The sequence below is a fragment of the Elusimicrobiota bacterium genome (genome assembly GCA_016722575.1).
In the GTDB taxonomy this organism is placed as follows: Bacteria; Elusimicrobiota; Elusimicrobia; order FEN-1173; family FEN-1173; genus JADKIY01.
Genome location: JADKIY010000007.1, coordinates 1 through 57,671 on the forward strand (window position 1 = coordinate 1; position 57,671 = coordinate 57,671).

Genomic DNA, 57,671 nt, shown 5'->3' on the forward strand with positions numbered 1-57,671 from the left:
AAAAAAATCATCATCGGTCGTGGCCTATCCGCCATCCGCCACAAGGATGGCCACCAGGCGTTTCTATGGGAGCAGTTGTGTGCCCGTTTCACCGAGGACGATATGATGGGGAATGGTGCAATCTTCGCGGCGGTCACTAAAGATGATATGCAAAACATAGTGATTTTGTGCCCACCGCAGCCGTTCATTACTTGCGCCCAAAAGCATTTGGTTCCGCTTCACGATGAGATCGGCACCCTAACCCACCAAATCCAAAACCTCCGCCGAACGCGCGATCTACCTCTTCCGCGTCTACTTTCAGGTAGGTTCCATATCAGGACAAATACGCTCGTGGATGATGAGCTGTTCATAAAATTGATTCATCGAAGGTTTGCTCGTCTCTGTTGACACGGGTGGCGGTGATAGTGGGGTTGACTATCCGCCGTCGACCTTCCGAACTGAGTGCCATTCCTCGAGTCGGCAAGCTTTTACCTCGATTTATCCATGTTTGTCGTAGCCTTTCCGAGTTTTGGAGTTTTATAAAAGGCAAATATAGTTCGTATGCGGAACGGAGAGAGTTTCTCCGTAATGAGTTTGATCCATTGCTTTCGATGTTAGAGCAAAAAAATGGGCCACCGTCTGATTCATCTATAACGAACTCCATCCAATTGAACGGATCAAGTTATGTTTGGGAAATATGGCAAAAGGCATTGGAGCGGAGGTCCGCTGATGCGGAGGGGGCAATTACAGCAGCACGCACGTTGGTGGAATCTGTATGTAAATATATTCTCGACGCCGCGGGTGTCCCCAACGAAAGCAACACGGAATTGCCCAAACTCTATGCGTTAACGGCAAAACAACTCAATCTATCTCCAAGCCAGCACACCGAACAGTTGTTTAAGCAAATCCTCGGCGGTTGCCAGAGCGTCGTTGAAGGCTTGGGGGCTTTGCGAAACCGGCACAGCGATGCACATGGAAAGGGCGCTGGCAGGGCAAAAGTCGCTCCGCGTCACGCGGAGTTGGCGGTCAACCTCTCCGGGGCAATGGCCGCGTTTCTTCTTCAAACCTGGGAGGCGCGGAAAAAATAGTGACAAGACAAGCCCCAACTTCTCATCGAACGCGTGTCCTGCTTCTCCCGATGTTGTTGCGGGGGAAAGGGCTTCAATGACTTCGGCAAAAGATGATTTCCCGATCATTTCTATTGATCCCGCGTGGGTTTTAGAACAGGAAGCCTTGGGAACCAAGGAGAAGTTTTGGTATCGGGAGAGTGACGGGGCACAGATTGGTTGTTCAAGTATCCTCAGAGGGATACGGGGCAGCATTGGGCGGAGAAGGTCGCGGCGGAAATTGCTGAGATGATCGGCATTTGGCATGCCAAAGTGGAGTTAGCAATCTTTCAAAACGAAAAAGGATCAGCCACGGCAAGCTTCGCTCGAGATGGGCGGAGTCTTATTCATGGGAACCAACTTTTGGCGGGGCATCTTCAAAATTACGAAGTAGAGAAACGGTTCCAACAATCTAGCCACACGTTGGATAACATTTTTCTGGTTTTGGAAAACATCTTCGTTCCTCCCGAATTCGCCCGAAGGATGAAGGAGCGCTTTGCCGATTACATCGTTCTGGATGCTTTGATCGGAAATAATGATCGTCATCATGAGAATTGGGGAATTTTGAGAAAAATAACATCGGCGACCCGATGGGAGGGTTATTTGGCGCCATCTTTTGATCACGCATCTTCTTTGGGAAGGGAACTGAGGGATGAAGGGAAAAGACTGCGGTGCCGCAAAAATTTACTAAAGGAAAAAAAGATTGCCGACTATTCGGAGATGGCCAGCGGCATTTTTGGCAGGACACAAACGTCGGTTTGAGTCCCTGGAGGTATTGCGGCGCAGTTGTAAGAGAACCGGATCTTTTTGAAGGTGCCTTGAACAAGGCAAGCGCCCTTGATATCGCCGTTATCGAACGTATCGTCGAAAGAATTCCAGAAGATTGGATGTCGCTTTTGGCTCGTACGTTTGCCAAGGAACTCACATGCTATAATCTAGGTGAAGTCAGGAGCTTGATCCCATGAAAGCTAAAACACTGTTCCTCGCATGGCAGGACAGCTCGCGCACTCGCCGGTGGTTCCCGATCGGGAAGTTGGATGTCTTTCCCCACCCGTCCCAATATAAATTTTCCTACACGAAAGGCGCGCAGATTGCTCAAAGCGAAGTGGGATTTAAAGCGTTGGATGATTTCCCGAAATTTGACCAGGTATATAAATCGGGGGAGCTCTTCCCACTTTTCCAAAATCGAATCATTGCGCCGACACGTCCAGATTTCAAGGAATACTTAACCCACCTTGACTTAGCGGGCACTTCACCGGATCCTTTGGAAATTCTTGCCGTGGGCGGGGGGTATCGGGCAACGGACAGTTTTGAAGTTTTCCCACGGCTCGAAAAAGCTCCCGACGACTCGTTTCGGTGTCGCTTTTTCTACATGGTGGCCGTCACATCAATGATTCGGCCCGAAATCGCCTCGAAAGCCTTGTCCCCAACGAAGAGCTTTATGTCACACTGGAATTAACAAATCCTGCGACTGGCTTGGCGGTCCAATTGCATACAACAGATTACCACATGGTCGGCTGGGCCCCGCGGTATTTAGTTAAAGACCTGCTTATGGCAATGCAGGATGCTCCCAACTATAAGGCAAAGGTCGTGAGAGTTAATCCCGTTCCAGCGCCTTCGAAACAGCGGGTACTGGTAGAGTTGACTGGGTTTTTGCATGAACACGAGCCCATGAGTTCGGATGACTTCCAGCCATTGGTGAATGCTTAATAGTCTGTTGCTCACGCTGTACAAAAAACCGTGAGGGAACACGCCTCACGGTTTTTTTAATTCCTTAACGTATGCCCCAACCCTTTTCGGAAGACCAGATTGTTGAACAGCCTGCCGTAGGACTTTTCAGCTCGTTGGGTTGGAGGACAATTTCGGCCACTGATGAATCGTATGGCCCCGAAGGCATTCTCAAACGAGAAACCAAGGGTGAGGTGGTTTTGTTGGCCCGCTTACGCCCGGCGCTCATTTCTCTCAACCCCAGTTTGCCCTCGGAAGCTATTGCCTCCGCGATCGATCAGATCACCCGCGATAGGTCCGCCATGAACCTTGTGTCTGCCAATCATGAGGTTTATCAGCTTCTCAAAGACGGTGTTCCTGTTTCAATTCACGACGTTGAGCAAGGTGGTCAGAAGGAAGAGAGGGTTCGCATCGTGGATTGGGCTCAACCTGAAAACAACGATTTCCTTTTGGTTAGCCAATTCAGCGTCACCGGCCCGCTCTATACCTGCCGACCGGATTTGATCGGTTTCGTTAACGGTCTTCCGTTCGTTGTCATAGAGCTAAAAAACCCCGGTGTTCCCGCCCGGGCGGCCTTTGATGAAAACCTCACCCACTACAAGCAGCAGGTTCCGGCTCTCTTCTGGTACAACGCTCTGATGATCGCTTCCAACGGCACCGATAGCCGCGTGGGTTCGTTGACGGCGGATTGGGATCGTTTTTTCGAGTGGAAACGGGTTGAGCGGGAGGGGGAAACACGCCGGGTATCTTTGGAGGTCATGCTTCGGGGACTTGCGATAAAGCCCGGCTTCTGGATTTGGTGGAGAACTTCACTCTTTTTCAGAGCATAAGACGGGGCTGGTCAAGGTTCTTGGGCAAAATCACCAATATCTTGGTGTCAACAACGCCATCGCCGCCATGCTGGAAGCCCGCAAGCAGGGGCACGGGCGTGGGGGCGTCTTTTGGCAAACCCAGGGAAGTGGCAAAAGCTTTTCCATGGTATTTTTCTCCCAAAAGGTCATGCGCAAGTTTCCGGGGAATTGGTCCTTTGTGGTGGTCACCGATCGGGTTGAGCTGGATGATCAGATCGCCAAAACCTTTAAATCAGCCGGGGCTGTTAGCGAGGACGAAGGCAAGAAGTGCCATGCCTCAAGCGGGGGACATTTACGAGAGCTTTTACGCGGGAACCATCGCTACGTTTTTACCCTCATTCACAAGTTCCAAACGCCGGAGGTGCTTTGCGACCGGCCGGACGTGATCGTCCTGACGGACGAGGCCCACCGTAGCCAATACGACACCCTGGCGCTGAACATGAGGGCGGCCCTGCCCAAGGCTCTTTTTCTGGCCTTCACTGGCACCCCGCTCATCGCCGGGGAGGAGCGCACCAAAGACGTCTTCGGCGATTATGTGTCGATTTACGATTTCCAACAGTCGGCCGAGGACGAGGCGACGGTCCCGCTCTTCTACGACAACCGCACGCCGGAACTTCAACTCGTTAATCCGGACCTAAACGAAGATGTTTACAAACTGGTCGAACAGGCGGAGCTCGATCCGGATCAGGAAGGTAAGCTTGAGCACGAGCTAAGCCGCCAGTACCAAATCCTCACGCGGGACGATCGCCTGGAAACGGTGGCGAAAGATATCGTGCGCCACTTCCTTGGGCGTGGGTTCATTGGCAAAGCGATGGTGGTGTCGATCGATAAAGCCACCGCCCTGCGCATGCACGACAAGGTTCGCAAACATTGGGACGCGGAAAAAGCGCGGGTTGAAAAAGAGTTGAGCCGGCTCGGGTATCTCCCGAAGGACGAGAGAGCGGCGATGGACGCACAAAAACAAGAGGCTGCCCTTAAACGTCGCTTAGAAATACTTTCCACCACCGACATGGCGCTGATCGTTTCCCCCGGCCAGAACGAAATTGCCCAAATGCGCTCTTTGGGCCTCAACATCGAGTCCCACCGCAAACGCATGAACGAGTCGGAACCACCGTTGGATGAGCGTTTCAAAGATACGACGGACCCCCTTCGCCTGGTGTTCGTTTGCGCCATGTGGTTGACCGGTTTTGATGCTCCGAGTTGTTCAACCGTTTACCTCGATAAACCTATGCGCAACCACACGCTAATGCAAACTATTGCCCGAGCCAACCGGGTCTTCCCCGGCAAACACAGCGGAGTCATCGTGGACTACGCTAACGTTTTTGCTTCTCTCGAAAGAGCCTTGGCCATATACGGTGCCGGGAAGGATGGCAAAAGCCCAGTAAAAGAGATGAAGGCCTTGGTTAACACCTTGCGCCAGGCCGTTCGGGAAGCGGCCGAGTTTTGTGCCGCCAAGCGCGTCTCGCTGAACGATATTGGAAAGTTAACCGCCGGCGGTTTGGACCGTCTGCAAGCCGTCGAAGACGCTGTGAATGCATTGATCTCACCGGAATCATTGCGTCGAGATTTCTTTGCCCATGAAAGGCTTGTCGGCACGCTTTACCATGCGGTTAAACCGGACCCGGCTGCTCTGGAGTTCTCTGCACAGGTGGCTTGCCTTACTGCTTTGGCGGGGGCGATGCGTGCCAAGCTGAACCCCAACCCACCGGATATTTCCAGCGTCATGGAAAAGATCAGCATGCTTTTGGACGATTCCATCACCGGGATGACAATCCGGGAGCAAGGGTCCCCACCGCTGGACCTTTCTAAGATAAATTTCAAGGCGCTTGCCCAACGATTTAATCGGTCAAAACACAAGAACACGGACCTGGAAGTTCTGAAGGCGCTAATCCGTGCCCAAATGGAGAAGCTGATACGCTTGAATCGAACTCGGGCAAATTTTACCGAAAAGTTTGAAGAACTGATTGAGAGCTACAATTCCGGAAGTCGAAACATTGAACAGCTTTTTGAGGAGTTATTTAAATTAAGCAATAGTCTGACTGAGGAAGAAGAACGTCACGTTAGGGAAAATCTTAGTGAGGAAGAACTTGCAATTTTTGACATTCTTACCCGCCCTGCTCCCACGCTTAGCACCGCCGAGCGGGCCGAATTAAAGAAAGTCACGCGGGCCCTGTTGGAGTCCCTCAAGCGGCTTCTCGTCCTGGATTGGCGTCAAAAACCCAGCGCTCGATCAAAAATAAAAGTAGCTATTGAGAGCGCTTTGGATTCTGGTTTGCCACGCGCATACCCTCCTGATCTTTATCGTAAGAAGTGCGCCATCGTTTTCGAACATATCTGTGAAAGCTACCCGCAGCAGGGAACAAGCATCTATACCGTTGCTGCTTAACCCCTTCGACTTGACTGTGTGTAATGCAAGATGCCACACTACATCCAGATGGGCCGAACAAGCCGGAACCCCCGGGTAAAAGCGGTACAAATCCGCATGACGGAAGAGGAAGTCAAGACCTTACGGGATCTTGCCAAAAATGACCGGCGCAGCATTTCCAATTTTGTGCGCTGGCTGATTGAAAAAGAGGCAAGGAAAACGTAGTGGATTTTTTTATATTTATACGTGGTGCTATATGCACTACGTAATGAGAAGGAGTCCTCAAAATCTGTGTTTAAAACGGCATACGGCTTGACGAACATTGTCGAAACGCAAAACCGGCGGACCCGACCGCCACGTTCCACGTGTCGGCCCGGTTCCGCCAAGAAATTCAAAACCGCGCGCGCCTGGACCGGGAGGGCGAGGGCAAGACCTTCAGGGCTTGGCCTTCTCCAGCTAACGGAGCAGGCCGCCCAGCGGGGGCGGGTGAAACGGAGCGCAGGGGCGGCGGCGTTCTAGGCCGACGCGGCGGAGCGACCCGGTTTGGGGGGGGGTGTCGAATCAGGCGGAGCGGCGACCGTCCTATCCCTCGGGTGACCAAGCGAGCCGGGCGGCGGCGGGGGTTCTCCTGCCGACGCGCGGCGAGCGCCCCGGGGTGGAACGATTAACCGAAGTGCCCGGCGCAGGGGTTTTCCAGGGAGGTCGAATCAACCGGAGCGGAGACTTCTTTCTTTTCCAGCCCCAGGCTTACGGGTTTCCAGGCTCGGGTTTTAATGGGACAGCGCGGCGATGACAGAGCGACGCGCCATCACCGCACGCCGTTGTCCCAGCGTTGCGCCGCGCGGGGAGAGTTCCGCCCGCGATAGCGGTCGACGGTCAAAGGGAATGGTCGAATGACGGAAAAGAAACGGAGCGGGGAGAAAAGGAGGGCCCTTCGGCCGACGATGTGTTGGCTGAATCGGCAGACAAGGCCCCACAATCCGGGTCCTGCCCGCAAGGTAGGGCGCGGCTTCCTGCGCCGCGCCAGGGCCAAGCCTTGGGGTGGCCCCCAAGGCCAGCGGGGCCGCAATCGTGGTCGCAATCACACCGAGGGTTCAATCCCTCCCCTTGGGTTCCGGCAGGTAATAGTCCCCGGTCAGGCGGTAGTTTTCCCAGTATTCGTGCGCAATATTGGGGAACGTCAGTGGAACAATGGTTGGACCCGTGTCGGTTTTTCCGCCATTTGCTGAAATCACAAACTGTGGCAAAAGAGCCCAACGGATCCCCTCCGCTGGGCTTTTTTGTTTTGACCGAATTCTGTCCCAAACCGTCCGAGCCGGGTCGTCCCACTCCCAAATTTCCAACCAAAGCGGTGGAATTCGTCTGATCGAACGCGCTCCGCGCGACGGGGCGGGAGTCGCTCCGAATGTCGCTAACGTCGTCGGAAGAAACACCGCCATTTGCGCCCGGGGTCCGTCCGCTTTTGCCGCCCGAGAAGGAACCGAAGGCGTAGTCCACGCGGACGCTCCTTTTGGAATAGTGAATCCGCCGAATCCCCCGCCGCACCGCATACACTTTTTCTATCCCAACACCGCGCGCAACCCCAGGGAGGTGGCCCACTCCCGTCACCCTCGCCCCCACGGGGCAAGGGTCCAATGGTTCCCCACTCCGACTCGCCCCGCCGGGGCAAGCCATGAAAATCAAACTGGGGAAAAATATCGGCCCGAAATTTCCTACAATGCAACAAAATAGGAGGTGTTCATATGTATAGTATTGCCCCGGAACCTTCTGTCATTTCCTCCGTCACCAAGTGCGCTATCTACACCCGCGTTTCGACGGATTTACAGGCGGAAGTTGTGTTTAACTCCTGCGAAGCCCAGGAGGACCGCATCCGTTCTTTCATCGCCAGCCAAGCCGGTTTCGAAGTGGTTAAAGTTTATTCCGATCCCGGCTACAGCGGAGCAAACACGGAGCGTCCTGGGCTTCGGCAAATGGTCGACGACATTCGGGTTGGGCTCATCAAAATGGTGATCTCCTATAAAATCGACCGCCTGACCCGCTCGCCCAAAGATTTCTACGACCTCATTGAACTTTTTGAAGCCCACGGGGCATCCTTTATTTCCGTCACGGAACGCTTTGACACGTCGACGCCGTCGGGCCGACTTTTGCGCAATATCATGCTGACCTTTGCTCAGTTCGAACGCGAGCTGATTTCCGAGCGCGTTCGTGACAAGTTGATCCAGCGGGTTAAGCGCGGTCTCCATGGGGTTGGTTCGCCGCCCTTTGGTTATGTGAAGAATGAGAAGGGTGTCCTGGTTTTTGATTCTCCGCGCGACGCGCACGTGGGGCTGATTTTTGAAACTTATCTCAAGACTCGCTCGATCCGCGCCATTCTCAAAACCCTTCGGGGAAAAGGAATCCTTTCCCGAAAAGGGAAACCTTTTTGCGATTCGGCCATTTGGAACCTGTTAAGGAACCAGGTTTACACGGGCAAGATTGTCCACCGGGGACCACTTATCCCGGTCAACATGAGCCCATCGTTAGCCCGGAGCTGTTTAACGATGTCCAACGCTTGATGGCCGAATCCCCTCGTCAGACGGCCAATCCCGATAACCACTTGCCCTTCGCCGGGATTGTCCGCTGCCAGGAGTGTGGAAGCGCCATGAGCGTCGCGTTCACCAACAAACAGAACAAAGGGGGGAAGAAGAAATATTTTTACTACCGGTGCGGCAGCGTGGGGCACAAAGGCAAAGACGCTTGCCGCACCAAACAGATCGGTGCGGATCGTTTGCACGACATGGTCTATAAAAACCTGATCCGCCTTTCGGTTGATGGGGAAAACCTGAAAAATCTCGTGTTTTCGCTGAAAAATCAAACCCGTGGAGAGTCTGGAGAGGGATTTGAACCGTTACAAGATTTACAACGTTTGACGCCCCAAAACCTTCAAAAAGACCTTACGGCATATATAAAAACATGTGCGCGCAAAACCGGGATTGAAAAAGTGTATGCGGTGCGGCGGGGGATTCGGCGGATTCACTATTCCAAAAGGAGCGTCCGCGTGGACTACGCCTTCGGTTCCTTCCCAGGTGGCAAAAGCGGACGGGACACGTCCCCAATGGGCGCAAATGGCGGTGTTTCTTCCGACGACGTTAGCGAATTTCGGAGCGACTCCCACCCCGTCGCGCGGAGCGCGTTCGATCAGACCAATTCCACCCCTTTGGTTGGGAATTTGGGAGTGGGACGACCCGGCTCGGACGGTTTGGGACAGAATTCGATCAAAACAAAAAAGCCCAGCGGAGGGAATCCGTTGGGCTCTTTTGCCACAGTTTGTGATTTCACAAATGGCGGAAGGGGAGGGATTTGAACCCTCGAGGATCTTGCGACCCTACACGATTTCCAGTCGTGCCGATTCAGCCGCTCTCGCACCCTTCCAAAAGGAAAAAAAGATCAATGAAGTGGTGCGATAGCGGCGAGCCGCTCAACGCGCCCGGCGCTACGTGGAGCGGAGGCCCCCGCTGTAAGTCGGCGGTCCGAAAGACCGCCGAAGGCCACCGCGCACCCTTCCATCGGGAATGCGGGCCCTCTGGGCCCGCCGATGGTCCCAAGGCTCTGCTCTTGGGGCCAAAGGAAAAAAGATCAATGAAGTGGTGCGATAGCGGCAAACCGCTTGACGCGCACCCTACGGAAGGGAAGATTTTACCTTTTTAAACGGATAATTCGATGGATCGCGTGATTCTTCATCTCGACATGAACGCCTTTTTCGCCTCGGTGGAACAGCGGGAGAACCCCGCTTTGCGGGGGAAGCCTGTGGTCGTCGTGGGGGGCCTCGGCCGTCGGGGAATTATCCTCACGGCGTCCTACGAAGCCCGGCCCTACGGGATCAAAACGGGGATGCTCCTTCATCAAGCCCAGGCCCTGTGCCCGACGCTGGTTCCGGTGGCGGGGGATTTCCGAAAATACGTTGAGGCTTCCAAAATGCTTTTTCCTCTCCTGGAACGCTTTACGGAAAAAGTGGAAATGACCTCCTGCGACGAGGCGTTTATGGACGTCACGGAAGCCCGGCGCGCGCCGGATTGGGACCAGGCCCTCGAGACGGCGGCGGCGGTCCAACGTTTGGTCTTGGACGAGCTGTCCCTCCCCTGTTCGATCGGGATCGCGCCCAACAAGTTATTGGCCAAATTGGCCTCGGACATGAAAAAACCCCGGGGGCTGACGCGGATTCGTCCGACGGAGGTGGAGAGTCTTTTGGCCGCTCTTCCGGTCGAATCCCTTTGCGGCATCGGGCCCCGGATGAAGAAAAACTTGGAGGCGATGGGCGTTCGAACCTGCGGGCAGTTGGCGGCCATGGATTTCGAAACCCTCTACACGCGTTTCGGCGCCTGGGGCCATTGGCTGAAACGCATGGGGCAAGGACGGGACGACGCGCCCGTGGCCCGGGTGGACGCGGTGGACACGGTCAAATCCGTCGGTCACGCCACGACCTTCCCCTCCAACACCCGGGACCCGGACGTGTTGAAGGGCTACTTGATGTTTTTGTCGGAGAAAGTCGGCGCCCGGGCCCGGCGCTACGGGTTGGCCGGGCGGGAAGTGGCGCTCACGGTGCGGGACGCGGATTTTAAAACCCGCACCCACCACCGGGCTCTGGGGGAGGCGATTATGACCGACGAGGCCATTTTCGCCGCCGCCGCGGGGCTGTTGGCGGAAAAGGAACGCCTTGAAAAACCCATCCGACTGGTCGGGGTGTGCCTCGCGCGCCTGGAACCCCACACGGGCCAAGCTTCCCTCTTTACGGAGTCGGATCGCCCCCGGAAGCTGGCGGAAACCCTGGACCGATTGAACGCCCGCTACGGCAAAGGCACCGTGGGCCGGGCCCGGTCCGCTCTGGCCAAAAAGCACGGCGTCTTGGCCCCGCCGGTTCCCCCAGCCCTTCGCGCGGCGGATTGACGGCCATTGAAAAATAAAAAAGGAGGGGTATACACAAGGGGGGGGTCTCTTGCGCCGACGAACGTCCAAAGGTTTCACGTTAATTGAACTGATGCTCGTGGTGGCCATCATCGGCCTCCTCACGGCCATCGCCCTGCCCAAATTCGCCGGCCTTATCCAAAAGGCCCGCGACGCGGCCGCGAGGGGAGGGCTCGGAACTCTTCGTGCCTCGCTTCGGATTTACATATTGGACAACGATGGGAGGTATCCTTGGACCTATGGGGAATTGGCGCCAAAATATTTAGATAAATGGCCTTCCATCAATCTTACCCACCATGACGGATGGTCGCGTGGGCTCGGCGATGGGCCCTTTCCTTGTTGTGCAATGGTCGCGCTTTTTCAGCCGTCGACAATGGAGGATGCTTTGGTTCAAGCCCACGTGACGGAACTCCACCCCTTCTGGCCAGCGCCATGGGGCAACTACCAATTTGTCGCATTACAGGACCCGACAAGGACTTTCAATGTGGATGCGGCTTTTACGGTCCTTTGCACCCATACGGACGCCCGGGGAGTTCTTTGGTCGGAATATTGAGCGGAAATGGCCCGCCGGAACTCCAGGGGAAATACGTGGACTTGGATAAAATCCATTTTCGTTCCCCCGGCTACATCCACACGCCTTCCCTCACTCGGCCCGGGGGCGCCACCATCGGCTTCGAAAGCTTTGGGCCCGCCCGGTTCTCGACCCCATCGTGCCGGATCCGAAGTGCCGGGTGGGGGTCATGAAAAAAAATGGATTCACCCTGATCGAATTGATGCTGGTGGTGGCCATCATCGCCTTGCTGGCGGCCATCGCCCTCCCCCAATTCGCCAATCTGATCGAAAAATCCCGGGAAGCCAGCAACCGAGGCAACATGGGGACGGTCCGAAGCGCGCTGGAAATTTATTACGTGGACAACGACGGCATTTATCCGCGCTACGCCATGGGCCCCACCTGCTGGGGAAACGGCACACTGGAACTCCAGGGGAAATACGTGGACTTGGATAAAATCCATTTTCGTTCCCCCGGCTACATCCACTCGCCTTCCCTCACTCTTCCCGGGACCGCCATCATCGGCTTCGGAAACTTCGGGCCCACCCCGGTTCTCGATCCCATCACGCCGGACCTTTGGTTGCCCCAGTACGACTATTACGCCACGGGCCCCATCGGCTGCGGGCCGGTCCCCCTGGCCCGGGTGGGTTTTTATTGCACCCACACGGATTTGTCGGGACGGACCTGGAGCACGTGGTAAAAAAGACCGATCGGGGGAATGGATTTTCCGATGGTCCGGCCCGAGGCGGGTCGGACCGGCGTCAGAAGAGGTAGCGCCCCGCGTCGGGAACGAAGGCGTTGGGCAGATGGGCGATTTCCTCGCCCGATAGGCCGACCACGTCGAAACGCAAGGGACGGTCCGCCAAACCCCGCACCTTGACGAAATCCAGGGCCGCTTTGGCCACCCGGGCCTGCTTGGCGCGGGTCACGAACTCCTCCGGCCGGCCGAAATCCGTCCCGGACCGAGCTTTCACCTCGACAAACACCACCGTCGCCCCCTCTTCCATCACCAAATCCACTTCGCCGAATCGCGTGCGGTGGTTGGCCGCGAGGAATCGAAACCCCTTTTTCTCCAAATGGCGGCGGGCGGTTTGCTCGGCCCGCGCGCCGGGCGATATTGTCGGGGCGCGGCGAAACCAGCGCGTCAAGGGATGGCCTCGCCGGTCCAAGCTCGGCCCCCATTCGCACCGGGCTTTGACCCGTGCGAATACGGGAGGCTCTTTTTATCCAGGCGGTCCCTCCGCGTCAGTTGGGCGAACACGTCGGGGGCAGGGGGAATTGGGGGGACAGGGTGGCCCGGACGGGGGCGAAACTTTTCCGATGCAGGGCGCAGGGGCCGTGCCGTCGAAGAGCCTCGGCGTGATCCGGGGTGCCGTAGCCTTTGTGGCGGTCGAACCCGTAGGCGGGGTATTGGCGGTGGGCGTCGGCCATCCAGCGGTCCCGCGTCACTTTGGCCAGTACGCTGGCCGCCGCAATGGAGGCGCTTAACCCGTCGCCCCCCACGACGGTTTTTTGAAGTCGGGCGGGAAGTTGGGGAATGGTTTGATTGCCGTCCACGAGGATGAGGGACGGCGCGGCGCCCAGCTTCTCCACCGCTTCGGCCATGGCGCCCAGGGAGGCTTTCAAGATGTTTTTCGCGTCGATGATTTCCGCCGAGGCGAAAGCCACCGCGTGAAACAGGGCTTCGGACCGAATGAGATCGTAGAACCGGTCCCGGGCGGCGGGCGTCATTTTCTTGCTGTCGTTCAATCCGGTCCAATCGGTTTCGGGCTTGAGGACCACGGCGGCGGCCACCACCGGGCCGGCCCAGGGGCCGCGCCCGGCTTCGTCCACCCCCGCCAAAATAAAAAACCCCTTTTCGCGCCAACCGGAATCGAACGCGAAAAGGGGTTTTGACACGAAACGATGTTAGCGCGTAGCGGCGGGCTCCAGCGGGGCGGGTCCGGCGTTCTTGCCTTCCGCCGCTTTGGCGACGGGGGACGCGATTTCTTCCTCGATGCGGGCGGCTTTGCCCGTGAGGTCCCGGAGGTAATAAAGTTTGGCGCGGCGCACTTTGCCCGAGCGAAGCACCTTGAGGCTTTCGATGCGGGGGCTGTGGAGCGGAAGAGTCCGCTCGACGCCCACGCCGAAGGACATTTTGCGCACGGTGAAGGTCGAGGCGATGCCGTGGCCGCGTTTGCGGATCACGACGCCTTCGAAGGCCTGAATACGCTCGCTCTCTCCTTCGACGATCTTGATGTCGACGCGAACGACGTCGCCCACGCGGAAGGCGGGCGGGTTCTTTTTCAAAAAGGCGCTTTCAACTTTTTCGAGAATGGGGTTCATGGCAATCTCACTTTTTAATTTTCAATAAATCCGGCCGCTTCTTTTTGGTGGCCGCCGCCGAGGCGGCTTCGCGCCAGGCGGCGATGGCTTTGTGGTCCCCGCCCAAAAGAACGGGGGGCACTTTCCGTCCGCGCCAATCGGCGGGCCGGGTGTAGTGGGGGCAGTCCAACCGTCCCCGCCAACCGTCGGCGAAGGAATCCCAGGCCAAACTGTCGGCTTCCTTCACCGTGCCCGGAATCTTCCGCACGACCGCGTCCACAACCGCCATGGCGGGAATTTCCCCGCCGGTCAAGACGACATCCCCGAGAGACACTTCGAGGTCGATCCACTCAAAAATTCGTTCGTCCACGCCTTCGTAATGCCCGCAAATCAACGCGAGGCGTTTCTTTTTCGCCAGCCGGTCGGCCAGGGCTTGGGTGAAGGGGCGTCCCTGGGGCGACAAGTAAATCACAAAAGGTTTGGTCCGGCCTTTTCCCGTGGCCCCGATGGATTTCAAGGCCCGGTGGAGCGGCTCGGCCTGAATCACCATCCCGGGTCCGCCGCCGTAGGGCCGGTCGTCCACGGTGCGGTGCTTGTTGTCGGCGAATTCGCGAATGTCGTGGACCCGAAGGTCGGCCAGGCCCTTAATCCGGGCCTTGCCCAGCAGGCTTTCGCCGAACGCCCCCTCGAACATCCGGGGGAACAGTGTCAAAACGTCAACGCGCACGGTCCACGCGTCCGCCGGTCGCCCGGCCTTACTCTTCCAAAAGCTTGATGTCGATGCGCGCGTCGTCCGCGCCGAAGGCCGCGTTGGCCACGATGCGGAGCGAGTCGATGGTTTTGCCGCGTCGGCCGATGATTTTGCCCCGGTCCTCGGGGGCCACGCTCAACTCGACGGTCCGTTCGGCTTCCGCCCAGCGGGCGTGAACGTCGTCCGGCCGTTGGACCAGATTTTTCGCGACGGACAGAACCCAGTCGAGGGCGGACGGCATGGGAAAAAAGAGCTTAGTTGGCGGCCGCGGTGGCCCGGGGCGCCGATTCGGACGGGACCAGGGAACCGGCGTTTTTGAGGGCCGTGCGGAGGGTGTCGGACGCCTGGGCGCCTTGGGAAAGCCAGTATTTGAGGCGCTCGACGTTGACGGTGATCCGGTTGGCTTTGTCCTTGGGGTGATAATGGCCGAGGACTTCCAATCCGGCGGCATCGCGGGCCTTGCGGCTGTCGATGGCGACAATGCGGAAATGGGGCGTTTTCGGGCGCCCGACTTTTTGAAGACGAAGGCGAACCATGTGTGTGGGATCCTCTCGATTAAATTCGGGTTATTTTACCTCAGGGGGAGACCCCCTGTCAAGCGAAAATCCCCCGAAATTCATAAAATGGCGCGCCATGGACGCCACGCTGAGAGACGACGTTCGAACCCTGACCACCTGGTTGGGCCGTATCATCCGGGAACAGGAGGGGGAAGCCTTTTTTACCAAATTGGAGCGACTTCGCCAATTGGCCAAGGCCACCCGGACGCGTCCCGGCGCCTCGCCCCGGGCGGCCCTACGGGTTTTCGTTGAACGCTTGTCCGCCCGGGAGGCCCAAAGCATGGCCCGGGCCTTCACGCTCTATTTTCAGCTGGTCAATCTGGCCGAGGAGCACCACCGGTTGGAACGCCTGCGCGCCCGGGAGCGGGATTCCGGGGCCCCCCCTTTGTCCATCGAAAAAGCCCTCGAAAGTTTTCGGCGGGCGGGCGTGTCCCGGGCGCGCGTCGCCCGGGCCGTGGCCGACCTTCGCCTGGAGCCCGTGTTTACCGCCCACCCCACCGAAGCCAAGCGCCGGGTGGTCCTTCGCCACCTGCTCCGCGTGGCCGAATTGTGGGAGGAGCACCGGCGGGCCGACCGGTCGCCGTCGGAGCGGCGTCGGTCCGAAAACGCCCTGCTGGAGTCCCTGGAAGCCCTTTGGCAAACCCAACCGGTGCGCCAGCGGCGCGTGACGGTGGAGGACGAAGTGCGGAACGTCCTTTTTTTCCTGATCGGCACGGTGCCCCGGGCGGCGGCGGATTTTTGGGACGCTTGGACGGAGGCCGCGGCCTGCCTCGCCCCCGGCGCGGCGCCCTCTCCCCGGCTTTTGACTTTTGGAACCTGGGTGGGGGGGGACCGGGACGGCAACCCCTCCGTCACCCCCGACGTGTCCCGATGGGCCTTGGCCGAACAACGGCGAACCGCCCTGGCGTTTTACCGGACGGCGGTGCGGGACCTTCAATCCCTGCTGACCTCCTCCGCCTCGGCCGCCCGGGTGGACCCGGCGGTGGTGAAATCCTTGAACAAAGACCGGCGGGCCCTCCCGGAGCTGGAGGACCGCCTCCGTCATTGGGAACGGGGGGAATACTACCGCGCCAAGCTTTGGGCCGTGGAGGCCCGTCTGGTCCGGGCCCAATCCGGGGACAAAGGCGGCTACCCGGGCCCCGCGGGGTTGGTCGACGACTTGGTTCTCCTTCGACGGAGCTTGGAAAAAAACGGGGGCGCCCGCACGGCCCACGGCGCGCTCCGGACCCTGGAGCGCCAGGTCCGGCTGTTCGGTTTTCACCTGGCCCGGCTGGATTTTCGCCAGCACAGCGGTCGGGTGCGGGCCGCGGCCGAAGCCCTGGCCGGCGGGCGGCCGACGACCGCCGAATGGCCCGCCCGGGTGGCGGCGGGCGCCCCGCGGGCGGTGCCCCGGATCGCGGGCGACGGGTTGGCCCTCCGGGAGATGGAAACCCTGGCGGAATTGCAAAAAATCCATGGAACGCGGGCCGCCGACCACTACATTTTGTCCATGACGGGCTCCGCCGACGACCTGTGGGCGGCGCTCTTTTTGGCCCGGCGCGCGGGGCTCGTCCGCCGGGAGGGAAACCGTTGGCGTTCGACGGTGGACATCGTCCCGTTGTTCGAGACGGTGGAGGACTTGTCCCGGGCCCCCGCGCTGATGGCGGCTTTGTGGCGTCACCCCTTGTATCGGCAAATCCTGGACTCCCGGGGCGGGGCCCAGGAAATCATGCTCGGGTATTCCGATTCCAACAAAGACGCGGGGTATTTGGCCGCCAATTATCATTTGTATCGCGCCCAGGACGCCCTGGGCCGGGCCGCGGAAAAAGCCGGCGTCCGCCTGCGGTTCTTTCACGGGAAAGGCGGGACCATCGACCGGGGCGGGGGTCCGGCGCACCGGGCCATTTTGGCCGCGCCGCGCTCGGTTCCCGGGGGGCGGCTTCGAATCACCGAGCAGGGCGAGGTGATCGCCTACAAATACGGCCGCCCGGCGGTGGCCCGGCGGAATTTCGAGCAAATGGCGAGCGCGGTGCTGACCGCGGAGCTGATGCCGCCGGGGGCCGCCCTCTCGACCGCGCGACGGTCGGTCTACGAAGGGGTCCTGGGCGAAATCGCCGAGGCCTCCCGCCGCCACTACCGGGCGTTGGTGTACGAGACCCCGGGCTTCGCCGATTACTTCGCGCAGGCGACGCCCATCGATTTGATCGCGCGGGTGGAAATCGCCAGCCGGCCGGTGTTTCGAAGCGGAAAAACCAAGGAAGGATCGCCGCGGGTTGCCGCGGCCCCGTCGCTCGCCGACATGCGCGCCATCCCCTGGGTTTTTTCCTGGACCCAATCCCGAAATCTTCTTCCGGCGTGGTTCGGCGCCGGGAGCGCCCTGGGAAATTTTTTAGAGGAAAAGGGGGCCTTTGGGCGGGGGGTGCTCGCCGACATGTACGCCCGGTGGCCTTTTTTCGCGGCCTTGCTCGACAACCTCGAGCTGTCCTTGGCCAAGGCCGACTTAACCATCGCCGAGGGCTACGCGGCGCTGGTCAAGGACCGTGGTCTTCGATCCTCGATCTTTGAACGAATCCGAGAGGAGCACCGACGAACCGTCAGCGCCCTTCGGTCGATCACCGGGCACGCCTCGCCGCTGGAGCGGTCGCCGGTCCTTCGGGAATCCATCGCCCTGCGAAATCCCTACGTGGACTCCCTGAGCGCTCTGCAGACGCGTTTCTTGCGTTTGTGGCGGGACCCTCGTCGGTCGCCCGCGGAGCGGGAGAAGGCGCTCGGCGTGCTGCTGGTCACCCTCAACGGGATCGCGGCGGGCATGAAAAGCACGGGGTGATTTTTGTCCGGCCCTGCGTGGGTCGGGGAGACGAAAGGATTTGGTCCGGTTCGGGGAAAGCCGACGGACGGCTTACCAGGGTTTGGGGCGGCCCTCGCCTTCCCAGGGGATTTCGAGGGATTTGTTTCCCGGGTCCCGCCAGACGGCTTCGAGCATCCATACGCGGGGGTGGCCCAGGAAGGCAATTTGGGGGAGGGCCACGTCGGTCAGGGCAATCCGGCGGGTGGGGTAAAAAGAGTTGGTGCAATACAGGAGAAGCCGCGACTTCGTGCTCGGGAGGATCGCGGCCAATCGTTCCTGGGTGATGTCGGAACCCAAATGAACGGCGCCCGCGACGTGCCCCCGGTCGAATTCTTCCCGGGTTCGGAGATCGGCCACCACGACGTCTTTTTCGCCCCGCCATTTGCGAAACTCCCGCAGCGTGGCCGTGTGTTTTTTGTAATTGAAGGACGCCACGAAACGGGCGTAATCCTGGGGCGTGGCCGGTTTGACGGGCGGATTGGCGTCCCGAGGGTCGGCGAGCGGCCGGTCTTCCGGAAGCGGCGAGGGGGAGGCGGCCGCGAGCCACAACGGCGCCGCCATCAAGGCGGCCAGCGCTCCCATCGAACCCCGGTGTCTCATGGGAAAATCATACACCCTTTTCCGACCTTCTTCAAAAGGAAAGCGCTCCGCTCCCCGCTCGGTTTGACGGTTCTTGCCGCCTTTGGTAGACTGGTGCGGGTCCGACAACCGTTGGTCCCCACCCTCCGCCCGCTCCGGGCGGTCACATAGGAACAAAAACCCGTGAACGCCGAGTCTGCCGTGGCCGACGCCGCCGACCAAAGGCTTTACCCCTCCCCCGAACCCCTGGTTCGGCTGGCCAACGCGTTCCACGACCCTTTAAACAACGCCGTGGCCACCGCGCGGACCTGCTATTCCCCCCGGGTGATCACCGCCGAGGAAGTGGGCCGGGACGAAAAATCCCGGGCCCAGCGGGACGCCATCGCCGACAGCACCTACAAAGCCGGGCACCACACCACCCTGCAGCACGCCACCTTTCAATTCGTCCTGGAGCGGGTGTCCCGCCAATTCATTTGGTCGTTCCTGCACAGCCATCCCTTTTACAATTCCGAGCAGGTGAGCCAGCGTTACGTCACCGTGGGGCCCGACACGTTGGTGACGCCGCCCTTGGCCGGCCGGGCCCTGGACCTCTACCGAGAGACGGCCGCCCGGCAGATGGACGCCTACCTTCGATTGACCGACCTGCTCCGTCCCGCGGTCGAGCGGGAATACAAAAAGATCTTTCCCCTGCGCAACCCGGCCGAAAAACCCTGGGCCAAGTTCGTCCAACGCAAAGCCCAGGAGGTGGCCCGCTACGTGTTGCCGGTGGCCACCCACGCGCACCTCTACCACACCGTGAGCGGGTTGACCCTCCATCGCTACCACCGAATTTGCCAAAGCTTCGACACCCCGCTGGAGCAACGGGTCGTCGTGGGCAAAATGATCGACGCCGTGCGGGCGGTGGACCCCGCCTTTGTCGACCGCATGGAAGACCCGATCCCCCTGGACCAAACGCCCGAATACCGGTGCTTCCAGGAATTCCACGGGTCGGCGTCCCCCGCCCGGGCGTTCCTGAAAGAATTCGATCTTCGTTTGGGCGGTTTGAGCTCCAAAATGGTGGACCACAAAGCCAACGGCGAAGCCGTCTTGGCCCAGGCGGTGCGGTCGGTCCTGGGCGTGCCCCGGGCGGCCTTGTCCGACGACGACGCCATCGACCGCGTGTTGAACCCGGCCCGGAACCCCTATTTGTCCGAAGCCCTCAACCTGGGCGGTCACGCGAAACTGCTCCGCACCATGGTCCACATGCATTTCACCTTCGCCAAGAAGATTTCCCACACGGCGGACAGCCAGGACCAGCGCCACCGGATGACCCCGGCCTCCCGCCCCGTGCTTTCGGGCCACTTCGTGCCCGACACGCCCGATTTCATCACGCCGGAATTGATCCGCCATTCCCCGGAGGCCCAGGCCTTTTACGAGGGGAATCTCACGGCCCTCTGGGGCAAGATCGGGGAATTGCTGAACCTGGGCGTGTCCCGGGAAGACGCCCTCTATCTTCTGCCCAACGCCGTCAGCGTCCGGTTCGAGGAATCCGGCGATTTGTTGAATTTCCACCACAAATGGACCAAACGGTTGTGCTACACCGCCCAGGAAGAAATCTGGCGGACGTCCAAGGAAGAAGTGGATCAGCTGGCCCGGGTGGCCCCGCGCGTCGCGCGGCACCTGGGCGCCCCCTGCGCGCTCCGCGCGGCGGCGGGCGTCCGTCCCTTCTGCCCCGAGGGCGATCGGTTTTGCGGGGTGCTCGTTTGGAAAAAACCCGTCGCGGCTTACGAAAGGATTCTGTAAATGTCCACGCTCATCGTTGTCGGCGCCCAATGGGGCGACGAAGGCAAAGGAAAAATCGTCCACCTGCTCGGCAAAAAAGCCGATCTCATCGTGCGTTACCAGGGCGGCAACAACGCCGGCCACACGGTCGTTTTTGACGGAAAGCATTTCGTCCTCCACCAAATCCCGTCGGGCATTCTCCAGCCCGGCAAAACCTGCCTGATCGCCAACGGCGTCGTCATGGACCCCTGGGCCCTCCGGGAAGAGGCGGATTTCCTGGTGTCGCGGAAAATCCGCGTGTCGGGGCGCCTTTTCATCAGCGCCTGGGCCCACTTGATTTTGCCCTACCACCGCCACCTGGACGCCCTGCGGGAATCCGGCAGCGGCAAGATCGGCACGACCAAGCGCGGCATCGGCCCCGCCTATTCCGACAAAGTCGGCCGCGTGGGCATCCGCCTGGCGGACTTCATGGACCGTCAGGCGTTTCACGATTTGGTGGAGCAGAACCTTCAGGCCAAGGCCCCGTTGTTGACGAGCCTCGTTTCCCTGGACAAGTTGCGGGAGGAAACCTACAGGGACGAAGACGCCCTCCGCGCCTTCTTCAAGCCGCTGGTGGCCGACACCCCGGGGCTCTTGCAAAAAGCTCTCCAGAAAAAGAAAAACATTCTTTTCGAGGGCGCTCAGGGAACCTTGTTGGACGTGGATTTCGGGACCTATCCGTTCGTGACCTCCTCCAACCCCATCGCGGGGGCGGCCTGCGTGGGGTCCGGCGTGGGGCCGGCCTTCATCGACGAAGTGTTGGGCGTGGTCAAGGCCTACACCACCCGGGTGGGCGACGGGCCGTTCCCCACGGAATTGAACGACGACTTCGGCAAGTCCCTGCGGGAGCGCGGTCAGGAATTCGGCGCCACCACGGGGCGTCCCCGCCGCTGCGGGTGGTTCGACGCGGTCGTGGTTCGCCACGCCGTGCGGATCAACGGGCTGACGCGCCTGTCGTTGACGAAACTGGACGTCTTGGAAGGGGTGGACCCCATCCGGGTTTGCGTCGCCTACAAAGTCGACGGAAAACTCGTGAAGGATTTTCCCGCGTCCCGTCGGGAACAGCAAATCGCCCAGCCGGTTTACAAAAACCTGCCGGGATTCCAAGGGCCCGTCAAGGGGATCACCCGCTACGACAAATTGCCCAAGACGGCCCAACGTTACGTCCGGTTTCTCGAAAAAGAAGTCGGGGTTCCCATGACGCTCATCTCCATGGGCCGCAGCCGGGAGGAGACCATCGTGATGGACAAGAAATTCCGGTGGGTGCCGTGAAGGCCGTACTCGCTCTCGAAACGGGGCGCGTCTTCGAGGGCCGCGCCTTCGGCGCCTCCGGGGACACCGAGGGGGAAGTGGTCTTTTGCACCGCCTTGACCGGGTATCAGGAGATATTGACCGACCCCTCCTATCAACGGCAGATCGTCGTGATGACGTACCCCCACATCGGCAATTACGGGACCTCCGACGCCCTGAACGAATCGAAAAAGCCCCACGTGGCCGGTTTCGTCGCCCGGGAGTTCAGTCCCCTGGCCAGCCACTGGGGCTCCACCGCCAATTTGGAAAGCTTCATGAAAACCCACGGGGTGATCGGCATCGACGGCCTGGACACCCGGGCCCTGGTGCGCCACCTTCGGGACGTCGGCGCCTGCCGGGGAATTATTTCAACGTCGACGGAAAAGCCCAAAGCCCTCGTGGAACGGGCCAAAAAATCCGCCGCCATGGTCGGGGCCGATTTGGTGCGGGAAGTTTCCTGCGCCAAGCCCTACCCCTGGACCCCCGGAAAACCCGGGAACGGGGCGGCCCGCCGCGTGGCCCTGATGGATTTCGGCGTCAAATACAACATCATGAACTCCCTGGCCGCTCTGGGGTGCGACGTGACGGTGTTCCCCGCCACGACCTCCTTGCCGGATCTGCTCGCTTTTAAGCCCGACGGGGTGATGCTCTCCAACGGCCCCGGGGACCCGGCCGCCGTGACCTACGCCATCGATACGCTCAAGGGGTTGATCCGCCACAACGAAGGGGCCGCCGCGCCGATTCCGGTGTTCGGGATTTGCCTGGGCCACCAGTTGCTCGGGTTGGCCCTGGGCGGAAAAACCTACAAGCTGAAGTTCGGCCACCGGGGCGCCAATCACCCCGTGAAGGATTTGACCACGGGAAAAGTGGAGGTCACCACCCAAAACCACGGGTTCGTGGTGGACATCGACTCCCTGGCCAAGGGCGACGTGGAACTCACCCACATCAACTTGAACGACAACACGCTGGAGGGCCTCCGTCACAAGCGCCTCCCGATTTTCTCGGTTCAGTACCATCCGGAGGCGGCGCCGGGGCCCCACGACGCCCACTACCTCTTTGACCGGTTCTTGGGCCTGATGAAGGAGTCCGCGCGGCCATGAACAAAGCGGCGGTCCTCCTGGTTCTGGCCTTGGGCGCGGCGCCGGCCGCGGCGGCGGTGTCGACGGACACCGTGGCCGCTTCCGTGGCCGTTTCGTCTTCCGTGTTTATGCAGACCGGGGTGGCCATCGATACCCGGAACAACGTCCATTTGGTTTACGTGGACACGGCCACCTTGACCTTGAAATACGCCCAACTGGCCAACGGAACGACGACCTGGACCCTCTCCAGCGTATCGGCCGCCCAAGTCGGTCCCCAATGCGCCCTGGCCCTGGAGGGCGGGTTGTCCCCCCACGTGGTCTATTACCAAACGAACGGCACCCCGGCGGTGATGCACGGCCGGCTGAGCGGCGGTTCCTGGTCCACCGACACGGTGGAGGCCTTCACGGGCACGAACACCTTTGTCTCCATCGCGGTGGGCGCCGATCGGAATCCCCGGGTGGCCTACTACAACAGCGTTTCCTCTTCCACGGTCTTCGGCGCCCGGAGCGCCGGGGTGTGGAGCACGTTCACCGTGGTGACGAGCACTTTCGGCGGCCCGGTGGACCTGGCCCTGACCTCCGCCGACAGCGCCCGGATCGCTTTGGTGAACGGGTCGACCGTCACGAGCTTCCGGGAATTGTCCTACGCCCGGCAAACCGGCCCATCGGCCTTCTCGGTTTCCACCCCGTTTTTCATCGGAACGGACACCACCACGCTGGGGGGCCTGGCCCTCGCCCTGGACAGCCTGGGCCAGGCGCACGTGGCCGTCTACGACACCTTCAGCGACGGCTTGGACTACGTCGAATTCGACGCCGCGGGGAGCACCATCGCGGCCGTCGTCGTGGATTCCGGCCCCGGCACGGGTTTTTTCTGCGACATCGCGGTCAATTCCGCGGACGACCCGCGAATCGTTTATTTTTCCACCGCCGGGTTGAAAACAGCGACCCGGAGCGGTTCCTGGGCCCCAACGGTTTTGGACACGGGGACGGTGGTGGGCGTGGGCGCCGCCCTCGCGTTCAATCGGTTCGATCACTATCTCGCCGGTTACTTGAACGCGGACCTTTCGGAAGCCAAGTTTTTGACCGACGCGATCCGAAACTTGTCCATTGCCGGGACCGTGTTGGATTTCTCTTTCGCCCCCATCCCGGGGGTGACGTTGTCCCTGTCGGGGAACATCGCTTCCACGGCCGTTTCCATTTCCTCGGTGACCGGGGCCTATTCGGCCGACCACCTGTTTGAGGGGACCTACGGGATGGCGCCCACGTTGGCCGGCTACTCCTTTCAGCCCACGGGGCGGTCCTACAGCGTCTTGCAGTCCAGCCAAGCGGGACAAAACTATCAAGGCGGACCGGTCTCGGTGAGCACGGTGGGAAATCTTTTCAATCCCTTGGCGGGGGAATCGGCGACGCTCAATTTTTCGGTCGTGCCGGGCCGCGTTTTTGCCGGGGTGTATACCCTTCAGGGGCGGCCGGTCAAAACCTTGTTGGACGAGGACAAATCCGCCGGCAATTACAGCGTGACCTGGGACGGCCGCACTTCGGACGGCGACGTGGTGGCCAGCGGGATTTACCTGGTGCGGTTTGAAACCGACGCGCTGAAAAAGATCGTGAAAATGGCGGTGGTGAAGTAACATGCGGCGCGTCGCGCTTTGGGCCGTCGTTCTGGCGCTCGGCGCCTCCCGGGTTTGGGGGGCTTCCGATCCCCGAACGGCCGGGAATTCGCTTTTGGAAACCGCCGACGCCCGGGTGACGGGTCTTTCCGGAGCCGCGACGGCTCTCACGGGGGACGTGGGGGTCTCGGCCGTCAATCCCGCCGCCGTGCCCACCCTGGTGGGCGCCGAAATCTCAACCCAATTCGAGTCCGCGCCGGGCGACGTTCGAACGGGCTTGGCCAGTTTCGGCCGTGGGAACGGGCGCGCGGGCTGGGCGCTCACGGCGGTTTATTTCGATGCCGGAAAAATCGATATTGTGCCGGTGAGCGGGTCGCCGTACACCCGCCGGGCCCAGCAGGACCTGGTGGGCGCCCTCACGGGCGGGTTTACCCTCGGGGAAAGCCTCCGACTGGGGGTGGCCGCCAAAGTCCTTTCCTCGACCTTGGTGGGCGACTATCACGCCGCGGCCTTCGCCGGGGACGGCGGGTTTCAGTGGGACCTGTCGAAACATCTCGCCCTGGGAGCGGCCGTGACGAACGCGGGGTCCGAATTGACCTACCGGGACCAGGGCGATCCCCTGCCCACGGAGTACCGGGCCGGGGCGGCCTTGAAGTTCGAGATGGGAAGCGGCGACGAGTCCGATAATACGGACGCGCCGTGGTACACGAAGGTCCGGTCGGATAAAAACTATTTGACGATCACCGGCGACGCGATCACCGACCGTTTCGGCGGTGTGACGGGGGCGGTCGGCCTGGAATGGGATTACGCCCACCGGGCGATTCTGCGGGGCGGCGCGCGGGTGGGGCAAGCGGGCGACAGCTTTTCGGCCGGACTCGGTTTTTGGATGAAGGGGGGACGGCTGGATTACTCCTTCCAGGCGGTGGGGGATTTGCCGGACCGCCACCGCGTGACCGTGTCGTGGTTTTGGAAAAAGAAATCGGAACAATAAATTTTTGACCCGGCCCGGGGGAATCCCCGCGGCGCGGATTTGGAAGTTGACTCAAAACCGCTCTTCGGAAACGGGATTCATTTCTCCGGCCTGCGTCGTCGCTGCTCGTCGGTTTCAGGCCGCAAAAGGGCCTGCTCCCTTCTCGCGCCTCGACTCGGCGCGGATAAATGAATCCCTTTCTCGACGATCGGTTTCGAGGCAACTTCTAGGAAAGCGAAGGCTCGTTTCCCATGCCCAAACGAACGGACATCAACACCATCCTCATTCTCGGTTCCGGCCCCATCGTCATCGGCCAAGCCTGCGAGTTCGACTATTCCGGCGCCCAGGCCGTCAAGGCCCTGAAGAAGGAGGGCTACCGGGTGGTGCTCATCAATTCGAACCCCGCCACCATCATGACGGACCCGGAGTTCGCCCACGCGACTTACGTGGAGCCCCTGATCCCCTCCATGGTCGAACGGATCATTGAGAAAGAAAAACCCCAGGTCATTTTGCCGACCCTGGGCGGCCAAACCGCTTTGAACCTCGCCGTGGAGCTCCACGAGCGGGGCAGCCTCCAAAAATACGGCGTCGAATTGATCGGCGCCAAAATCGACGCCATCAAGCGCGCCGAGGACCGGGAACTCTTTAAGAAAACCATGATGGGGATCGGCCTGGAAGTCCCCCAAAGCGGCGTCGCCCGCTCCCTGGACGAAGCCCAGAAAATCGCCGAAGGGATCGGTTTCCCGCTCATCATTCGCGCCTCCTTCACCCTGGGCGGCGTGGGGTCGGCCATCGTCTACACGCGGGAGGAGTTCGTCGCCGCCGCCCGGCGGGGGCTGGACGCCAGCCCCATCCACGAGATTTTGCTCGAACAGAGCGTGATCGGTTGGAAGGAATACGAGCTGGAAGTCATGCGGGACAAAGCCGACCAGTGCGTCGTGATCTGCTCCATCGAAAACCTGGACCCCATGGGCGTTCACACCGGCGACTCGATCACCGTCGCTCCGGCCCAGACCCTGACGGACCCCGAGTACCAGATCTTGCGGAACCAAGCCTTCGCCTGCATCCGCGCCATCGGCGTCGAAACCGGCGGCTCCAACGTCCAATTCGCCGTGGACCCCAAAACGGGCCGGACGGTCATCATCGAGATGAACCCCCGGGTCTCCCGGTCCTCGGCCCTGGCCTCCAAGGCCACGGGGTTCCCCATCGCGAAGATCGCGGCGCTCCTGGCCGTGGGCTACCGCCTGGACGAGATCCCCAACGACATCACGAAAAAAACCCCGGCCTGCTTTGAGCCCGTCATCGACTACGTGGTCACCAAGGTCCCCCGTTTCGCCTTTGAGAAATTCACCGAGGCCGATCAGACGCTCACGACCAGCATGAAATCCGTCGGCGAAGTCATGGCCATGGGACGCACTTTCCGGGAATCGCTCCAGAAGGCCCTTCGGGGCTTGGAGATCGGCCGCGCGGGCCTCGGCGCCGACGGAAAATCCATCGTGCCCAAGGTGGACGCCGCGGAAAAGCGCCTGGCCGCGGGGGAAGCCGACCCGGACCGGGCCAAGCTGATCGAGGACATTCAGCACAAATTGCGCGTCCCCAACTGCGACCGGATTTTCTACATCAAATACGCTTTTCAGTTGGGTCTGTCCCTGGAGGACATCCACCGGCTTTCGGCCATCGACCCCTGGTTCCTGGAGCAGATTCAGCGGATTTGGATTCTGGAAAAAGAAGTTCGGGCGGCGGGGAAAAAGCTGCCCCTGGAATTGCTGCACCGGGCGAAGCGCGACGGTTTCTCCGACGCCCAGATCGCCTATCTCACGGGCCTCTCCGTCGACGCCGTGGCCAAAACCCGAAAAAAGAATTTCCCCGTGGCGTTTAAGCGCGTGGACACCTGCGCCGCCGAATTCCCGGCCGACACGCCCTATTTCTATTCGACCTACGAGCCGGAGGACGAGTTCGTGCCCTTGTCGAAGAAGGACCGGGTCATCGTCCTGGGCGGCGGGCCCAACCGCATCGGCCAGGGCATCGAATTCGACTACTGTTGCGTCCACGCGGCCTGGGCCATCAAGGAATGCGGCCACGAAGCCGTCATGGTCAACTGCAACCCGGAAACCGTCTCGACCGACTACGACACCTCGGACCAATTGTTTTTCGAGCCTTTGACCCTGGAAGACGTGGTCAACGTGGTCGAGCGCATCAAAGCCAGGGGCGTCATCCCCCAGTTCGGCGGCCAGACGCCGTTGAATTTGGCCAAGGCTTTGCTTAAAGCCGGCGTTAAAATTCTCGGCACCTCCGCCGATTCCATCGACATCGCCGAGGACCGGGAACGTTTCGGCGACCTTCTTAAGGAATTGAAGATCCCGCACCCCGCCCACGGCACCGCCCGGAACATCAAAGAAGCCGAGGCCGCCGCCGAGCGCGTGGGCTACCCCGTGATGGTCCGCCCCTCCTACGTTTTAGGCGGCCGGGCCATGGAAGTGGTCTACGACAAAACCCAATTGGCCGATTACATGCGCCGGGCGCTGGAGTCCGGCGCCGGTTTGCCCATCCTGTTGGATCGGTTTTTGGAGGACGCCAAGGAAGTGGACGTGGACGCCATCTGCGACGGCAAAGACGTCTACATCGCCGGCATCATGGAGCACATCGAGGAAGCCGGCATCCATTCCGGCGACTCGGCCTGCGTTTTGCCGCCCTACAGCCTGGAGCCCAAGGTCATCGCCGCCCTGGAGCGACACACCAAGGACATGGCCAAGGCCCTGAACGTCAAAGGTCTCATCAACATCCAGTATGCGGTGCAGGGCGGCACGGTCTACGTTTTGGAAGCCAACCCCCGGGCGAGCCGCACCGTGCCCTTTGTGTCCAAAGCCACGGGCGTGCCCCTGGCCAAGGTGGCCGCCAAGGTGATGGTCGGCGTTTCCCTGGACGAAGCCCTGGAGCCTTACCAAGCCATGATCAAGAAAAAGAAACCCTGGTACTCGGTCAAGGAAGTGGTGTTCCCCTGGATGCGGTTTCCGGAGGTGGACGTGGTGCTGGGCCCCGAAATGCGGTCCACCGGCGAAGTGATGGGGATCGACGAAAACTACGGTTTGGCCTTCGCCAAGTCCCAGGCCGCCGCCGGCGGACCCTTGCCCAAGAGCGGAACGGTCTTGTTCAGCCTTCGGGAGCGGGACCGGGCCCAGGCCCTGCCCGTGGCCCAGGCCTTCCAGTCCATGGGATACGGCCTCATGGCCACCGAGGGGACTTATCTGTATTTGAAGGGAAAGGGCCTCGATATTCAACCCGTCAAGAAAATCGCCGAAGGGCGGCCCAACGTGCTGGACGTGATCAAAAACCGGGAAGTGGTCATGGTGGTCAACACCCCCCACGGCCACCGCGCCCGGTCCGACGGTTTCCAAATCCGCCGCACGGCGCTTCTCTCCAACGTGCCGCTCATCACCACCTACGCCGCGGCCCGGGCCGTGGTGGAAGGGCTCCAGAAATCCCGGGAGAAAAAGTGGCAGGTCCGCTCCCTCCAGGAGCTTTACGCGACCGCCCAGCCCCCGGCGCCCAAGTTGGAAACCATCCCTTCCCGGTAGGTCCTTGGAGGGGCCGCCCCTTCCTTCGCGGGAGGCCGCGCAAAGGTGGACCGTCTTCTTCTCCGATCGGTGGGCCCCAATCGGATCCCGTCCATTCTTTCCAATCACGGCTTTTTTTCGTTCCCGGTGCTCGTCCCGAGCCGATCGGCGGCGACCGTCCAATTCGCTAAAGAGGGAAAGCCGGTGCCCCCGTTGGCCTTAATTGTCCGCTGTTTGATTGCGACTCCACAGGAGGTTTTTATCTCCTGACGGTGAAAGGCCTCCGGAAGGCCCGGAGTCGGTTCCTCCGAGGGCTCACCGCCGCGGGATTCCCCAACCCGTCTTTGCCGGTTCCCTGGCTGTCGCGGAACGCCTCCCCGCCCTCATTGATCGAAGCGAATCGTTGGAACTTTTTTCCCTTGCGCATTCGCCCAAACCCGTTAAATAAGACAAATTTTGCCAGCTATTGCGCCCGGGCCGAAGGGGGGATACGCTTGGGGAGACGAGTCCGGGGGGGGTATGGGGTCCTTCAAGCCGAGGCGGGGGTTTACTCTCATTGAGTTGATGTTGGTGGTCGCCATCATCAGCCTTCTGGCGGCCATTGCCATCCCGAAGTTCGGCAATCTGGTCATCAAAGCCAAAGAGGCCGCCATCAAAGGGCACCTCGGCTCCCTCCGTTCCGCCATCCACATTTATTACTCAAACAACGAAGGGTTTTATCCGCAAAATATCGTGGGAATGCTCCTGGACCAGCAAGCCATTCGAAAATGCCTGGTCCCGAATTACATCGACAATATTTCGTTGTTCGAAATTCCGACGGTTCAACACGCCTACGGCCTTTCAAGCATGGACGCCCAGGGGGTCCTCAATTACACCGTAACCGATTTTTGGTATGCGGCCGGCTGCAGCACATGGAAATACAACCAATCGATAGGGTTGCTCTCGGCCAGTTGTTCCCACCAAAACACCTCCGGAAAAACCTGGAGTTTGGAATAATGGAATCCCCCTCGCCCCATTCCGGGGGTCCGCTTGGCCCGAGTTTTAAAATGCCGAGGGTCGGGGCGTTCTGCTATTAAGGTAGGCCTGGAAGGCGGGTGTCTCTATCCGTCCAAAGACGACCGGAGGCCCTCCCGGCTATTAAGCGACGGCACCCCGGCTGGGGAAAAATCAAGGCTCCGGGGAATCCGAATTTCCATTTCGGGCCACAAGCGACGGCTTGTCAACTCGCCCCAGCCACTCCATGCAAAAAGATGGCCGGGTGGATTTCGTTGTCTCCTTTTTCCGAAAATAAGCCATTTAAAGCGTCCAATCGCCTTCCCAAGATCCTTTTCACCAATCCATTTACAATATATTTGAAAGTCCGTTAAATTCGATTTACATTTTATTTGCGTGCATTTTACCGTTTGTTAAGAAATCATTAAGCCCCATGGCGCATTATAATCCCCGCATCTCGGTGGTTGCACGTGTTTCAAAATCGCGTGACGGAGGATCAAATGCGAAAATTAACGTTGGGGACTCTGTTTCAAGTTCCTTCGGTGATTGTTAAACCCTTGAGTTTCCTAATTACGGCCGCCATGGCTTTCCCCCAAACCGCCTTCGCTCTTTCCGCGCTCGATCCCCGCGGGAACCGGGAATCCCGGGGAAGCTCCGCCCAGACCATCTCGGAGCAAGAAGCCGACCAAAACAGGAGATTGGAAACCCTGCAGGGATCCACCGAGAACCAGGGGTTCCAACTGCCGTCGGCCGAATCCCTGAACGCGATCCTTTCGGCGGAGGATATGAAGGACGGGCGGGTCGTGAATCCCGCGACGCCGGGTCAACAGGCCGCTTCGGATTTAAACGACAGGGTTCGAGCCAACCGAAAACTGACCCCCCGGGGCCCCGCTCGTCTTTCGCCTCGAGGTCGTTCCCCTCAGCCTCCGGCGTCTCTCCCGCGCACCCAGGCAGGCCAGACGCAAACCACGATGCATTTTACGACGCCGATGGACGTGGGCATTCCCGGAGTCCTCGCGACCGGAAAGTCCGAAGTGTCCACCCGGTCGACGGGGTCCGGCGGGGTCCAAGTGGAGGACGCGCGGGCCACGATCGATATTACGGATGGGACAAAAGCCACCCAGGTCCGGCAACGGAGAATCCAACCGGACGGTTCCTGGACCGAGACTTCCGTTTTAACTCTTTCGGAAGGAACGAAGCTGGAAAGCGTGACGCGGATGGCGGGGGGCCGTGGGACGACGTCGTCAATGTTGACGAAGGCGGACGGGACGGTCGTTCAAACGGAATCGGTGTTGGACGCGGCGGGGCGAGTGACGCAAAGCCGGTCGACCGGACCGGAGGGAACGACGCTTCGAACGGACTACACGTATGACGCCAACGGACGGTTGACGGGTTTTAAGGAGGAAACGCGGAAGGAAACGCGGACGCAAACGCGATTCGACCGGCCGGCGGACCTGGGGATTCCGGGGAAGCTCGTGAACGAGACGACGCGGGTGAGCCGGGAGAAGACGGTCGACGGGGTGAAGGCGATCCAGACCGACGACGTATAAGTTCGCGGACGGGACGACGGGGACGGGGCGGTCGGAAGAGGTGGTGGAAAGGACGGAACGTCGACCCGAAACGACGTGATAACGATGTCCGATGGGGCGCGGCTGGAAAGCGTGACGCGGATGGCGGGGGGTCGCGGGACCGGGACGTCGGTGTTGACGAAGGCGGACGGGACGGTGATCCGGACGGTGGTGGAGTTGGACGCGGCGGGACGCCTTCAGCGGAGCGAATCGGCCGGACCGGAGGAACGACGCTTCGAACGGACTACACGTATGACGCCAACGGACGGTTGACGGGTTTTAAGGAGGAAACGCGGAAGGAAACGCGGACGCAAACGCGATTCGACCGGCCGGCGGACCTTGGGATTCCGGGGAAGCTCGTGAACGAGACGACGCGGGTGAGCCGGGAGAAGACGGTCGACGGGGTGAAGGCGATCCAGACCGACACGACGTATAAGTTCGCGGACGGGACGACGGGGACGGGGCGGTCGGAAGAGGTGGTGGAAAAGGACGGAACGTCGACCCGAAACGACGTGATAACGATGTCCGATGGGGCGCGGCTGGAAAGCGTGACGCGGATGGCGGGGGGTCGCGGGACCGGGACGTCGGTGTTGACGAAGGCGGACGGGACGGTGATCCGGACGGTGGTGGAGTTGGACGCGGCGGGACGCCTTCAGCGGAGCGAAGTCGACCGGACCGGAGGGAACGACGCTTCGAACGGACTACACGTATGACGCCAACGGACGGTTGACGGGTTTTAAGGAGGAGACGCGGAAGAAACGCGGACGCAAACGCGATTCGACCGGCCGGCGGACCTGGGGATTCCGGGGAAGCTGGTGATCGAAATCAAGCGAGTGACGCAGGAGACGACGGTCGACGGGGTGAAGGCGATCCGCACGACGATGACGTACAAGTTTTCGGACGGATCAACGGGCGAGGGACGGTCGGAAGAGGTGGTGGAAAAGGACGGAACGTCGACCCGAAACGACGTGATAACGATGTCCGATGGGGCGCGGCTGGAAAGCGTGACGCGGATGGCGGGGGGTCGCGGGACCGGGACGTCGGTGTTGACGAAGGCGGACGGGACGGTGATCCGGACGGTGGTGGAGTTGGACGCGGCGGGACGCCTTCAGCGGAGCGAGTCGACCGGACCGGAGGAACGACGCTTCGAACGGACTAACGTATGACGCCAACGGACGGTTGACGGGTTTTAAGGAGGAAACGCGGAAGGAAACGCGGACGCAAACGCGATTCGACCGGCCGGCGGACCTGGGGATTCCGGGGAAGCTCGTGAACGAGACGACGCGGGTGAGCCGGGAGAAGACGGTCGACGGGGTGAAGGCGATCCAGACCGACACGACGTATAAGTTCGCGGACGGGACGACGGGGACGGGGCGGTCGGAAGAGGTGGTGGAAAGGACGGAACGTCGACCCGAAACGACGTGATAACGATGTCCGATGGGGCGCGGCTGGAAAGCGTGACGCGGATGGCGGGGGGTCGCGGGACCGGGACGTCGGTGTTGACGAAGGCGGACGGGACGGTGATCCGGACGGTGGTGGAGTTGGACGCGGCGGGACGCCTTCAGCGGAGCGAGTCGACCGGACCGGAGGGAACGACGCTTCGAACGGACTACACGTATGACGCCAACGGACGGTTGACGGGTTTTAAGGAGGAGACGCGGAAGGAAACGCGGACGCAAACGCGATTCGACCGGCCGGCGGACCTGGGGATTCCGGGAAGCTGGTGATCGAAATCAAGCGAGTGACGCAGGAGACGACGGTCGACGGGGTGAAGGCGATCCGCACGACGATGACGGCAAGTTTTCGGACGGATCAACGGGCGAGGGACGGTCGGAAGAGGTGGTGGAAAGGACGGAACGTCGACCCGAAACGACGTGATAACGATGTCCGATGGGGCGCGGCTGGAAAGCGTGACGCGGATGGCGGGGGGTCGCGGGACCGGGACGTCGGTGTTGACGAAGGCGGACGGGACGGTGATCCGGACGGTGGTGGAGTTGGACGCGGCGGGACGCCTTCAGCGGAGCGAATCGGCCGGACCGGAGGGAACGACGCTTCGAACGGACTACACGTATGACGCCAACGGACGGTTGACGGGTTTTAAGGAGGAAACGCGGAAGGAAACGCGGACGCAAACGCGATTCGACCGGCCGGCGGACCTTGGGATTCCGGGGAAGCTCGTGAACGAGACGACGCGGGTGAGCCGGGAGAAGACGGTCGACGGGGTGAAGGCGATCCAGACCGACACGACGTATAAGTTCGCGGACGGGACGACGGGGACGGGGCGGTCGGAAGAGGTGGTGGAAAGGACGGAACGTCGACCCGAAACGACGTGATAACGATGTCCGATGGGGCGCGGCTGGAAAGCGTGACGCGGATGGCGGGGGTCGCGGGACCGGGACGTCGGTGTTGACGAAGGCGGACGGGACGGTGATCCGGACGGTGGTGGAGTTGGACGCGGCGGGACGCCTTCAGCGGAGCGAGTCGACCGGACCGGAGGAACGACGCTTCGAACGGACTACACGTATGACGCCAACGGACGGTTGACGGGTTTTAAGGAGGAGACGCGGAAGGAAACGCGGACGCAAACGCGATTCGACCGGCCGGCGGACCTGGGGATTCCGGGGAAGCTGGTGATCGAAATCAAGCGAGTGACGCAGGAGACGACGGTCGACGGGGTGAAGGCGATCCGCACGACGATGACGTACAAGTTTTCGGACGGATCAACGGGCGAGGGACGGTCGGAAGAAGTGGTGCAGCGGAATGGATCGTCGGTCCGAAACGACCGGATCGCGTTGGCGGACGGGACGAAGTTGGAAAGTGTGAGGCGGATGGGTTCCCGGGGCGGAACGGTGTCGTCGGTGTTGACGACGGCGAACGGAACAATCTTCCGGACGAATACGCAGTTGGACAGGAAGGGGCGGATTGTCCGGAGCGAGTCGACGTGGCCGAAGGGGACGACGCTTCAAACGGACTACACGTACGACACCGCCGGGCGGTTGACCGGGTATAAATATATTACGAAGGAGGGGAAGAACAATGAGACGCGGGGGGTGATGCGATTCAATCCGCCGGTCCAAATCTACGATTTCGCCGGGAGGATAACGGGTATCTGAAAAGTGGGGCGGGCGGCCGCCGCCGGAAAGGTCAATTAAACCCGTAGCGGCGGATGTAGAACTTTTTGGCGCTCTGCACGGTGAATAAATAGCCGATCACCAAGACGGCCAGGGCCTCTACGAGTCCGGCGGGAGGGCGGACGAAGCCCAGGGCGGGGGCGAAGGGCGAGTAGGGGAGCGACCAGGCCAGGGCCAGGAGGCCGAGGCTCGAGGCCAGGAGCGGTCGGCTGGGCCGGCTGTCGATCCACGGGCGCCCGTCGGTGCGGATCACGTGGATCACGAGGGTTTGGCTGGCGATGGATTCCAGGAACCATCCCGTGTGAAACAAGGCCGCGTCGGCGTGGAACCCTTTGAGCAGGACCCCGAAGGTCAAAAAGTCGAAGAGCGAACTGATGGGGCCGAAGAAAAACATGAACGACCGCAAGCGCGCGATGTCCCAGGGGCGGGGCCCCGTGGTTTGGGATTCGTCCACCCGGTCCGTGGGGATCGCGAGCTGGGAGAGGTCGTAAAGGAAGTTGTTCACCAGCACCTGAAGGGGCAGCATGGGCAGGAAGGGGAGCAGGAGGCTCGCCCCGGTCATGCTCAGCATGTTGCCGAAGTTGGAGCTCGCGCCCATCCGGATGTATTTGAGGATGTTGGCGAAGGTCCGCCGGCCCTCGCGCACGCCGTCGGAAAGGATCATCAGGCTTTTTTGAAGTAAAATCAAATCGGCGGATTCCTTGGCGATGTCCACCGCCGTGTCCACCGAGATGCCGACGTCGGCGGCCTTGAGCGCCAGGGCGTCGTTGATCCCGTCCCCCAGGAACCCCACCACCCGCCCCCGGCTTTTAAGCAACCGCACCAGTCGTTCTTTTTGAAGAGGCGAAAGGCGGGAAAGCACGTTGACCGTCGCCAGCTTCTCCGATAGGACGTCGTCGGTCAGGTCGTCCAAATCCGTGCCGGTCAAAGTGCCGCGCACTTCCAACCCCACCTGTCGGCACACGGTCTCGGTGACGAGCGAATTGTCCCCCGTGAGAATCTTGCATTCCACGCCCTGGGCCGCCAGGGCCCGAAGGGCCTCCCCCGCCGAGGGCTTGGGCGGGTCCAGGAAGGCCAAATACCCCTTGAGGGTTAGATGGGCTTCGTCTTCTTTCCCGTAGGCCGGGCGGGCGTCCATGTCCCGGTAGGCCAGGGCCAACACCCGGAATCCGGCGCGGCTCAATTCGTCCTGCTCGCGCCGAAGGTCGGCCAACAGCAGGGCGTCCATGGGCAGGGTTTCGTCGTCCAATTCAAAAAAATCGCACCGCTTGTAGATTTCCTCGGGAGCGCCCTTGATCAGGAGGCGGTGCCGGGCTCCGTTGGTCACCACCACGGACATGAGCCGGCGGGAGAAATCGAAAGGGATTTCGTCGACCTTCTCGATCCCTTCGACGGAAATGTCGGTGTGGCTCAAGATGGCCCGGTCCAGCAGGTTTTTCAGGCCCGTCTGAAAATGGCTGTTGAGATAGGCCATACGAAGGACCGATTCGTCCTCGTGCCTCACCACGTCGCAATGGCTTTCCAGCACGACCTTGTCCTCGGTCAAGGTGCCCGTTTTGTCCGTGCACAGGACGTCCATGGCGCCCAGGTTTTGAAGGGCGTTCAGGCGTTTGACGATCACTTTTTCCGGCCAGGGCCAACGCGCCCCGGGACAAATTGAGCGTCACGAGCATGGGCAGCATCTCCGGGGTGAGGCCGACCGCCACGGCCAAGGCGAAAAAGAAAGCCTCGGGCAGGTTGCGCCGGGCGAAGAGGTTGATCAGGAAGATGACGCTTACCAAGACCCCCATGGCCCGGACCATGAACCAGACGAAGCGCTGAACGCCGCGGTCGAAGGCCGAGTCCTCGCCCCGTTCCGCCAGGCGCCGCACCACCGCGCCGAATTGGGCCCGGTTCCCCGTGGCCACCACCAGGCCCAGCCCCGTGCCGCTCACCACCGAGGAGCCCATGAAGGCGATGTTGGTTAAATCGGAAAGAGCGGGGCGGGCCGCCGTCGGCCCGGCGGGGGATTTTTCCACCGGGAGGGACTCGCCCGTGAGGGCCGACTGGTTTAAAAAGAGGTCCTTGGACTGAAGAACCCGGAGGTCGGCCGGGATCATGTCCCCGGCGTAGAGATCGACCACGTCGCCTTCGACCAAATCCCGGAAAGGGAGTTCGACGGACCCGCCGTTCCGCAAGACCGTGGCCCGGGCCCGAACGACTTGGCTCAATTTCTCCGCGGCGCGGCCGGCCCGGGCTTCCTGGAAGAACGACAATCCCACGCTGATCAAGGACATTCCCAGGACGATGGAAGCGCTCACCCGATCGCCGAAGAAAAGCGACGCCCCGGCGATCACGAGCAAAACGACGATCAAAGGGTCGGCCAACTTGGACAGGAGTTGAAGCAGGAGACCGCGCTTTCGTTTTCGGGAGGGCTCGTTGGGGCCGGTGGCGAGACGCCGGGTTCGGACTTCTGCTTCGGAAAGTCCGGCCGGGGTCGCTTTAAATTCGGCGAAAAGGTCCGGAAGCGGGGCCGAGGCCCAATGGGCGGGGGAGAGAGGGCCCCGGTCGGAAACGTCGGGGAATTTAAAAGCGGGGGTCGTCAATCGGCCGCTGGCGGCAAAACCACGGTGAAACAACTTCCCGCGTCCGGGGCGCTTTGGACCGACACCCGACCGCCGTGGTTTTCCACGATGTGTTTGACGATGGAGAGCCCCAGGCCGGTTCCGCCGGTTTCCCGGGCGCGCGCCTTGTCCACCCGGTAGAAGCGTTCAAACAGCCGTTCTTGGTCCTCCGCGGCGATGCCCACGCCGGTGTCGTTGACTTTCACCACAATGGTCGCGCCGACCCGTTGGGCCGAAAGGGTCACCCGGCCGTTTTCGCGGTTGAATTTGATGGCGTTGTCGATGAGGTTCATGAGGATCTGGGTCAATTCGTCCGAAGGGAGGGCGACGCTCAACCCGGGAGGGGCGTCGCCCAGCGAGATCGAAACGTTCTTCTTCCGGGCCAGGGGGCCCAGGGCCGTCGCCACCCGGCGGGCGATTTCGGCCACTTCCGCCCGGGCGCCGACCGGGGACGCGGAGCCCGGTTTTTCCAACCGGGACAGGGTGAGGAGGTCGTCGATCAGCCGCTGGAGGCGGTCCACTTGGTCCTGGGCGGTCGAAAGAAAATCCTTGGCCGCGACCGGGTCGTCCACGGCGCCGTCGACCAAGGGTTTCCAGGGCGGCCCGGAGCGCGGTGAGCGGCGTTTTAAGTTCGTGGGAAACGTTGGCGACGAAATCTTTCCGGACGTTTTCCAACCGCCGGGCGTGGGTGAGGTCGTCGAAGGTCAACCACACGCCAAGCCCTCCCCGGTGTTGAAAAGGGAAAGAGCGCACCCGGTAGAGGCGCTCGGGGGAGGTTTGGAGAACGATTTCGCGCTCCTCGGCGCGGCCCGCGAGGCCCCGGTCCGCCAGGTCGGTGACGTCCCGTTGGCGAAGGACCTCCCACAGCCGTAGGCCGATCGTTTGTTCGGGCGGGCGGTTTAAGACGGGGGAGAGGGCTTCGTTGGCCAACAACACGCGGCCGCCTTCCCCCAGAGCCAGCGCCCCCTGGGAGAGGGCGTTTAACAGAGAGGCCAAAAAAGGATCCAGGGCGGGGGCGGAGGCGGTCGGGTTTTCGGGGGCGCGAGGGGGCGTTCGGCCGGAAGATTTCCAGCGTTTCCAGAAGGTCACGGCTCGAGGAGAAACCGATAGCCGACGTTTTTGACGGTGCGCACGCGCTTTTTCTCGGCGCCCAGCTTGGACCGCAAACGCGCGACGTGTTGATCCACGGTGCGGGTGTCGATGTCCATGGCCCGGTCCAGGCCCCAGACTCGTTCCAGCAGGTCTTCCCGAGAGAGGGCTTTGCCTCCCGCGGCCCAGAGGGTTCGGAGCAATTCGAATTCCTTGCCGGTCAAGGAAAGGGGTTTTTTGGCCAGGCGCAGTTCGTAGCGCTCCGGGTCCAGTTCGAGGGCGCCGACGGCGAGCGGCGCGCCCGCGGCCGCCGGGGCGGCGGTTCGACGGAGAAGCGTTTTGATCCGGGTCAGGACTTCCCGGACGGAAAAGGGCTTGGTCACGTAGTCGTCCGCGCCCATTTCCAAACCGACGATCTTGTCGATTTCCGCGCTTTTGGCGGTGAGCATCAAGACGGGAACGCCCGGGTCCGTTTGGCGGATCAGGCGGCAGACCTCCAGGCCGTCCACCTTGGGCAACATGAGGTCCAGGACGACCAGGCGGGGTTTTTCCCGGCGGAAAAGGGCCACCCCCGCCTCGCCGTCCTCGGCGTGGGTGACGTGGTAGCCGTCTTTTTCCAGGTTGTAGCGGAGGATTTTGGCGATGGCCCGGTCGTCTTCCACCAGGAGGACTTTGGTCTTGGCCATGGGGGAGGGCCCGAGGGGGCTAGCGGTTCGGGCGCCGGAAGAGGGAGCGGACCCGGGCCATCAATTCTTTTTCCCCGAAGGGCTTGGTGAGGTAATCGTCGGCGCCGACGGAAAGCCCGGTCACCTTGTCCGATTCCTTCTTTTGCCCGGTCAGCATCAAAATGAGCACGCGGTCGTCGTCCCGGCGGATTTCGTCGCAGACGGTGACGCCGTCTTTGAGCGGCATGGAGACGTCCAGGATCACCAACTGGGGTTTTTCCCGGCGGTAGAGGTCCAGGGCGGCCTGGCCGTCGTTGGCGGCCCAGACGGTGTAGCCTTCCAGCTCCAGCATGCGTTTGACGATGTGGGTGATGTCTTCCTCGTCGTCGGCGATGACGATTTTTCCTTTGGATTCGGTCATGGGGTCCTCACGCGGGCACCGCCCGGCGGCCGGAGAGCGCCTGGGCGAGAGTGTGTTCGTCGGCGTACTGGATGACGCTGCCGGAGGGAAGCCCCGACGCCAGGCGCGTCACGCGGACGCCGCGGTTTTTAAGAAGGTCGGCCAGATAGGCGGCCGTCGTTTCGCCTTCCACCGATGGGTTGGTGGCCAAAATCACTTCGTCGGTGGTGCCGCCGGCCACGCGGCCCAGGAGGGCCTCGATGCGGAGCTCCTCGGGGCCCACCCCGTCCAGGGCCGAAAGCACGCCGCCCAGCACGTGGTATTTCCCGCCGAAGGCGCGGCTGCGTTCCAGGGCCGCCAGGTCGCCCACGTCCTCCACGACGCAGAGCAGGCGGTCGTCCCGGTGGGGGTCCCGGCAACGGTTGCAGGGGCCGTCGGCTTCGGGCAGGCCCGCGGCGTCGGCCGCCTCCAGCGGAGCGCCCTCCACGAAGTCGCCGCACAGAGGGCAACGGCGCATGCGGGCCCGGGCGTCGGCCAGGGCCAGGAGCAGGGCGTCCCCGGCGTCCCGCCGGCGGATCAAATGGAGGGCCGCGCGTTCCGCCATTTTGGGGCCCACGCCGGGCATCCCCAAGAGGGCCGACACCAAACGGTCCCAGGCGCCGGTCCCGTTCATGCCCCGGGTTTCCCTTCCACGCGGGGTTTGGCCGCGGCGGCGGGGACGGATTCCGCCGGGTCGGCCTTTCGGATTTTGCCGGGAAATTTATCCAAAACTTTTTTGAGCCCCGCGTCCAGGGCGCCCAGGGCCCGGGGGTCCTGCTCTTCGCCTTCCGAGGCGGGGCTCTCGACGGGAGGGGGAGCGTCGGCTTCCTCGTCCACGACTTCCTCCGCTTCCTCGACCACCGGCGCCGGTGGGGGGCGCGGGGCGGCCGGCGCGGGGGGCGGCGCGGCGGCGACCGTCAAAGTGATGATCACCGGACGGCCGGCGTGGGCGCGCAGGAGGTCCGACCAGAAGGCCTGTTGGTTCACGATCTGTTGTTTCTGGAATTCCTGGGCGCAGGCCAGTTCCAGGCCGCCGCTGGTATCGAACCGCGGCCGGGCGCTGGAGAGAAAAGGAGCGAGCGAGGGCTTTTTGATTTCGATGTCGGCCAGGGTTTTGACCCAGGCGGCCCGAAGGCCGTCGGGCCCGACGGCGGGGGCGACCGGGGCGGGCGCCGGTGTCTCGGCCACGCGGAGAACCGGGGACGCGGCGGTCGGCGCAAAGCCCACACGGGGGGACGCCGCCGGCGTTGAAACGGTGGGCGCCGCCGGAGGCGCCGGGGCGCGAAAGGCCGCGGGGGGCGGCGCCCCGGCCGACAGTCGCTTTTCCAAATCTTCCAAACGCTCGATCAGTTCGTCCACGGGCGTGAGCCCCTGGGAAAGTTCCAGGCAGGCCAATTCGAAGGCGACCCGGGGGGATTCGCTTCGACGCAAATCCGAGGCGGCGCGGGCGGCGACGCCCAGGTCGCGCTCCAGCCGTTCCACCGTGTAAGCGGCCGCGTCGACTTCCAGGTCCCGGGCGTCGGCGGCCCGGGGGTCCCGCACGCCGGCTTTCCACAAGAGAAGCCGGTGGAAATGGTCCACCAGGGCCTCGGTCAGCTGGCCCAAATCGAACCCGTCGGCGACGGCGCGGTCGATGGCCTGAAGGGTTTTGACGGGGGATTCCTCCCGCAGGGTCGCCGTGAACCCCCGCACGAGCTCCCGGGGCAGAAGCCCCAGCAGTTTTCGAACGTCCTCGGCCGTGGCGCCCTGGGGGGCGTAGGCGATCACCTGGTCCATGAGCGACAGCGCGTCCCGAAGGGAGCCGTGGGCCGCCCGGGCCACTTCGTCCAGGGCCGCGTCCTCGATCACCAGGCCGTCGGCGGAAATGATTTTCCGCAGCTGGTCGGCGATGTCCGTCGGGGAAATGGCCCGCAGTTGGAAGCGCTGGCACCGGGACAAAATGGTTTCGGGGATTTTCAGGCTCCGTCGTGGCCATCATGAAGACCACGTGGGGAGGCGGCTCCTCCAGGGTTTTGAGGAGGGCGTTGAAGCCGTCTTTGGAAATCTGGTGGGCTTCGTCGATGATGATGACGCGGTAGCGGGAGCGGGCGGGGGCGTATTTGACGGTGTCCCGCAGTTCGCGGATTTGGTCGATGCCGCGGTTGGAGGCGCCGTCGATCTCCAGCACGTCGTCGGTGGAGGACCCGGCCGCGATCTCCCGGCACTGGGGGCACTCCCCGCAGGGCGTGGCCGTGGGGCCTTTCACGCAGTTCAGGGCCTTGGCCAGGATGCGGGCCGTCGTGGTCTTGCCGCAGCCCCGGGGGCCGGAAAAAATATAGGCGTGGGCCAGGCGCTGGCTTTTGAGCGCGTTGGTCAGCGTCTGGGTGACGTGTTCCTGGCCCACCAGCTCTTCAAAAAGCTGGGGCCGGAACTTGCGGGCAAGGACGAGATAGGGCATGGCGGGGCCTCGGAAAACGACGAAAAGGACTTTATCAATTTCCGTCGGAGCGGTCAATTGATGGGGCGGCCCGGGAGGATAGGGGGCGCCGTATCTATTGAAAATCGGGGGGGGAGGGGGTAGCCTTAAACGGGGAGTCTCCGATGAAAAAAATGGATTCACGCTGATTGAGCTCATGCTGGTGGTGGCCATCATTGGCCTGCTGGCCGCCATCGCCTTGCCGAAGTTCGCGAACCTTGTGATCAAGGCGCGGGAAGCGACGGCCAAAGGACAAATGGGGGCAATACGAAGCGCCCTCTCGATTTATTACGCGGACAACGAAGGCCTGTATCCCGATTTGATCACCCCCTCCTGCTTGAGCCAGGACGACAACCCTTCGGTCTTCGACGGAAAATACATCGACAAGGTTCCCGCGCTTCGGCATCCCACCAAGAGGGACGACGGTCATAATGGGAATTGCGTCCCGACATGGACGGGTTCCTTGGATGGCTACCACCCTTGGGTGTATTTGGTGGATGGCATGACTCATCCGGTGGGCGCCATCTTCCTCAATTGCGACCACACCGACACCCGGGGGATGACTTGGAGTTTTTATTGATCCCAAGCCCGGACGGGCGGGGGGCGCATCGAGGGGGGCCGGCGAGAGTCCGGTTTCAAAGTTGAATTTGTCGGTCGATCGAGCCGCTCCCGTCGCTCCAAAAAACCTTGTCCGGAAGGGGGGGCAAGGGATTATCGAAAGCGCTTCCCGCGACGAGCCGAAGGGCGTTGACCGGCGTGATGGAATCGTGGAATTGCCTTCGAAGTTCGGGCGGCCCCGCCACCGCGAGGAGTATGCTGGTCCGCTCCTCCATCAACCGCGGGTCGGCGTCCCCCACCCGGCCGCGAAAACAGGACCCGTGGTCCGACACCAACAGGATCATCGGGGGAACTTTGGCGCGGGCGAATATTTCATCGATCGCCTCCAAAAGGCGGGAGTTCAGGAACCGCAATTGCTCAACGTAGCCCCCGGGTTCCTTCCAGGGGCCCATTAAATTGAAATCGTTGGCCCGCCGGGGATCCTTCCCTCGGGCATCGAAGAGATAGGGGGGGTGGGGAAGCACGATGTGGGCGACAACGCATTTGGGGCGTTCCGGCCGATCGGGCAGCGCTCGCAATTCCCGAAGATTCCGTTCCAAGGCGTGGCGCTGGTCGTTTCGGGCCATCAAAGGAAAAAGTCTCCCCAACACGGTGACATCGAGAAACGCCCGCTCGAATTCGCTCAGCCGCCACAGGGACCGGATTTCGACGTCGGAGAGGGGAAACGACGAGGTGATGAGCCACCCGGAGTCGAAAGAAAAAAGAGTGTATCCCGCTTGCCGGGCCAACCGTTGATATCGGTTGGCCCGAATGAGCGCCGGGGGGTCGGTCCGGGCGCCGGCGATTCCCCGGGTGTAGTCCAGATTGAGCATCGTCGCGATGGCGTCGGGGGTGACGGGGTAGTTGCTTCGGCTCCGGGCGGAGACCCAAAACCCCCTTTTTTCAAGCTCGCGGAGGAAGGGCGCGTTGTCAAAGGAGAGGACGTCTTTCAGCGCCTCGGCGCCGCCGTAACCGTCGACGATGATCAGGTAGACGTCCGGGGCGCCCGGCGCCGCCCGCCGCCGGGGGCCTTCGGCGGGGGCGGCGGCGACCCAGGGATTTCGACCCGCCGCGACGAGTCCAAGAAACGTGGTGGAGAAGAAAAGGGCCGCCGCGCCGATCGCCACCGCGTTGTTGAGTGGGCCCCACCAGCCTCGCGTCGGCGGGCGGGCGGCTCGAAGCAGGCCGAGGTAAGAGACCAGCAGGGTCAGGAGCGCTCCCAATTCCGCAACGGCGCCAAGGGGGAGTCGGGGAGGCGTCCGTCGAGAGCGCCGAAGGCCGCCCCTCCCCCGGCGAACACCAGAACGAAAAAGGACGCATGGACGGAGGCGATGGATCGGTCGGAGAAGAAGGTTCGGAACACCAACGAGGCCGCCCCCCCGAGGACGGCCATCGTCGCCAACGAACGGACGACGGCCCCGGGGGGGCATTCGGTCGCGTTTTGATGGTAGAGGCTGAGGACGGGCCAAAGGGCGAGCAGCAGGGGGGATAACCCCCCGGAACGGATTTCCGTCCAAATTCGGGAAAGAAATTTACCCGCCATGCGTTGAAAGGAGGCCGATTCTGCGCGCGTTTGTTGTTTTCCTGTGGGTGACGTTGCTTTTGCCGCACAGCGCCCGGGCGTACATCGATGTCAACGCCGGGAGTTTGTTGACCCAGTTCGTGTTGGCCGGGCTGGGGGGCCTGGGAGCCCTGTTGAAAATTTTGTGGTCCCGTCGGCGACCCCGGGCCGGCGGCGGCGAGCCCAAAAAGCCCGCGCCCCCCGCCCCGCGGTGATCCCGGGATTTCATCGGCCCCGGGGGTGGGCGAAAAACAACACCCGGGTTCCCGGTTCAAGCGTCGTTTCTTCCCGCACGTCGAAAGACTCCCCAAGGCATTTCCGGAAATTCACCAAGTCATAATCGGGCCGGCGATCCCCGACTTTTTTCCCCAGGAGATCCCGCACCCGGGGATCCTCGCGCGTGGCAAACTCAATGACGATCGGCGCCCCGAGGCCGCCCAACCATTCCACCCACTCCCGGAGGGGGACGTTCCGCGAAAGGACTAGGTGGTGGGTCAACGCCAGGCACAGAACGAGGTCCGGTGCCGATCGCTCTTCCAAGGTTCGTCGCTCGCTCCCCCGCCAGCCCTGGGCCGGGGAGGGGTCGGCCAGATCCTGGACGAGGGGAAGGACGTTTTCAACGCCCTCCCGGGCCAGCCGGCCGCGAAGGCCTTCCACGACGCCGGGATCGGCGTCGAGGGCCAAAACCCATTCGGCGGAGCGGGCCGCCTGAACGGTGAATTCACCATCGTTGCACCCCAAATCCCAAACCCGGCGGGTCCGTTGGCGGTCCAAGGCGCGCTCGACAAATCGCGCCTTCTCCCTCCGGCCCGATTCGGAATAACTTTCACTTCGACGGTAATCCGCCCAGGCGGCCCGCGGGGCGCCGGACCGAAGCCCCGCCACGATGCCCCGGAGGCGGGCGACGTTTTGGAGGACCCCGGATAGGGGAACCGCCTTCTTCATTTCCTTCTGGAGGGCCGCGGGATCCAGGCGGTCGCTCCAGCCTTCCAAAAGAGACTGCACGACGACGTCCCTGAACACCCCGGCCTTGACCCAATCCCGCCAGGGGAGAAGGCGGGCCATTTCCCGGGCTCGGAAACCTTCCAGGGCCCCCCGCATCCAGCGCTGGAAAGGAACGCCCCGGTAAGCCTCCAACAGGAGGGGATAAAGGAACAAACGGCAAAAATCCCCGTACCCCGGCCAACCCGTGGCGTCGCCCCGGGGTTCAAAGGAAGGCACATCGATGAAGACGGGGCGAAGTCCGCGAAACTGAACGTTGTAGGGGGTCGCGTCCCGAAGGTCAAACCCGTGCTGGAGCGCCTCGGCCAGCAAATCCAGAAAAAAAACGGCCGCCTCTTGAAGCGCACCGAAGCTCCATTCGTAGGGGTACGACACCATCGGAAGCGGTTCGTGCTCCAAAACGCCGGCCCAATCGCCCGGAGGCAGAGCGAGATCGGTCCGGCCGTCGGCCAGGGGGCGGGTTTCGATTAGACGCTTTGATTCCGAGAGTCGAGCGAAAAGTTCCGATCCGCTGAATTGACGCCAGGCCGACCACCCCTCGGCCGACAAGGCCCGAAAAACACGCCCGTCTTGAAAAAAAACGCGACCCCGGGGGTCCCGAAAGGAACCGGGATCGGAGGTCATCGCCAATGCCTCAAGGCGCTTCCGCGCCGTTTTGAAAGGAAAAGGGCAGGGCGTCTTTAAAGGCGGGAAGGCGGCGGAGGGCGGCGACCAGGGCGTCCACGTCCCGGAGGGTCCGGCGCCGCTGGGGATCGGGGAGGCGGATTTCCAGAACGTCCTGACCTTCGACCATGCCGACGATGGCGGCGTTCATGGATTTAAGCGCGGCGTTCGCCTGGCCGACCGTGGCCCGGGGCTTGAGGACCACGATGAAATGGGTGGTGGAGACGAAGGGGCGGCCCTTTTCGTCGAAAAGAATCTCGGTGTCGGGGACGCCGGGGGAGGTGCGATCCACCACGGCGGCGAGGGCCTGGGCGGACGCCGGGCCCTCCAACAACACCCCGGGGGGGGCTTCGCCCAAAGCCGGCAGGCCGGCCAACATTAGCGCCGCCCAAAGAACGGTCGCCGGCCGGGACGGGTTCATCCCTTGATCGGGGCGGGCGGTTCCACGCGCGTCATGCCCCCGGGCAGTCGCGCGGCGATGCGGTTGTACTGCTCGGCGAATTTCGGATCGGGGTGGGACCAGGCGTCGATGTAGCACACCCGGCGGATTTTGGCCTGGAGCATTTCCTTAAGGCAGCCGAAGCAGGGCTGGAGCGTGGTGTAAGCCGTGCCGCCCGCGACCGCGATGCCGAAACGCGCGGCGGCCAAGAGCGCGTTTTGCTCCGCGTGGACGCAGATGCAGAGGTCGTAGCCCGTGCCCTTGGGGTATTTGTCGCGGTTCAGGCACCGTTCGCAGCCGCCGTCGGTGCAGTTGGGCATGCCTTCGGCGGTGCCGTTGTAGCCCGTGGAGACGATGCGGCGGTCCACCACGACGATGGCGCCGACCCGGCTTCCGCGGCAATCGGCCCGGCGGCAGACGGCCTGGGCGATGCCCATGAAGTAAGAGTCGAAATCCGGCCGGGAAAAACCGGGGGTCTTAATTTTTTTTGTCATGTTTTTTGAAGGCCAAGGAGGCGGAGTTGATGCAGTAGCGGAGGCCGGTGGGTTTCGGGCCGTCCGGGAAAAGGTGCCCCAGATGGGCGCCGCAACGGGCGCAATGAACCTCGGTGCGGGTCATTCCAAAAGATTCGTCGCTGTCGGTTTCAACGTGGAGGTCCTCGGCCGGACGCCAAAAGCTGGGCCAGCCGGTGCCGGAGTCGAATTTCGTTTCCGAGGAAAAAAGTGTCAGGCCGCAGGCGCCGCAGACGTATTCGCCCGTCTCGTGGTTGTTCCAATATTTGTTTTGAAAGGCCGGCTCCGTGCCCTTCTCCCGCATGACGTGGTAGGCCTCGGGGGGGAGGGCTTTCTTCCATTCGGCGTCGGTCTTGGCGATTTTTTGGTCCAGGGGAAACCTCTTTTCCGCGGCGAAGCCGACGGCCGTCCACAGGGCGACGGCCAGCAGGGCGGCTGGCCTTACTCGAAGGAGCATAGATATTCGGCGAGCCCCTTGTCCACCGCGATCTCAAAGGAGGATTTGCCCGGCACCTTGAAAAACGTGCCCGCGGCGTAGTTGGTCCAAGCGGCGGCCCCGGCAATTTTGACCCGGCAGACGCCGCCCGTGATGTCCATGCGCTCGGGGGCGTCGGTGTTGAAGGTGTAGCTCCCGGGGTAAATGAGGCCCGCGGTTTTCTTGGACCCGTCCTTCAACAAGAGCGTGTGGCTGACGACTTTTCCGTCGAAGTAGACGTTCGCTTTGGGTTTGACGCTGACGTTGTCGAATTGCTCGGGGACGCTCATGGCCGCCTTTTCTTGAAGAGGGATTTGATGTTTTTGAGATCGGGAGACGCGCCCGGGCCGGCGGCGCCGCGGATGGAATTTTCCAGTCGGTCTTTGATGGCGTCCAGGGACTTTTCCTGCCCGCCCAGCTTTTCCCCGATGGGTTTCAGCCGTCCGTCCAGAAGGCCCGCCAGTTGGGAGCGGTCGCCGTCCACCAGGCCGCTCACCCGGGATTTGAGTTTTCCTTCCAGGGCGTCCATTTCGCCTTTGGCGGCGTTTTTCAGGATGCCGTTCAGCTCCTTGTCCAGGGTGGAGGATATCTTGATGCGGGGTTGGGTCGCCGTTCCCGAGACTTCGAACGTCACGCGGGTGTGGGTCACCCCCGCCAGGGCGTTCTTGAGCGCCCGGGCCACGGCGTCCTTGTCCGGAGACTCGCCGATTTTAAGGCGAAGGCCCGAGAGGTCCAGGTCGATGGTCCCGTCGATGTTTTCCCCGGCGCTTTTAAGGCGCGCGGTCAGGCGGCCCACCCCTCGGTCCACGGTCACGGGTCCGCCGACGTTCCCCAGGGCGACGCCGGCCAAGGAAAGGCCGTTAAAGGCCAAAGCGGCCGTTCCTCGTGCGGGGTGGGGCGCCAGGTCTAACGAGGCGTCCAATTGAAGAGCCTGGGTCGCGGATTTGCCCGCCAAGTTCAGCGTGATGGGGCGGCCCAGGCCTTCGGGATCGGAGGAAACATCCTTCAGGGCGCCGTCGTAGTGGATCCCTTCGGCCGTTTCCATCCTCGCCAGGTCCCGGTCCGCCACGTGGAGGGTCGATCCGCTCACGTCGGCGGTTTTCAAAAGGAACGTCGGCCAGCGGTAATGGAAGGGAAAAGCGATGTCCTGGCCCCGGGGCGCCGGGGCGGGGGCGTTCGCCGTTTTTGTTTTCTTATCGCCGGCGCCGCGAAGTTTTTGAATCTTGTGGAACCACCCCAGGGCCGTTTGAATTTTGCCCATCCAGACGGGCCCCACCAACGCCCGGGTCACGCCGTCGGCGGAAAACCCGGAGCGGACCAGGGCCAGGCGGCGGTCGATGTCTTCTTTTTTAAGCCGTTCGATGTCCGCCAGGGCGACTTTGCCCGCGGCCGCCTCCCGGTCGAAGGCCGACCGAGCTTCCCGGAGAGAGTTTTGGAATTTCTCCACATCGGCCCGGAGGCTTTTGCCCTCGTCCAACAAATCCTTGGCTTTCTTGACCCCTTCCACGCCGGAAAACTTTTCGTTCTTCACTTTGTCGGAATAGGTCCGCACCCGGTCGGCCAGGGCCGCGCTGTCCAGGGCCCGCCAGCGGTCGGGCCATTCGTCCTTGGCCTTGGCCAGGCGGTCCTTTTCCTCCTGGATCCGCTTATAGGAGGCGAGGCTGTCCAGGGTGACCCATTTGTCGGGATCGTATTGGTCTTTGATATTCCCCAGGGCGAAGCCCCCGGCGTTCCGGGCGGCTTCGGCCACGGCGGAGGGGGACTCTTTTTCGGCGCCTCCGGCGGGCGCTCCGGGCAGGGCCCCCGACCGGCTTCGGGGCGTGCCGGTTCGAACGCCCAATATTTGGGCGCTGTCGACGACGCATTTCTTCCAGAAGAGCGGTTTGGGGGCCAGCTTGAAGCGCAGGGTTTCAATTTGGACCGCGTTGGTCAGGGGGTTGTTGGCGTCGGTCACCCGGAGGTCCGACAAGGCGAGGGTGAGGCCCCAAAACCGGGTCGACACGCCGCCCAATTCCACCCGGGCGCCGTTGGCGGCGGTGCCGGCCTTCTCGAGACCCAAGCGAAGGCCCCGGTCCAAAAAGAAGTGGGTCCCGGCCCAAATTAGAGCCAGGGGGACGAGGATTATCAATAGCCGTTTCCAGCGAATCACGAGAATTTCTCGATCAGGGCGTAGTATTTGGAGGCTTTGATGAGTTGGAAAATCTTCCACTGCCGGGCCTTGGCCAGGACGACGTCCCGGTAGCGAACAACGCCCCGCTCGGACAAAAGGAAGATGGGAACAAAGAGAGCCAGAGCGACCACCAGGCTTCCCAGGGTGAGGGTGTTGTTGAATTTGGTCCAGGGCAGGACCGGGGTGTTGTAAAGGGTTTCCCAGAATCCCGCGAGGGCACGGACATCGACCAATAGGAAGCGGCCGACGGCATTGAAGAGGGGCGCCAGCAGGAGGGCGGGGAGGGATAGGACCGCCGCCGCAAAGAGGGCCGCGCTCTTGTTCACGGGCAAAAGGAATATCAGGAAAAGGATCAGGGCGTTGTGAAGGCTCCCGGTGGGGGTCAGGCCGATCACGGCTCCCAAGGCCGCGCCCCCGGCGATGGCCCGGGGAGAGGCCTTTTCGTTCAGGACTTGAATAAAGTTGATGAGAAGTTTCAGCAGAATCATAGGGGGATTTTAGGTTACCGGGCGGCGGATCGTCAAATGAACGGCGGCGCGGACGGGCAGGGGGTCAGGCGGCGGGCCGTTGGCTTTGTTCGGCGAGGCGATGGGCGTTCAGATGATACGAAGCCACGGAGACGGTTCCCGAGAGCATAAAGTTTCCCAGGGCGGAAAGCCCCAGGGGGGAGGGACCGACGCCCTGTCCGATCGCTTCGATGGACACCGAAAGGATCGGCATCATAACCCCCAGGACCAATATGAAAATGTTGGCGGAGGACTCCACCATTCCGATCACCGCCGACGACCGGGGCCAGCGGTACATCACGACGGCCGCGGCGGTGCAGAGCGAGTAATAAAGAGTCCGCGCCCAAGGGGCGCCGATGAAGGGCCCCACCCGCAAGGGAACGTGAAAAAGAAGGTCCGCGACGCCGAACAGCGGTGTGGCGGCGTAGTAGCGGCGAAGCCAGTCGATGGAACGGGGAGTCATTTGGCCCCGAAGAGGGCGCCGACCCTGTCCCAAAAGGAGAGGTCCCCGTCGGTGGGGTCCGCCGTCGTGTGGGGGCGGTATTTGACTTTGGTGCCGTAGGTCCGCAGGTGGTCCAGGAGGTCGGGGGTGACCTCGTTGGTCGCTAAATAGTCGAACAGGGCTTTGACGTCCGGCGGGAGGTCCTTGTCCAGGGAGGTGTGGGTTTGCCCGTCGATGGTGATGACCGAAACCCGTTGGCCACGAAAAAGTTTCACCTCTTTCTCGCCCTGGACGGGGGGCCCGCCGGCGGATTCTGTTTTTTCACGGTAAATCGCCTGGTTGCGGGTGGCCCGCCATTGGCGCCATTTGGCCAGGAGTTCGGGGCTGAAGCCGTCCCGTTGGATCCACTCCATAAGGCGCTGGACGTCCTCCGGCACATTGGCGTCGCCGGGCCGGTAGGTTTTGCCGTCCAAAATGAGCTCCAAGGCCGGGGGCGGCGCGGCCGGGGCGGGGGCGTTGGAACCCACCCAGCGGTAACAGGCCCAGCAATGGGTCCGGACCCGCTCGTTGTATTGCCCGCAATGGGCGCAAAGCACCCGATCCACTTCCTGGGTCGTTTCGAAACGGAGCTCGCCGATTTCCAAATGATCGAAGCGTTTAAGGCGGTCCAGGGCGGAGCGCACGTCCTCCGGCAGGGCCGGACTCCGGGGAGGTTCCAGGTGGTCGAAACGGTCGGCGTTACCCACGGGCGCGGGCGGCGGGCCGGGTGCGTTGGGCGGCCCAGGTCCTCAGGGCCTCGATTTCTTCGCTCATGGTCCGGGACAGGGGCACCAGGTCGGCCGCGCTCTGATTCAGGTCTTCGGAAGTCACCTCGCGTCGGGCGGCGAAGGCTTCGTGGAGGGCGGCGACCACCACCTGTTCGATCTCGGCGCCGGAGAAACCCGCGGTGGCGGCGACCACCGACGCGGTGTCGAAGGCCGCGGGGTCGCGTTTCTTCTTTTTCAAATGGATGGCCAAGATGGATTCCCGCTCGGCGGCGGTGGGAAGGTCGACGAAGAATATTTCGTCCAGGCGCCCCCGGCGCAGAAGTTCCGGCGGCAGGGATTGGATATTGTTGGCGGTGGCGGCCACGAAGACCGGCTTCGTTTTTTCCTGGAGCCAGGTCAAGAAGGTCGAGAAAACCCGCGCGGTCGTGCCCGCGTCGGAAAAATTGGACGATTGGGTGCCCGCCAAGCCCTTCTCGATTTCGTCCAGCCACAGGACGCAGGGGGCCACGGATTCGGCGGTCTTGAGGGCCCGGCGCATGTTCTCCTCGGACTGGCCGATGAACCCGCCGAAGAGCGCCCCCATGTCCAAGCGCAGGAGGGGCATTTTCCACAGCCCCGAAATGGCTTTGCAAACGAGGGATTTGCCGCACCCCTGAACGCCCAGAATCAGGACGCCCCGGGGGGCGGGCAATCCGAACTCCCGGGCGCGGGCGGAAAAGGCGTCGCCCCGCTTGTGGAGCCAATCCTTGATCTCCTCCATGCCGCCGACCTGGGCGAAGGGAACCTGGGCCTCGAAATATTCCAATATCCGGGACTTTCGAATGACCTGACGGGTCTCCTGAAAAATCATTTCCAGGGCGCCCAGGTCCAGTTTGCCGTTGGCGACGATGGCTTTGGCGAGGACGTTTTCCATCTCCGCGATGGTGAGTCCCAAAGCCCCTTGAATGAGGCGGTCGCGGTCCTCCTCCGACAAAGAGACTTCAAAACGGTTGTTGGCCCGTCCGGCGGCAATGACATCCGCGAAGACTTTTTTCAATTCCTCGGGCCCGGGAAGATCAAAATCGACCACCGTGACCTCTTTTTCAAGCTCGATGGGCACGTTGAGGAGGGGAGATATCAGCGCCAAGGTCCGATGGCTGGCCTTGAACGCCACGGACAGTTCGCGGAGCCGGCGCACCACGAGGGGGTCCGCAAAGAACGCGTGGAGGTCCCGAAAAACGAACACAGCCTTGGACGCGAGGGAAGGAAGTTTGTCGAGCGCGACTTTGGGGTCCCGGGTGGCCGCGTCGGGAGCGCCCGCGGCGTCGGTCAGTCCGGCGGCCGCGGACCAGGTGAAGACCTCTTTGCCCAACCGGGCGGCGATGTCGCGCAGCAAGCGCTCGGCCCGTTCTTCTTCCCATGAAACAAGTTGAAGGAGGGGGTACCGAGCGCGGATCAGGGTTTCGATTTCCGTCTCTTGGGGGGAGGCCATGGAAACCCAAGTCTAACGGCAATCGGTGTTTTCGTCAACGGTGGGGGGGCGCCTTCGCGGCCCGGGGAAAGCCCCGAGGCGTATTTTAAGGATTGAATATATGACAAAATTGGTATACTATTGAAAGGACAAAGCACCGTCCGCTGGGGAATTGCGAAAACGAAGGCAAATTTTCATGGCTTCTTGACAGTTTCGGCCGGCGGTTGATATACTTACGACGATACGAACGCACTGCGGCCTTTCCTCTCTGCCATAAGAGCCATCCCCTTAAGTATGCACGTTGACGACAAGGACGTCGGGTCAGACCGACACGGAATTTTTCGGCCATCGCCAAGGAGAAGATGATGTCTAAAAAAATGGTAACGATCGACGGCAACGAGGGCGTCTGCCACGTCGCCTATAAACTGAACGAAGTCATCGCCATTTACCCCATCACCCCATCTTCCGGCCTGTCCGAGCGCGCCGACCTGTTGGCCTCCATGAAGAAACCCAACCTGTGGGGGGAAGTCCCCACCGTGGTGGAAATGCAGTCCGAAGGCGGCGCCGCCGGGGCCGTGCACGGGGCGCTCCAGACCGGGTCCCTGTCCACGACCTTCACCTCCTCCCAGGGCCTTTTGCTCATGATCCCCAACATGTACAAGATCGCCGGGGAACTCACCTCCACCGTTTTCCACATTGCCGCCCGCTCCATCGCGGCCCAGGGCCTCTCCATTTTTAACGACCACCAGGACGTCATGGCCGTCCGCCAGACGGGCTGGGCCATCCTCTCCTCCAACTCCGTCCAGGAAGGCATGGACATGGCCACCATCGCCCAGGCCAGCACGCTTCTCGCCCGGGTCCCCTTCCTCCATTTCTTCGACGGGTTCCGCACTTCCCACGAAATTCAAAAAGTGGAGCTGGTGTCCGACGAAGTGCTGGGCGCCATGATCGACCAAAAGCTCATCAACGAACACCGAAGCCGCGGCTTGTCCCCCGAACACCCCTTTATCCGCGGCACCGCCCAAAACCCCGACGTCTACTTCCAGGCCCGGGAAACGGTGAACCCCTACTACAAGAAAGTCCCCGGCATCGTGCAGGCCGAGATGGACAAATACGCCAAGCTGACCGGCCGCCAATACAAGATTTACGATTACTACGGCCACCCCGAAGCCGATCGGGTCCTGATCCTCATGGGCTCGGGCTGCGAATCCGTCTCGGAAGTCGTGGATTACCTGAACGCCAAGGGCGAAAAAGTCGGCATGCTCAAGGTGCGGCTGTTCCGGCCGTTCTCGGCGGAACATTTCGTCAACGCCCTGCCCAAGTCCGTCAAGCAGATCGTTGTGTTGGACAAAACAAAAGAGCCGGGCTCCCAGGGCGAACCCCTTTATTTGGACGTGTCTTCCGCCATCATGGAGAGCGTCATGGAAAACCGGCTGCCGTTTGCCATGCCCCGCATTTACGGCGGCCGCTACGGGCTCTCCTCCAAGGGAATTCAACGCCGGCATGATCAAAGCCCTCTACGACCACCTGAAGGCCGGCACCATGAAGAACCATTTCACCATCGGCATCAACGACGACGTCTCCCACACCAGCTTGACCTACGACTCGAACTTCATCGTCGAAGACAAAGACACCATCCGGGCGGTCTTCTGGGGATTGGGCGGCGACGGCACGGTGTCCGCCAACAAAAACTCCATCAAGATCATCGGCGAAGACACCCCCAACTGGGCCCAGGGCTTTTTCTACTACGACTCCAAAAAGGCCGGCGCCATCACCATCAGCCACCTGCGCTTCGGCAAAAAACCCATCCGCTCGGCCTACCTGATCCAAAAAGCCAATTTCGTCGCCTGCCACGACTACCAGTTCATGGGCAAATACGACGTCCTGAAATACGCCGAAGAGGGCGCCACCTTCCTCCTCAACAGCCCGCTCCCGGCCGACCAGGTGTGGGACGACCTGCCGGCGGAGGCCCAGAAAAAGATCATCGATCGGAAAGTGAAATTTTACGTGTTGGACGGCTACGCGGTGGCCAAGCAGGTGGGCCTGGGCCGTCGGTTCAACATCCCCTTGCAGACGGCGTTCTTCGCCCTCGCCAACATCCTTCCCAAGGAAGAGGCCGTCAAGCACATCAAGGAATACATCGAAAAGACGTGGTCCAAGAAGGGCGAGGACGTGGTGCGCATGAACAAAGCCGCCGTGGACATCGCCTTGCAAACCCTCACGCAGGTGAAGTATCCCAACCAAGTCACCTCCACCAAGTCCATGCAACCCGCGGTGACCTCCAACGCGCCGGACTTCGTCCAAAGCGTGACGGCCATGATGATCCGGGGCGAAGGCGACCTCTTGCCCGTTTCGGCCATGCCGGCCGACGGCACTTACCCCTCCGGAACCACGCAATACGAAAAGCGGAACCTGGCCCTGGAAATGCCCGTCTGGGACGAAAGCCTCTGCATCCAGTGCGGCAAGTGCGTGATCATCTGCCCGCACGCCTGCATCCGCGGCAAACTCTACGACCAGGCCGCGGCCGACGCGGCCCCGGCGGAGTTCCTCAAGGCCAAGGCCATGTTCGGGCCCGCCTTCAAAGACAAGTTTTACACGATCCAAGTGGCGCCCGAGGACTGCACCGGGTGCACGCTTTGCGTGCAGGTCTGCCCCGCGAAGTCCAAGACGGACCCCACCCACCGCGCCATCAACATGACGCCCCAGCCGCCCATTCGGGAACGGGAGAAGATCAAGTGGAACTATTTCGACGCCCTGCCCGACATCAACAGTTATTCCATGGACATGAAGGCCGTCAAGAACGTGCAGCTCCGGGACCCGCTCTTTGAGTTCTCCGGCGCCTGCGCCGGTTGCGGCGAAACGCCGTATTTGAAGCTCATCACCCAGCTCTACGGCGAGCGGGCCCTGGTGGCCAACGCCACCGGGTGTTCCTCCATTTACGGCGGCAACCTGCCCACGACCCCCTGGTCCAAATCCCAGCGCGGGTTCGGGCCCGCTTGGTCCAACTCCCTCTTCGAAGACGCGGCCGAATTCGGCTACGGCATGACGCTCTCCTACGTCAAAAAAGTCGGCTACGCCCGCAACCTCGTGACGTCCCTGCGGGACGCCATCGGCGCCGAACTGGCGGACAGCCTGCTCAACGCCGTCCAAGCCACCGACGCCCAAATCGAGGAACAGCGGGTTCGCGTCAACACGCTTCTTGAAAAATTGAAAACCCTGCCCACCTCCCCGAAGATCAAGGACCTGCAGAACCTGGCGGAGAACCTGGTCCGCAAAAGTCTCTGGATCGTGGGCGGCGACGGTTGGGCCTACGACATCGGCTACGCCGGGTTGGACCACGTGCTGGCCAGCGGCGAAAACGTGAACATCATGATCATGGACACCGAGGTCTATTCGAACACCGGCGGCCAGTCCTCCAAAGCCACGCCCTTCGGCGCCATCGCCAAATTCGCCTCGGGCGGCAAGGGCAAGCCCAAGAAGGATTTGGGTTTGATCGCCATGACCTACCAGAACATTTACGTGGCCCAGGTGGCCATGGGCGCCAACGACAACCAGTGCCTGAAGGCCTTCCTGGAAGCCGAGCAATACGACGGGCCGTCCTTGATCATCGCCTACAGCCCCTGCATCGAGCACGGGTACGATCTAAGCAAGAGCGTGGGCCAGACCAAGAGCGCCGTGGATTCGGGCTATTGGCCCCTGTTCCGCTACGATCCCCGATTGGCCAAGCAGGGCAAGAACCCCTTCCAGCTCGACAGCAAAAAGACCACGCCCCTGCGCGCCCATTTGCTGGGCGAAAACCGGTTCGCGCCCCTCACCAAGGGCAAAGACGACGTCACCCTCCAATCCATGGAGCACGCCCAAAAGGCCATCGACGATCGCTGGGCTTTTTACGAACGTCTGGCCCAGCAACCGGCGCCCAACGCCGCTTCCGTCAACAGCGCGGAAGCCCTGCCGGCCATGGCCGCGGCGGTGGTCACGAAGTAAGCTTCAACGGTTGATTTGAACGAAAGATCCCGGGGGACACATGGCCCTCCGGGATCTTTTTATTTGGGGGGATCTTATTCGATCGTCCGGAGGAACGGAGGGACGGGAAAATCCCGGAGCCAACGGATCTTCCTCAGAGGGGAGGGCTTTTTTGGGGGGGGGTGAATCTTGACAAACCGGCCTTTTGGGTCTAGCCTTGGGGTGTCATGAAACTTATACCCGAAGCGCATTGTCCCCAGTGCAAGGGCCCCATCACGTTTTTCGACGTTCTGGGCATTGTCACCCCCTTCCAATGCATCTATTGCGTTTCCTGCGGGGAGATGGTTTTCCTTAAGCACCGGTGGACCTTTCTGGTGGTGGCGGTGCTGGCGGGGGCGACGATGTTGATGTTTTCCATCGAGCTCGTCACCAAAAGCCTGGCCTCGCTGTTGGCGACGCTCTTGGGGGCCTTCGCCGCCCTCGTGGTATTGGAAATCGTCATGACGGGATACGTGGTCAAAAAGAACGACTTGGTGGTGCGGCGCCGCTGACGCCCGGATGCGGTGTTGGTGGTGGAGGAAAATCGGACCCCGCCTTCGGGCGGGGTTTTTTATTTCGGAAGGGGTTGCGGCGCCCGGGTCTTGAGGTAGGCGACGTAGTCGGCGATGCCTTTTTCCGGCGGGAAAGCGGCTTTGAAGCCCATTTTGGTTTCCGATTTCGTCATGTCGGCGCGTGTGGCTTCCTGATAGAACCCATACGGGTTGTCGAAATACTCTGTTTTCGGCGAAACCCCCAGGGCGCGGCCCAGGTGGGCGATCAGGTCGTTGAAAGGGGTCCCCAGCCCCGTGCCGACGTTGAAAACGCCGTTGTCGGGATATTCCCAGGCTTTCCAATTGGCGGCCACGACGTCTTTCACGTAAACAAAATCGCGGTACTGTTCGCCCCATTTGAAAATGCGGGGGGATTTCCCGGCGGCGATTTGAAGGTAGAGCTGGTAAATCATGCTGGCCGCGGCTTTTTTGTGAAACTCCAGAGGGCCGTAGACGTTGAAATAGCGCAGTCCCACGGTTTTGACCGCCGGGTGGGCGTCGGTGAAGGTTTTGGCGGCCTGTTCCATTTCGACTTTGCTCACGCCGTAAATATTGGCCGGGGCCGGCGTCTGGTCCTCGCGGTTGGGCACCGGACCTTTCCCGTAGGTGGCGGCGCTGGAGGCGTAGACGACCTTGGGGGTCCCGGTGCGGTGGGCGGCGTCCAGGATGCGCACGAAGGCCCGAACATTGACGTCCCGCATCAGCTTTTCGTCCATGACGGTGGTGTCGGTGATGGCGGCCTGGTGGAAG

General features: G+C 61.8%; 53 protein-coding genes, 1 tRNA gene and 5 pseudogenes (1 of these 59 running past the window's edge). 30 read left to right on the forward strand and 29 right to left on the reverse strand.

Annotated elements, in window-relative coordinates; genetic code table 11:
- Positions 1-361: 361 nt before the first annotated feature.
- The 6 genes and pseudogenes from IPP68_11910 to IPP68_11935 all read left to right on the forward strand — a co-directional run bounded on the left by IPP68_11910 (position 362) and on the right by IPP68_11935 (position 9,372).
- Positions 362-1,067, forward strand: a pseudogene (locus tag IPP68_11910) (abortive infection family protein).
- A 198-nt stretch (positions 1,068-1,265) separates the two neighbouring features.
- Complete coding sequence (locus IPP68_11915) at positions 1,266-1,847, forward strand: HipA domain-containing protein (protein ID MBL0351058.1); 582 nt, start codon at positions 1,266-1,268, stop codon at positions 1,845-1,847.
- A gap of 199 nt (positions 1,848-2,046) precedes the next feature.
- Positions 2,047-2,544, forward strand: coding sequence for a hypothetical protein (locus IPP68_11920; GenBank protein MBL0351059.1), 498 nt, complete (start codon positions 2,047-2,049; stop codon positions 2,542-2,544).
- Between the two features lie 322 nt (positions 2,545-2,866).
- Positions 2,867-6,050, forward strand: a pseudogene (locus IPP68_11925) (type I restriction endonuclease subunit R).
- A gap of 1,721 nt (positions 6,051-7,771) precedes the next feature.
- Complete coding sequence (locus IPP68_11930) at positions 7,772-8,584, forward strand: recombinase family protein (protein MBL0351060.1); 813 nt, start codon at positions 7,772-7,774, stop codon at positions 8,582-8,584.
- Positions 8,581-9,372, forward strand: a complete 792-nt coding sequence (locus tag IPP68_11935; protein ID MBL0351061.1) for a recombinase zinc beta ribbon domain-containing protein — start codon at positions 8,581-8,583, stop codon at positions 9,370-9,372. Before IPP68_11930 ends, IPP68_11935 begins: the two co-directional genes overlap by 4 nt.
- Here the strand turns inward: IPP68_11935 and IPP68_11940 are convergent.
- Positions 9,351-9,440: transfer RNA gene (locus IPP68_11940), tRNA-Ser, on the reverse strand. The two genes, IPP68_11935 and IPP68_11940, sit on opposite strands and share 22 nt — an antisense overlap.
- 297 nt (positions 9,441-9,737) lie before the next feature.
- Between IPP68_11940 and dinB the strand changes: the two genes are divergently transcribed.
- The 3 genes from dinB (at position 9,738) to IPP68_11955 (ending at position 12,220) form a co-directional block, all read left to right on the forward strand.
- The gene (gene dinB / locus IPP68_11945; GenBank protein ID MBL0351062.1) at positions 9,738-10,952 is read left to right on the forward strand and encodes a DNA polymerase IV; all 1,215 of its coding nucleotides are present in this window, start codon (positions 9,738-9,740) and stop codon (positions 10,950-10,952) included.
- A gap of 91 nt (positions 10,953-11,043) precedes the next feature.
- The gene (locus IPP68_11950) at positions 11,044-11,523 is read left to right on the forward strand and encodes a hypothetical protein (protein MBL0351063.1); all 480 of its coding nucleotides are present in this window, start codon (positions 11,044-11,046) and stop codon (positions 11,521-11,523) included.
- 187 nt (positions 11,524-11,710) lie between these two features.
- Positions 11,711-12,220, forward strand: coding sequence for a type II secretion system protein (locus IPP68_11955; protein MBL0351064.1), 510 nt, complete (start codon positions 11,711-11,713; stop codon positions 12,218-12,220).
- A 61-nt stretch (positions 12,221-12,281) separates the two neighbouring features.
- Here IPP68_11955 and IPP68_11960 read toward each other — a convergent pair whose 3' ends face one another.
- The 6 genes from IPP68_11960 to rpsP form a co-directional block, all read right to left on the reverse strand.
- Complete coding sequence (locus tag IPP68_11960) at positions 12,282-12,638, reverse strand: YraN family protein (protein MBL0351065.1); 357 nt, start codon at positions 12,636-12,638, stop codon at positions 12,282-12,284.
- A gap of 127 nt (positions 12,639-12,765) precedes the next feature.
- A complete protein-coding gene (locus IPP68_11965) occupies positions 12,766-13,419 on the reverse strand; it encodes a ribonuclease HII (protein MBL0351066.1) in 654 nt (217 codons plus the stop codon).
- 9 nt (positions 13,420-13,428) lie between these two features.
- Positions 13,429-13,845, reverse strand: a complete 417-nt coding sequence (gene rplS, locus IPP68_11970) for a 50S ribosomal protein L19 (protein MBL0351067.1) — start codon at positions 13,843-13,845, stop codon at positions 13,429-13,431.
- Between the two features lie 7 nt (positions 13,846-13,852).
- A complete protein-coding gene (trmD, locus tag IPP68_11975; protein ID MBL0351068.1) occupies positions 13,853-14,551 on the reverse strand; it encodes a tRNA (guanosine(37)-N1)-methyltransferase TrmD in 699 nt (232 codons plus the stop codon).
- A 28-nt stretch (positions 14,552-14,579) separates the two neighbouring features.
- Positions 14,580-14,816, reverse strand: coding sequence for a KH domain-containing protein (locus IPP68_11980; GenBank protein ID MBL0351069.1), 237 nt, complete (start codon positions 14,814-14,816; stop codon positions 14,580-14,582).
- A 13-nt stretch (positions 14,817-14,829) separates the two neighbouring features.
- Complete coding sequence (rpsP, locus tag IPP68_11985) at positions 14,830-15,111, reverse strand: 30S ribosomal protein S16 (protein MBL0351070.1); 282 nt, start codon at positions 15,109-15,111, stop codon at positions 14,830-14,832.
- A 97-nt stretch (positions 15,112-15,208) separates the two neighbouring features.
- Here rpsP and IPP68_11990 point away from each other — a divergent pair, with 97 nt between their 5' ends.
- On the forward strand, positions 15,209-17,938 hold the full coding sequence (locus IPP68_11990; protein ID MBL0351071.1) for a phosphoenolpyruvate carboxylase: 2,730 nt from the start codon (positions 15,209-15,211) through the stop codon (positions 17,936-17,938).
- A 72-nt stretch (positions 17,939-18,010) separates the two neighbouring features.
- Here the strand turns inward: IPP68_11990 and IPP68_11995 are convergent, their stop codons facing one another.
- On the reverse strand, positions 18,011-18,559 hold the full coding sequence (locus tag IPP68_11995) for a rhodanese-like domain-containing protein (protein ID MBL0351072.1): 549 nt from the start codon (positions 18,557-18,559) through the stop codon (positions 18,011-18,013).
- 162 nt (positions 18,560-18,721) lie between these two features.
- Between IPP68_11995 and IPP68_12000 the strand changes: the two genes are divergently transcribed.
- The 16 genes from IPP68_12000 (at position 18,722) to IPP68_12075 (ending at position 34,515) form a co-directional block, all read left to right on the forward strand.
- The gene (locus tag IPP68_12000) at positions 18,722-20,320 is read left to right on the forward strand and encodes an FAD-dependent thymidylate synthase (protein ID MBL0351073.1); all 1,599 of its coding nucleotides are present in this window, start codon (positions 18,722-18,724) and stop codon (positions 20,318-20,320) included.
- On the forward strand, positions 20,321-21,610 hold the full coding sequence (locus IPP68_12005) for an adenylosuccinate synthase (protein MBL0351074.1): 1,290 nt from the start codon (positions 20,321-20,323) through the stop codon (positions 21,608-21,610). It begins immediately after the preceding gene.
- The gene (gene carA, locus IPP68_12010; protein ID MBL0351075.1) at positions 21,607-22,728 is read left to right on the forward strand and encodes a glutamine-hydrolyzing carbamoyl-phosphate synthase small subunit; all 1,122 of its coding nucleotides are present in this window, start codon (positions 21,607-21,609) and stop codon (positions 22,726-22,728) included. The genes IPP68_12005 and carA overlap by 4 nt, the downstream gene beginning before the upstream one ends.
- Positions 22,725-24,338 carry a hypothetical protein gene (locus IPP68_12015; protein ID MBL0351076.1) on the forward strand — a complete coding sequence of 538 codons (1,614 nt, stop codon included), beginning with the start codon at positions 22,725-22,727 and terminating at the stop codon, positions 24,336-24,338. Before carA ends, IPP68_12015 begins: the two co-directional genes overlap by 4 nt.
- A 1-nt stretch (position 24,339) precedes the next feature.
- Positions 24,340-25,308 (forward strand): PorV/PorQ family protein, encoded by a 969-nt coding sequence (locus tag IPP68_12020; protein ID MBL0351077.1) that lies wholly within the window; start codon positions 24,340-24,342, stop codon positions 25,306-25,308.
- A 230-nt stretch (positions 25,309-25,538) separates the two neighbouring features.
- The gene (gene carB / locus IPP68_12025; protein MBL0351078.1) at positions 25,539-28,862 is read left to right on the forward strand and encodes a carbamoyl-phosphate synthase large subunit; all 3,324 of its coding nucleotides are present in this window, start codon (positions 25,539-25,541) and stop codon (positions 28,860-28,862) included.
- 498 nt (positions 28,863-29,360) lie between these two features.
- The gene (locus tag IPP68_12030; GenBank protein MBL0351079.1) at positions 29,361-29,837 is read left to right on the forward strand and encodes a prepilin-type N-terminal cleavage/methylation domain-containing protein; all 477 of its coding nucleotides are present in this window, start codon (positions 29,361-29,363) and stop codon (positions 29,835-29,837) included.
- Between the two features lie 497 nt (positions 29,838-30,334).
- A complete protein-coding gene (locus IPP68_12035) occupies positions 30,335-31,384 on the forward strand; it encodes a hypothetical protein (GenBank protein ID MBL0351080.1) in 1,050 nt (349 codons plus the stop codon).
- A gap of 84 nt (positions 31,385-31,468) precedes the next feature.
- Entirely contained in the window at positions 31,469-31,675 is a 207-nt protein-coding gene (locus tag IPP68_12040) for a hypothetical protein (protein MBL0351081.1), read from the forward strand.
- Between the two features lie 86 nt (positions 31,676-31,761).
- Positions 31,762-32,115, forward strand: a complete 354-nt coding sequence (locus tag IPP68_12045; protein ID MBL0351082.1) for a hypothetical protein — start codon at positions 31,762-31,764, stop codon at positions 32,113-32,115.
- Positions 32,116-32,217: 102 nt separating this feature from the next.
- Positions 32,218-32,568 (forward strand): hypothetical protein, encoded by a 351-nt coding sequence (locus IPP68_12050; GenBank protein ID MBL0351083.1) that lies wholly within the window; start codon positions 32,218-32,220, stop codon positions 32,566-32,568.
- A 103-nt stretch (positions 32,569-32,671) separates the two neighbouring features.
- A complete protein-coding gene (locus IPP68_12055; protein MBL0351084.1) occupies positions 32,672-32,827 on the forward strand; it encodes a hypothetical protein in 156 nt (51 codons plus the stop codon).
- A gap of 5 nt (positions 32,828-32,832) precedes the next feature.
- A complete protein-coding gene (locus IPP68_12060; protein ID MBL0351085.1) occupies positions 32,833-33,129 on the forward strand; it encodes a hypothetical protein in 297 nt (98 codons plus the stop codon).
- Between the two features lie 156 nt (positions 33,130-33,285).
- Positions 33,286-33,735, forward strand: a complete 450-nt coding sequence (locus IPP68_12065) for a hypothetical protein (GenBank protein ID MBL0351086.1) — start codon at positions 33,286-33,288, stop codon at positions 33,733-33,735.
- Between the two features lie 73 nt (positions 33,736-33,808).
- Positions 33,809-33,946: a hypothetical protein gene (locus tag IPP68_12070; protein MBL0351087.1), complete on the forward strand. Its 138-nt coding sequence runs from the start codon at positions 33,809-33,811 to the stop codon at positions 33,944-33,946.
- 86 nt (positions 33,947-34,032) lie between these two features.
- Complete coding sequence (locus IPP68_12075; GenBank protein ID MBL0351088.1) at positions 34,033-34,515, forward strand: hypothetical protein; 483 nt, start codon at positions 34,033-34,035, stop codon at positions 34,513-34,515.
- Between the two features lie 1,268 nt (positions 34,516-35,783).
- Here the strand turns inward: IPP68_12075 and IPP68_12080 are convergent.
- The 8 genes and pseudogenes from IPP68_12080 to dnaX form a co-directional block, all read right to left on the reverse strand.
- Positions 35,784-37,118: a hypothetical protein gene (locus tag IPP68_12080; GenBank protein ID MBL0351089.1), complete on the reverse strand. Its 1,335-nt coding sequence runs from the start codon at positions 37,116-37,118 to the stop codon at positions 35,784-35,786.
- Complete coding sequence (locus IPP68_12085) at positions 37,115-37,708, reverse strand: GHKL domain-containing protein (GenBank protein MBL0351090.1); 594 nt, start codon at positions 37,706-37,708, stop codon at positions 37,115-37,117. The genes IPP68_12080 and IPP68_12085 overlap by 4 nt, the downstream gene beginning before the upstream one ends.
- Before the next feature lie 103 nt (positions 37,709-37,811).
- A pseudogene (locus IPP68_12090) lies at positions 37,812-38,225 on the reverse strand (PAS domain-containing protein).
- Positions 38,222-38,911, reverse strand: coding sequence for a response regulator transcription factor (locus tag IPP68_12095; GenBank protein ID MBL0351091.1), 690 nt, complete (start codon positions 38,909-38,911; stop codon positions 38,222-38,224). The pseudogene IPP68_12090 and the gene IPP68_12095 overlap by 4 nt, the downstream one beginning before the upstream one ends.
- A 19-nt stretch (positions 38,912-38,930) precedes the next feature.
- Positions 38,931-39,311 carry a response regulator gene (locus tag IPP68_12100; protein ID MBL0351092.1) on the reverse strand — a complete coding sequence of 127 codons (381 nt, stop codon included), beginning with the start codon at positions 39,309-39,311 and terminating at the stop codon, positions 38,931-38,933.
- A gap of 7 nt (positions 39,312-39,318) precedes the next feature.
- Positions 39,319-39,963, reverse strand: a complete 645-nt coding sequence (gene recR / locus IPP68_12105) for a recombination protein RecR (GenBank protein ID MBL0351093.1) — start codon at positions 39,961-39,963, stop codon at positions 39,319-39,321.
- The gene (locus tag IPP68_12110; protein MBL0351094.1) at positions 39,960-41,267 is read right to left on the reverse strand and encodes a hypothetical protein; all 1,308 of its coding nucleotides are present in this window, start codon (positions 41,265-41,267) and stop codon (positions 39,960-39,962) included. The genes recR and IPP68_12110 overlap by 4 nt, the downstream gene beginning before the upstream one ends.
- A gap of 1 nt (position 41,268) precedes the next feature.
- Positions 41,269-41,979: pseudogene (gene dnaX / locus IPP68_12115) on the reverse strand (DNA polymerase III subunit gamma/tau).
- Between dnaX and IPP68_12120 the strand changes: the two are divergent.
- On the forward strand, positions 41,942-42,364 hold the full coding sequence (locus IPP68_12120) for a hypothetical protein (protein MBL0351095.1): 423 nt from the start codon (positions 41,942-41,944) through the stop codon (positions 42,362-42,364). The pseudogene dnaX and the gene IPP68_12120 overlap by 38 nt on opposite strands.
- 55 nt (positions 42,365-42,419) lie before the next feature.
- Here IPP68_12120 and IPP68_12125 read toward each other — a convergent pair whose 3' ends face one another.
- The gene (locus IPP68_12125) at positions 42,420-43,604 is read right to left on the reverse strand and encodes a hypothetical protein (GenBank protein ID MBL0351096.1); all 1,185 of its coding nucleotides are present in this window, start codon (positions 43,602-43,604) and stop codon (positions 42,420-42,422) included.
- Entirely contained in the window at positions 43,589-43,924 is a 336-nt protein-coding gene (locus IPP68_12130) for a hypothetical protein (GenBank protein ID MBL0351097.1), read from the reverse strand. Before IPP68_12130 ends, IPP68_12125 begins: the two co-directional genes overlap by 16 nt.
- 47 nt (positions 43,925-43,971) lie before the next feature.
- Between IPP68_12130 and IPP68_12135 the strand changes: the two genes are divergently transcribed.
- The gene (locus tag IPP68_12135) at positions 43,972-44,157 is read left to right on the forward strand and encodes a hypothetical protein (GenBank protein MBL0351098.1); all 186 of its coding nucleotides are present in this window, start codon (positions 43,972-43,974) and stop codon (positions 44,155-44,157) included.
- 10 nt (positions 44,158-44,167) lie between these two features.
- On the opposite strand, the gene IPP68_12140 is transcribed toward IPP68_12135, so the two are convergent.
- The 10 genes from IPP68_12140 to IPP68_12185 form a co-directional block, all read right to left on the reverse strand.
- Positions 44,168-45,568, reverse strand: a complete 1,401-nt coding sequence (locus IPP68_12140) for a class I SAM-dependent methyltransferase (GenBank protein ID MBL0351099.1) — start codon at positions 45,566-45,568, stop codon at positions 44,168-44,170.
- 10 nt (positions 45,569-45,578) lie between these two features.
- Entirely contained in the window at positions 45,579-46,028 is a 450-nt protein-coding gene (locus IPP68_12145; protein MBL0351100.1) for a hypothetical protein, read from the reverse strand.
- Entirely contained in the window at positions 46,025-46,483 is a 459-nt protein-coding gene (locus IPP68_12150; protein ID MBL0351101.1) for a dCMP deaminase family protein, read from the reverse strand. Before IPP68_12150 ends, IPP68_12145 begins: the two co-directional genes overlap by 4 nt.
- Positions 46,484-46,523: 40 nt before the next feature.
- The gene (msrB, locus tag IPP68_12155) at positions 46,524-47,015 is read right to left on the reverse strand and encodes a peptide-methionine (R)-S-oxide reductase MsrB (GenBank protein MBL0351102.1); all 492 of its coding nucleotides are present in this window, start codon (positions 47,013-47,015) and stop codon (positions 46,524-46,526) included.
- Entirely contained in the window at positions 47,000-47,323 is a 324-nt protein-coding gene (locus IPP68_12160; protein ID MBL0351103.1) for a pyrimidine/purine nucleoside phosphorylase, read from the reverse strand. Before IPP68_12160 ends, msrB begins: the two co-directional genes overlap by 16 nt.
- Positions 47,320-49,161: a TIGR03545 family protein gene (locus tag IPP68_12165; GenBank protein ID MBL0351104.1), complete on the reverse strand. Its 1,842-nt coding sequence runs from the start codon at positions 49,159-49,161 to the stop codon at positions 47,320-47,322. The genes IPP68_12160 and IPP68_12165 overlap by 4 nt, the downstream gene beginning before the upstream one ends.
- 17 nt (positions 49,162-49,178) lie before the next feature.
- A complete protein-coding gene (locus IPP68_12170; GenBank protein MBL0351105.1) occupies positions 49,179-49,691 on the reverse strand; it encodes a TIGR03546 family protein in 513 nt (170 codons plus the stop codon).
- 64 nt (positions 49,692-49,755) lie between these two features.
- On the reverse strand, positions 49,756-50,172 hold the full coding sequence (locus tag IPP68_12175) for a hypothetical protein (protein MBL0351106.1): 417 nt from the start codon (positions 50,170-50,172) through the stop codon (positions 49,756-49,758).
- Positions 50,169-50,897 carry a hypothetical protein gene (locus IPP68_12180; GenBank protein MBL0351107.1) on the reverse strand — a complete coding sequence of 243 codons (729 nt, stop codon included), beginning with the start codon at positions 50,895-50,897 and terminating at the stop codon, positions 50,169-50,171. The genes IPP68_12175 and IPP68_12180 overlap by 4 nt, the downstream gene beginning before the upstream one ends.
- Positions 50,890-52,389, reverse strand: a complete 1,500-nt coding sequence (locus IPP68_12185) for an AAA family ATPase (protein MBL0351108.1) — start codon at positions 52,387-52,389, stop codon at positions 50,890-50,892. The genes IPP68_12180 and IPP68_12185 overlap by 8 nt, the downstream gene beginning before the upstream one ends.
- 341 nt (positions 52,390-52,730) lie before the next feature.
- Here IPP68_12185 and nifJ point away from each other — a divergent pair.
- Together nifJ and IPP68_12195 are read left to right on the forward strand one after the other, a co-directional pair.
- Positions 52,731-56,352, forward strand: a pseudogene (nifJ, locus tag IPP68_12190) (pyruvate:ferredoxin (flavodoxin) oxidoreductase).
- Positions 56,353-56,558: 206 nt separating this feature from the next.
- Positions 56,559-56,882 carry a hypothetical protein gene (locus IPP68_12195; GenBank protein MBL0351109.1) on the forward strand — a complete coding sequence of 108 codons (324 nt, stop codon included), beginning with the start codon at positions 56,559-56,561 and terminating at the stop codon, positions 56,880-56,882.
- A gap of 59 nt (positions 56,883-56,941) precedes the next feature.
- Here IPP68_12195 and IPP68_12200 read toward each other — a convergent pair whose 3' ends face one another.
- Positions 56,942-57,671, reverse strand: the 3' portion of a protein-coding gene (locus IPP68_12200) for an NAD-dependent epimerase/dehydratase family protein (GenBank protein MBL0351110.1). It continues 200 nt past the right edge of the window; only the last 730 of its 930 coding nucleotides appear in the window; its start codon lies off the right edge, out of view — the gene reads right to left on this strand; it ends in the stop codon at positions 56,942-56,944.

Bases quoted from the DNA above. Each gene is read 5' to 3' on its own strand.
- IPP68_12160 (MBL0351103.1), bottom strand. From the start codon at position 47,323: ATGAGCGTCCCCGAGCAATTCGACAACGTCAGCGTCAAACCCAAAGCG.
- IPP68_11955 (MBL0351064.1), top strand. From the start codon at position 11,711: ATGAAAAAAAATGGATTCACCCTGATCGAATTGATGCTGGTGGTGGCC.
- IPP68_12015 (MBL0351076.1), top strand. From the start codon at position 22,725: ATGAACAAAGCGGCGGTCCTCCTGGTTCTGGCCTTGGGCGCGGCGCCG.
- IPP68_12195 (MBL0351109.1), top strand. From the start codon at position 56,559: ATGAAACTTATACCCGAAGCGCATTGTCCCCAGTGCAAGGGCCCCATC.
- IPP68_11990 (MBL0351071.1), top strand. From the start codon at position 15,209: ATGGACGCCACGCTGAGAGACGACGTTCGAACCCTGACCACCTGGTTG.
- IPP68_12060 (MBL0351085.1), top strand. From the start codon at position 32,833: ATGTCCGATGGGGCGCGGCTGGAAAGCGTGACGCGGATGGCGGGGGGT.
- IPP68_12140 (MBL0351099.1), bottom strand. From the start codon at position 45,568: ATGACCTCCGATCCCGGTTCCTTTCGGGACCCCCGGGGTCGCGTTTTT.
- IPP68_11930 (MBL0351060.1), top strand. From the start codon at position 7,772: ATGTATAGTATTGCCCCGGAACCTTCTGTCATTTCCTCCGTCACCAAG.
- recR (MBL0351093.1), bottom strand. From the start codon at position 39,963: ATGAACGGGACCGGCGCCTGGGACCGTTTGGTGTCGGCCCTCTTGGGG.
- IPP68_12020 (MBL0351077.1), top strand. From the start codon at position 24,340: ATGCGGCGCGTCGCGCTTTGGGCCGTCGTTCTGGCGCTCGGCGCCTCC.
- IPP68_12170 (MBL0351105.1), bottom strand. From the start codon at position 49,691: ATGATTCTGCTGAAACTTCTCATCAACTTTATTCAAGTCCTGAACGAA.
- IPP68_11920 (MBL0351059.1), top strand. From the start codon at position 2,047: ATGAAAGCTAAAACACTGTTCCTCGCATGGCAGGACAGCTCGCGCACT.
- IPP68_12175 (MBL0351106.1), bottom strand. From the start codon at position 50,172: ATGACTCCCCGTTCCATCGACTGGCTTCGCCGCTACTACGCCGCCACA.
- IPP68_12030 (MBL0351079.1), top strand. From the start codon at position 29,361: ATGGGGTCCTTCAAGCCGAGGCGGGGGTTTACTCTCATTGAGTTGATG.
- IPP68_12185 (MBL0351108.1), bottom strand. From the start codon at position 52,389: ATGGCCTCCCCCCAAGAGACGGAAATCGAAACCCTGATCCGCGCTCGG.
- msrB (MBL0351102.1), bottom strand. From the start codon at position 47,015: ATGCTCCTTCGAGTAAGGCCAGCCGCCCTGCTGGCCGTCGCCCTGTGG.
- IPP68_12120 (MBL0351095.1), top strand. From the start codon at position 41,942: ATGCTGGTGGTGGCCATCATTGGCCTGCTGGCCGCCATCGCCTTGCCG.
- IPP68_12065 (MBL0351086.1), top strand. From the start codon at position 33,286: ATGTCCGATGGGGCGCGGCTGGAAAGCGTGACGCGGATGGCGGGGGGT.
- IPP68_12150 (MBL0351101.1), bottom strand. From the start codon at position 46,483: ATGGGCATCGCCCAGGCCGTCTGCCGCCGGGCCGATTGCCGCGGAAGC.
- IPP68_12035 (MBL0351080.1), top strand. From the start codon at position 30,335: ATGCGAAAATTAACGTTGGGGACTCTGTTTCAAGTTCCTTCGGTGATT.
- IPP68_12130 (MBL0351097.1), bottom strand. From the start codon at position 43,924: ATGGCGGGTAAATTTCTTTCCCGAATTTGGACGGAAATCCGTTCCGGG.
- IPP68_12145 (MBL0351100.1), bottom strand. From the start codon at position 46,028: ATGAACCCGTCCCGGCCGGCGACCGTTCTTTGGGCGGCGCTAATGTTG.
- IPP68_12005 (MBL0351074.1), top strand. From the start codon at position 20,321: ATGTCCACGCTCATCGTTGTCGGCGCCCAATGGGGCGACGAAGGCAAA.
- IPP68_12040 (MBL0351081.1), top strand. From the start codon at position 31,469: ATGTCCGATGGGGCGCGGCTGGAAAGCGTGACGCGGATGGCGGGGGGT.
- IPP68_12095 (MBL0351091.1), bottom strand. From the start codon at position 38,911: ATGGCCAAGACCAAAGTCCTCCTGGTGGAAGACGACCGGGCCATCGCC.
- IPP68_11995 (MBL0351072.1), bottom strand. From the start codon at position 18,559: ATGAGACACCGGGGTTCGATGGGAGCGCTGGCCGCCTTGATGGCGGCG.
- rpsP (MBL0351070.1), bottom strand. From the start codon at position 15,111: ATGGTTCGCCTTCGTCTTCAAAAAGTCGGGCGCCCGAAAACGCCCCAT.
- IPP68_12100 (MBL0351092.1), bottom strand. From the start codon at position 39,311: ATGACCGAATCCAAAGGAAAAATCGTCATCGCCGACGACGAGGAAGAC.
- IPP68_11950 (MBL0351063.1), top strand. From the start codon at position 11,044: ATGCTCGTGGTGGCCATCATCGGCCTCCTCACGGCCATCGCCCTGCCC.
- IPP68_11980 (MBL0351069.1), bottom strand. From the start codon at position 14,816: ATGCCGTCCGCCCTCGACTGGGTTCTGTCCGTCGCGAAAAATCTGGTC.
- rplS (MBL0351067.1), bottom strand. From the start codon at position 13,845: ATGAACCCCATTCTCGAAAAAGTTGAAAGCGCCTTTTTGAAAAAGAAC.
- carB (MBL0351078.1), top strand. From the start codon at position 25,539: ATGCCCAAACGAACGGACATCAACACCATCCTCATTCTCGGTTCCGGC.